This window comes from Paraburkholderia solitsugae, from assembly GCF_013177695.1.
GTDB classification, from domain to species: Bacteria; Pseudomonadota; Gammaproteobacteria; order Burkholderiales; family Burkholderiaceae; genus Paraburkholderia; species Paraburkholderia solitsugae.
In genome coordinates this window covers 1-57506 of sequence record NZ_WOEY01000126.1, presented here as the reverse complement: position 1 = coordinate 57506, position 57506 = coordinate 1, and the positions used below count along the sequence as shown (strand labels likewise).

General features: G+C 60.7%; 52 protein-coding genes, 1 tRNA gene and 1 pseudogene (1 of these 54 running past the window's edge). 28 read left to right on the top strand and 26 right to left on the bottom strand.

All coding sequences use genetic code 11. The features are described from left to right. Window positions 1-579, top strand: the 3' portion of a protein-coding gene (locus GNZ12_RS31430) for a hypothetical protein (RefSeq protein ID WP_172316010.1). The gene continues 201 nt to the left of window position 1, outside the view; the window shows 579 of its 780 coding nt (coding positions 202-780); its start codon lies off the left edge, out of view; its stop codon occupies window positions 577-579. Between the two features lie 21 nt (window positions 580-600). Here the strand turns inward: GNZ12_RS31430 and GNZ12_RS31425 are convergent, their stop codons facing one another. Together GNZ12_RS31425 and GNZ12_RS31420 are read right to left on the bottom strand one after the other, a co-directional pair. Continuing rightward, window positions 601-1692: an asparaginase gene (locus tag GNZ12_RS31425; RefSeq protein ID WP_172316009.1), complete on the bottom strand. Its 1092-nt coding sequence runs from the start codon at window positions 1690-1692 to the stop codon at window positions 601-603. Between the two features lie 146 nt (window positions 1693-1838). Continuing rightward, window positions 1839-2759: a LysR family transcriptional regulator gene (locus GNZ12_RS31420; RefSeq protein ID WP_172316008.1), complete on the bottom strand. Its 921-nt coding sequence runs from the start codon at window positions 2757-2759 to the stop codon at window positions 1839-1841. A 123-nt stretch (window positions 2760-2882) separates the two neighbouring features. Here GNZ12_RS31420 and GNZ12_RS31415 point away from each other — a divergent pair, with 123 nt between their 5' ends. Continuing rightward, on the top strand, window positions 2883-3809 hold the full coding sequence (locus tag GNZ12_RS31415) for a DMT family transporter (RefSeq protein ID WP_172316007.1): 927 nt from the start codon (window positions 2883-2885) through the stop codon (window positions 3807-3809). Between the two features lie 94 nt (window positions 3810-3903). On the opposite strand, the pseudogene GNZ12_RS31410 reads toward GNZ12_RS31415, so the two are convergent. Further along, window positions 3904-5167, bottom strand: a pseudogene (locus tag GNZ12_RS31410) (MFS transporter). Window positions 5168-5513: 346 nt separating this feature from the next. Between GNZ12_RS31410 and GNZ12_RS31405 the strand changes: the two are divergent. Continuing rightward, complete coding sequence (locus tag GNZ12_RS31405; protein WP_235993939.1) at window positions 5514-6218, top strand: pyridoxamine 5'-phosphate oxidase family protein; 705 nt, start codon at window positions 5514-5516, stop codon at window positions 6216-6218. A gap of 45 nt (window positions 6219-6263) precedes the next feature. Here the strand turns inward: GNZ12_RS31405 and GNZ12_RS31400 are convergent, their stop codons facing one another. Beyond that, complete coding sequence (locus GNZ12_RS31400) at window positions 6264-6845, bottom strand: GNAT family N-acetyltransferase (protein WP_172316006.1); 582 nt, start codon at window positions 6843-6845, stop codon at window positions 6264-6266. 105 nt (window positions 6846-6950) lie between these two features. Further along, on the bottom strand, window positions 6951-7229 hold the full coding sequence (locus GNZ12_RS31395) for a cupin domain-containing protein (RefSeq protein WP_172316005.1): 279 nt from the start codon (window positions 7227-7229) through the stop codon (window positions 6951-6953). A gap of 615 nt (window positions 7230-7844) precedes the next feature. On the opposite strand from GNZ12_RS31395, the gene GNZ12_RS31390 reads away from it, so the two are divergent. The 4 genes from GNZ12_RS31390 (at window position 7845) to GNZ12_RS31375 (ending at window position 11249) form a co-directional block, all read left to right on the top strand. Beyond that, window positions 7845-9479 carry a methyl-accepting chemotaxis protein gene (locus GNZ12_RS31390; RefSeq protein ID WP_172316004.1) on the top strand — a complete coding sequence of 545 codons (1635 nt, stop codon included), beginning with the start codon at window positions 7845-7847 and terminating at the stop codon, window positions 9477-9479. A gap of 209 nt (window positions 9480-9688) precedes the next feature. Then, the gene (locus tag GNZ12_RS44620) at window positions 9689-10333 is read left to right on the top strand and encodes a cache domain-containing protein (RefSeq protein ID WP_235993938.1); all 645 of its coding nucleotides are present in this window, start codon (window positions 9689-9691) and stop codon (window positions 10331-10333) included. 244 nt (window positions 10334-10577) lie between these two features. Further along, entirely contained in the window at window positions 10578-10787 is a 210-nt protein-coding gene (locus GNZ12_RS31380; RefSeq protein WP_172316020.1) for a hypothetical protein, read from the top strand. 54 nt (window positions 10788-10841) lie between these two features. Then, a complete protein-coding gene (locus GNZ12_RS31375; RefSeq protein WP_172315966.1) occupies window positions 10842-11249 on the top strand; it encodes a hypothetical protein in 408 nt (135 codons plus the stop codon). Window positions 11250-11428: 179 nt separating this feature from the next. Here GNZ12_RS31375 and GNZ12_RS31370 read toward each other — a convergent pair whose 3' ends face one another. After that, window positions 11429-11851, bottom strand: coding sequence for a hypothetical protein (locus tag GNZ12_RS31370; RefSeq protein ID WP_172316003.1), 423 nt, complete (start codon window positions 11849-11851; stop codon window positions 11429-11431). A 327-nt stretch (window positions 11852-12178) separates the two neighbouring features. Continuing rightward, window positions 12179-12895: a DUF2968 domain-containing protein gene (locus GNZ12_RS31365; protein ID WP_172316002.1), complete on the bottom strand. Its 717-nt coding sequence runs from the start codon at window positions 12893-12895 to the stop codon at window positions 12179-12181. A gap of 429 nt (window positions 12896-13324) precedes the next feature. Here GNZ12_RS31365 and GNZ12_RS31360 point away from each other — a divergent pair, with 429 nt between their 5' ends. The 3 genes from GNZ12_RS31360 to GNZ12_RS31350 are packed head-to-tail and all read left to right on the top strand — an operon-like array spanning window position 13325 to window position 17800. After that, on the top strand, window positions 13325-15370 hold the full coding sequence (locus GNZ12_RS31360) for a TonB-dependent receptor plug domain-containing protein (protein WP_172316001.1): 2046 nt from the start codon (window positions 13325-13327) through the stop codon (window positions 15368-15370). A gap of 1 nt (window position 15371) precedes the next feature. After that, a complete protein-coding gene (locus tag GNZ12_RS31355; protein WP_172316000.1) occupies window positions 15372-15902 on the top strand; it encodes a YfiR family protein in 531 nt (176 codons plus the stop codon). Beyond that, window positions 15899-17800, top strand: coding sequence for a putative bifunctional diguanylate cyclase/phosphodiesterase (locus GNZ12_RS31350; protein ID WP_172315999.1), 1902 nt, complete (start codon window positions 15899-15901; stop codon window positions 17798-17800). The genes GNZ12_RS31355 and GNZ12_RS31350 overlap by 4 nt, the downstream gene beginning before the upstream one ends. A gap of 744 nt (window positions 17801-18544) precedes the next feature. Here GNZ12_RS31350 and GNZ12_RS31345 read toward each other — a convergent pair. From GNZ12_RS31345 to acs, 4 genes are all read right to left on the bottom strand, one after another. Then, window positions 18545-18635, bottom strand: a tRNA-Ser gene (locus GNZ12_RS31345). A gap of 60 nt (window positions 18636-18695) precedes the next feature. Continuing rightward, window positions 18696-20714: a sodium:solute symporter family protein gene (locus GNZ12_RS31340; RefSeq protein WP_172315998.1), complete on the bottom strand. Its 2019-nt coding sequence runs from the start codon at window positions 20712-20714 to the stop codon at window positions 18696-18698. Between the two features lie 4 nt (window positions 20715-20718). Then, complete coding sequence (locus tag GNZ12_RS31335) at window positions 20719-21105, bottom strand: DUF4212 domain-containing protein (protein ID WP_172315997.1); 387 nt, start codon at window positions 21103-21105, stop codon at window positions 20719-20721. 148 nt (window positions 21106-21253) lie between these two features. Beyond that, window positions 21254-23236 carry an acetate--CoA ligase gene (gene acs, locus GNZ12_RS31330; protein WP_172315996.1) on the bottom strand — a complete coding sequence of 661 codons (1983 nt, stop codon included), beginning with the start codon at window positions 23234-23236 and terminating at the stop codon, window positions 21254-21256. A gap of 488 nt (window positions 23237-23724) precedes the next feature. Between acs and GNZ12_RS31325 the strand changes: the two genes are divergently transcribed. The 9 genes from GNZ12_RS31325 (at window position 23725) to GNZ12_RS31285 (ending at window position 31420) form a co-directional block, all read left to right on the top strand. Further along, window positions 23725-24654 carry a DMT family transporter gene (locus tag GNZ12_RS31325; protein WP_172315995.1) on the top strand — a complete coding sequence of 310 codons (930 nt, stop codon included), beginning with the start codon at window positions 23725-23727 and terminating at the stop codon, window positions 24652-24654. Between the two features lie 194 nt (window positions 24655-24848). Further along, complete coding sequence (locus tag GNZ12_RS31320) at window positions 24849-25415, top strand: TIGR00645 family protein (RefSeq protein ID WP_216673446.1); 567 nt, start codon at window positions 24849-24851, stop codon at window positions 25413-25415. A 54-nt stretch (window positions 25416-25469) separates the two neighbouring features. Beyond that, a complete protein-coding gene (locus tag GNZ12_RS31315) occupies window positions 25470-26993 on the top strand; it encodes a fumarate hydratase (RefSeq protein WP_172315993.1) in 1524 nt (507 codons plus the stop codon). 219 nt (window positions 26994-27212) lie between these two features. After that, entirely contained in the window at window positions 27213-27692 is a 480-nt protein-coding gene (gene bfr, locus GNZ12_RS31310; RefSeq protein ID WP_172315992.1) for a bacterioferritin, read from the top strand. Window positions 27693-27872: 180 nt separating this feature from the next. After that, window positions 27873-28760, top strand: coding sequence for a glutamate racemase (murI, locus tag GNZ12_RS31305; RefSeq protein ID WP_172315991.1), 888 nt, complete (start codon window positions 27873-27875; stop codon window positions 28758-28760). A gap of 215 nt (window positions 28761-28975) precedes the next feature. Then, window positions 28976-29212, top strand: coding sequence for a (2Fe-2S)-binding protein (locus GNZ12_RS31300; RefSeq protein ID WP_172315990.1), 237 nt, complete (start codon window positions 28976-28978; stop codon window positions 29210-29212). Window positions 29213-29496: 284 nt separating this feature from the next. After that, on the top strand, window positions 29497-30225 hold the full coding sequence (locus GNZ12_RS31295; protein WP_172315989.1) for an energy transducer TonB: 729 nt from the start codon (window positions 29497-29499) through the stop codon (window positions 30223-30225). 27 nt (window positions 30226-30252) lie between these two features. Continuing rightward, a complete protein-coding gene (locus GNZ12_RS31290) occupies window positions 30253-30984 on the top strand; it encodes a MotA/TolQ/ExbB proton channel family protein (RefSeq protein WP_172315988.1) in 732 nt (243 codons plus the stop codon). Between the two features lie 16 nt (window positions 30985-31000). Then, on the top strand, window positions 31001-31420 hold the full coding sequence (locus GNZ12_RS31285; protein WP_172315987.1) for an ExbD/TolR family protein: 420 nt from the start codon (window positions 31001-31003) through the stop codon (window positions 31418-31420). 401 nt (window positions 31421-31821) lie between these two features. Here GNZ12_RS31285 and GNZ12_RS31280 read toward each other — a convergent pair whose 3' ends face one another. Beyond that, window positions 31822-32808 carry a LysR family transcriptional regulator gene (locus tag GNZ12_RS31280; protein ID WP_172315986.1) on the bottom strand — a complete coding sequence of 329 codons (987 nt, stop codon included), beginning with the start codon at window positions 32806-32808 and terminating at the stop codon, window positions 31822-31824. Between the two features lie 122 nt (window positions 32809-32930). Here GNZ12_RS31280 and GNZ12_RS31275 point away from each other — a divergent pair, with 122 nt between their 5' ends. From GNZ12_RS31275 to hemP, 4 genes are all read left to right on the top strand, one after another. Next, the gene (locus GNZ12_RS31275; RefSeq protein ID WP_172315985.1) at window positions 32931-33809 is read left to right on the top strand and encodes a pirin family protein; all 879 of its coding nucleotides are present in this window, start codon (window positions 32931-32933) and stop codon (window positions 33807-33809) included. Between the two features lie 202 nt (window positions 33810-34011). Then, on the top strand, window positions 34012-34410 hold the full coding sequence (locus tag GNZ12_RS31270) for an OsmC family protein (protein ID WP_172315984.1): 399 nt from the start codon (window positions 34012-34014) through the stop codon (window positions 34408-34410). A gap of 117 nt (window positions 34411-34527) precedes the next feature. Continuing rightward, the gene (locus GNZ12_RS31265; RefSeq protein ID WP_074284863.1) at window positions 34528-35010 is read left to right on the top strand and encodes an SRPBCC family protein; all 483 of its coding nucleotides are present in this window, start codon (window positions 34528-34530) and stop codon (window positions 35008-35010) included. A gap of 193 nt (window positions 35011-35203) precedes the next feature. Continuing rightward, entirely contained in the window at window positions 35204-35464 is a 261-nt protein-coding gene (gene hemP, locus GNZ12_RS31260) for a hemin uptake protein HemP (RefSeq protein WP_172315983.1), read from the top strand. Window positions 35465-35761: 297 nt separating this feature from the next. On the opposite strand, the gene GNZ12_RS31255 is transcribed toward hemP, so the two are convergent. The 5 genes from GNZ12_RS31255 to uvrB form a co-directional block, all read right to left on the bottom strand. After that, the gene (locus GNZ12_RS31255) at window positions 35762-37168 is read right to left on the bottom strand and encodes a 4Fe-4S binding protein (protein WP_172315982.1); all 1407 of its coding nucleotides are present in this window, start codon (window positions 37166-37168) and stop codon (window positions 35762-35764) included. Further along, window positions 37165-38010, bottom strand: a complete 846-nt coding sequence (locus GNZ12_RS31250; RefSeq protein ID WP_172315981.1) for an FTR1 family iron permease — start codon at window positions 38008-38010, stop codon at window positions 37165-37167. Before GNZ12_RS31250 ends, GNZ12_RS31255 begins: the two co-directional genes overlap by 4 nt. 82 nt (window positions 38011-38092) lie before the next feature. Then, window positions 38093-38425 carry a cupredoxin domain-containing protein gene (locus GNZ12_RS31245; RefSeq protein ID WP_074284867.1) on the bottom strand — a complete coding sequence of 111 codons (333 nt, stop codon included), beginning with the start codon at window positions 38423-38425 and terminating at the stop codon, window positions 38093-38095. Window positions 38426-38552: 127 nt separating this feature from the next. Beyond that, a complete protein-coding gene (locus GNZ12_RS31240; protein ID WP_172315980.1) occupies window positions 38553-39101 on the bottom strand; it encodes an iron transporter in 549 nt (182 codons plus the stop codon). A 327-nt stretch (window positions 39102-39428) separates the two neighbouring features. After that, window positions 39429-41519: an excinuclease ABC subunit UvrB gene (uvrB, locus tag GNZ12_RS31235; protein ID WP_172315979.1), complete on the bottom strand. Its 2091-nt coding sequence runs from the start codon at window positions 41517-41519 to the stop codon at window positions 39429-39431. Window positions 41520-41917: 398 nt separating this feature from the next. Between uvrB and GNZ12_RS31230 the strand changes: the two genes are divergently transcribed. Then, the gene (locus GNZ12_RS31230; RefSeq protein ID WP_172315978.1) at window positions 41918-43117 is read left to right on the top strand and encodes an amino acid aminotransferase; all 1200 of its coding nucleotides are present in this window, start codon (window positions 41918-41920) and stop codon (window positions 43115-43117) included. Between the two features lie 208 nt (window positions 43118-43325). On the opposite strand, the gene GNZ12_RS31225 is transcribed toward GNZ12_RS31230, so the two are convergent. Next, window positions 43326-44564 carry a DUF3734 domain-containing protein gene (locus GNZ12_RS31225; protein ID WP_172315977.1) on the bottom strand — a complete coding sequence of 413 codons (1239 nt, stop codon included), beginning with the start codon at window positions 44562-44564 and terminating at the stop codon, window positions 43326-43328. A gap of 10 nt (window positions 44565-44574) precedes the next feature. Continuing rightward, a complete protein-coding gene (locus GNZ12_RS31220) occupies window positions 44575-45372 on the bottom strand; it encodes a 3-hydroxybutyrate dehydrogenase (RefSeq protein WP_172315976.1) in 798 nt (265 codons plus the stop codon). Window positions 45373-45594: 222 nt separating this feature from the next. On the opposite strand from GNZ12_RS31220, the gene GNZ12_RS31215 reads away from it, so the two are divergent. Next, window positions 45595-46566 carry a potassium channel beta subunit family protein gene (locus tag GNZ12_RS31215; protein WP_172315975.1) on the top strand — a complete coding sequence of 324 codons (972 nt, stop codon included), beginning with the start codon at window positions 45595-45597 and terminating at the stop codon, window positions 46564-46566. A 114-nt stretch (window positions 46567-46680) separates the two neighbouring features. Here GNZ12_RS31215 and GNZ12_RS45110 read toward each other — a convergent pair whose 3' ends face one another. Next, window positions 46681-46815, bottom strand: coding sequence for a hypothetical protein (locus GNZ12_RS45110; RefSeq protein WP_268959067.1), 135 nt, complete (start codon window positions 46813-46815; stop codon window positions 46681-46683). Here GNZ12_RS45110 and GNZ12_RS31210 point away from each other — a divergent pair. Then, window positions 46759-47604, top strand: a complete 846-nt coding sequence (locus tag GNZ12_RS31210; protein WP_172315974.1) for a 23S rRNA (adenine(2030)-N(6))-methyltransferase RlmJ — start codon at window positions 46759-46761, stop codon at window positions 47602-47604. The genes GNZ12_RS45110 and GNZ12_RS31210 overlap by 57 nt on opposite strands. A 128-nt stretch (window positions 47605-47732) precedes the next feature. Here GNZ12_RS31210 and GNZ12_RS31205 read toward each other — a convergent pair whose 3' ends face one another. The 3 genes from GNZ12_RS31205 to cueR all read right to left on the bottom strand — a co-directional run bounded on the left by GNZ12_RS31205 (window position 47733) and on the right by cueR (window position 49179). Further along, a complete protein-coding gene (locus GNZ12_RS31205; protein WP_172315973.1) occupies window positions 47733-48086 on the bottom strand; it encodes a hypothetical protein in 354 nt (117 codons plus the stop codon). A 229-nt stretch (window positions 48087-48315) separates the two neighbouring features. Further along, window positions 48316-48462 carry a DUF3563 family protein gene (locus GNZ12_RS31200; protein WP_172315972.1) on the bottom strand — a complete coding sequence of 49 codons (147 nt, stop codon included), beginning with the start codon at window positions 48460-48462 and terminating at the stop codon, window positions 48316-48318. A gap of 294 nt (window positions 48463-48756) precedes the next feature. Then, the gene (cueR, locus tag GNZ12_RS31195; protein ID WP_172315971.1) at window positions 48757-49179 is read right to left on the bottom strand and encodes a Cu(I)-responsive transcriptional regulator; all 423 of its coding nucleotides are present in this window, start codon (window positions 49177-49179) and stop codon (window positions 48757-48759) included. Between the two features lie 124 nt (window positions 49180-49303). On the opposite strand from cueR, the gene GNZ12_RS31190 reads away from it, so the two are divergent. Together GNZ12_RS31190 and GNZ12_RS31185 are read left to right on the top strand one after the other, a co-directional pair. Continuing rightward, complete coding sequence (locus GNZ12_RS31190) at window positions 49304-49522, top strand: heavy-metal-associated domain-containing protein (RefSeq protein WP_121109652.1); 219 nt, start codon at window positions 49304-49306, stop codon at window positions 49520-49522. Between the two features lie 13 nt (window positions 49523-49535). After that, window positions 49536-50456, top strand: coding sequence for a dTDP-4-dehydrorhamnose reductase family protein (locus GNZ12_RS31185; protein ID WP_172315970.1), 921 nt, complete (start codon window positions 49536-49538; stop codon window positions 50454-50456). 180 nt (window positions 50457-50636) lie between these two features. Here the strand turns inward: GNZ12_RS31185 and GNZ12_RS31180 are convergent, their stop codons facing one another. Genes GNZ12_RS31180 through imuA form a run of 3 tightly spaced genes read right to left on the bottom strand, consistent with a single transcriptional unit; the run spans window position 50637 to window position 56900 of the window. After that, on the bottom strand, window positions 50637-54281 hold the full coding sequence (locus tag GNZ12_RS31180) for an error-prone DNA polymerase (RefSeq protein WP_172315969.1): 3645 nt from the start codon (window positions 54279-54281) through the stop codon (window positions 50637-50639). 5 nt (window positions 54282-54286) lie between these two features. Further along, window positions 54287-56161, bottom strand: coding sequence for a Y-family DNA polymerase (locus tag GNZ12_RS31175; RefSeq protein ID WP_172315968.1), 1875 nt, complete (start codon window positions 56159-56161; stop codon window positions 54287-54289). Beyond that, complete coding sequence (gene imuA / locus GNZ12_RS31170) at window positions 56061-56900, bottom strand: translesion DNA synthesis-associated protein ImuA (RefSeq protein ID WP_172315967.1); 840 nt, start codon at window positions 56898-56900, stop codon at window positions 56061-56063. Before imuA ends, GNZ12_RS31175 begins: the two co-directional genes overlap by 101 nt. Window positions 56901-57506 lie beyond the last annotated feature (606 nt).

Here is a 57506-nt window from a genome sequence, read left to right as displayed (position 1 = left end):
GGCCCCTCAACCCAGGATGCCGCCCTCGCGCGCTTCCTCCGCGCCGCGCAACTCGGCAAACCCGAAGAAGCCGGCTCCGCCGCGGAAGTCCAACGCGCCGTTCACGATTGCGTCGACCTGGCAATCTTCAGCGCCTATCAACACGACGCGCTGCAGGCAGTCGACCACTACACCCAGGAAGCCATGTTCGACGACGAAATCCGCGCAGCGCTCGTCGACGATATCCGCCGCACTTACAGGCCCATGCGCGAACAACTCGCGCTCTATGACTTCACCGTGCTGCATGGTCTGCCCACGCCGCTTCTCTTCAGCGATTCACCATTCATCGACTGGCGCGTACGCGTCAAGCCAGCCATGCCGTTCGTCTCGCTGCCCCTCGGACCCTACGCATTGCTGGTCGGCACGCCGTCAGGACGAACCAGCCGCGCCGCACCCGTCGCTTGGAAAACCGCCGTGTCGATGGGCGCGCTCAAGGATCACAATCGTCTGATGGTCGAACGCGCCCGTCTGTGGATCGTGGCCACCAGCGACGATCAACTGTTGGCCATACAAGATCGCTTCAAGAAAGACGACGCATAACCAGCGCCGCTCTGCATGGCTTCACGCCTGGCGGCCCGCATGCGCTTCGAGCGCAAGCGAAAATGCCAGATGGCCAATCTTGACGCCCATGGTGTTGATCATCGGCGGCGCATGAAACGCGCCCAGTTGCGCACGTTGCTCAGGGCTGCCGATATCAAGCCGCGCGAGCAGTTCAGCAACAGTGGCATACAGCACGCCGATGTTGCCGTCCTCGATCTTCACCGCAATGCCGAGTGCACCATCGGCGCCAAGCTGCGCAGTCTGCCGCGAGGCCCTAACGCCGATTGCGTAGCTGCCGTCGGCGCCGACCTTGCCGATCAGCGCGCCCTCGAACGCCCGCATTAACACAGTGCAGAAGCGCCCCTCGCCTGCCACCCACTCCGGATGGGCCGCCATCGCACGATAGATGCGTGCGAGCGCAGCGGTGCGTGGCGCAATGGAAGAAGAAGCGGCAGCCGACGTCTCGTCCTCAGCCGACGCGAGCTTCGCGAACAGGCGGGCAAGGCGGTCGAGGGCAAACGCCGGCGTCGGCAGATTGCAACCGTCGATCGACCATTGCACCGCGTCGTCCGGCAAGTCGCATACCTCGGCGACGGTATGCTTCACGCGTATCTGTAATGGATGCTCAGGCAGTTCATACCCACTAAGCGCGGCGCCGATCGAACGTGCACCGGCCAGCATGCCGGCATGCTTGCCCGAGCAATTGCTACACACCGCGTCCGGTTTGAAATCGCGCTTCAACCAGTCGACATACACAGCGTCGGACAGTGGAGGATGACCGCCGCAACGCAGATCCGCTTCGCTGACCTGCGCCTTGGCCAGCATCTGCCGCGCGCGTTCAATGTGACGCGCCTCGCTGCTATGCGAGCCACACATCATCGCGAGGTCCGCTTCGTCGAAACCGAAGCGCTCAAGCGCGCCGGTTTCCAGCACAGCCAAGGCCTGCGCGGGTTTTGCCGCGGAACGCGCCAACGTGATGCGCGACGGATCGCCGAATGAATACAGCAGGCGGCCATCAGCCTGAACCACGGCGACATGAGCGATATGGGTATTCTCGATTGCTTCGCCGCGATAGACAGTCGCCGCAATCGGCCCGGTTTCGTGCAAGGTCATAATCGTTCTCCTCCTGATCGCTTCGGTCGGTGCGATCGCTATGAATCATGGTGACGCGAGCGATTCTACGTTCGTCTTCCGTTCAATCCAAACCGACGCTGTACTACCACCGCATGTGCTGCGTGCACGACGAGTTGGACCGGCGCTCAAGCCGCGTCGTGAATATGCTCGACAAGATAGTCGATCAGCACCCTCACCTTCGGCGGCAAAAACCGGTTCGGCGGATACAGCAGCCACACCGATCCTACGTAAGCGCGCGCTTCAAGATTCCAGTCGGGCAGTACCTGCACGAGCTCGCCGCTTAGCAATGCATCGGTGGCGGCAAACTCCGGCAAGTTCGCGATGCCGAAATCCTGCTGCGCAGCGTCGAGCCGTGCGCCCGCATGATTGGCGATGTAGCGCCCTTTCACGTCGACGCTTTGTGCCTCCGTTCCGCGGCGAAAGCGCCAGCGGTTGTCGTCGGCCGTTTCGCCAAGGTAGATGCAATCGTGCTTGAGAAGATCGCGCGGTTGCACCGGCGTGCCGCGCTCACGCAAATAAGCCGGCGATGCACCCAGCAGCCAGCGCACTGCGCCCAGCCTGCGTCCCGCGAGTCCTTGCGGTGGATGCTCGGTCAGACGGATCACCAGATCGACATCGTCGCCGAGCGGGTCGATGTCGTGATCGGTGAAAAGCAGTTGCAGGTCGACTTCATCGTAGGCCCTCAGAAAGCCGGGGATCAGCGGGTGAATCACGGTCTTCGCGAACGCGGTCGGTGCGCTCACGCTCACTTTGCCTTGCGGTCTGCCGGCCAGTTGCCCGGCTGCATCCACCGCGCCCGATGCGGCGCTCACCATGTCGCGGCAGAAACGCGCCACCTGGGCACCCGATTCCGTGACCCGCACGGTACGCGTGGACCGTTCGAGCAGGCGTGTCGCCAGCGCGTCCTCGAGGCGCTTGATCTGGCGGCTGACAGTAGACGGCGTGCTGCCGAGCTGACGCGCGGCTACCGAAAAGTTGCCGGCATCGACGACGCGCGCGAAAACCGCCATGTCCGGCAGCAAAGCGAAAAGGTCAGTTGGGTTCATCGTCAAGCGCTCGTGAGGTTGAGCCGATTAATGCATTTGCGACATAAATGCTATGCACATCGACCCGATTATCGCCTCTCAAGCAAAGTTCGACAATACGCGTTCATCTGCTCGAGGTCCGCCATGTCGAAACAAGAACGCCTGCTTCTGCTCTCCGATCTGATGCTGCTCGCGGTCGCCGTGGTGTGGGGCACCAGTTACGGCGTCGTCAAAAGCGCCCTGGTGTTCTATCCGGTTCTGGGTTTGCTGGCGCTGCGCTTCGGCATCACCTTCGTGATCCTCTCGCCCGCCTTGCGCCATTTGCGCGCCGCCGATGCCCGCACGCTGCGCGGTGTGCTGATCGCGGGCACCCCGCTGCTCGGCATCTTTCTCTGCGAAACCTTCGGCATTCTGCTGACGCGCGCGGCCAATGCGGCGTTTCTGATTAGCCTGTGCGTGGTGCTGACGCCGCTCGTCGAATGGTGGCTGCTCAAGCGCAGACCGAGCCGCATCGAATGGGCGGCGGTCGCGCTTTCGCTGTTTGGCGCCTGGCTGCTGGCGGGGGATGGCGCGCTAAGTTTCAATCCCGGCGACGCGCTGATTCTGCTGGCCGCGCTGCTGCGCGCGCTGAATGTGTGTGTGACGAAACGCGTGATGCGCGACTCCGCGTTGCCGCCTTTGTCGGTGACAGCGGTTCAGTCGGGCGTGGTGGCATTCGGCAGCGCGGCGGTGGCGGTGCTGTTTGTGCCGCAACAATGGCAGCCAGTGCCGTCGCTCGCCGGGCACGCCATGTTCTGGGGCTACATCGGCTATCTGGTGATCGCGTGCACGTTATTCGCGTTCTTCGCGCAAAACTTCGCGATCAAGCGCAGCAACCCGACGCGCGTGTCGCTGTTGATGGGCAGCGAGCCCGCCTTCGGCGCGCTGTTCGCATGCATCTGGTTAGGTGAACGGATTTCAACGGCGGCCTGGATCGGTGGCGCGCTGATCGTCGCGGCGTCGATTCTCGCGACGGTGCGATGGGCGGCGTTGCGTGTGAGCGCGCCGGGCGTCAACGAGCGATCCGCATGATGAGGGTGGCCGAGTGAGGTTGCCACCCTCATAGCGGGTCGAAGCGCGCGTCAAATCATGCGTGCGATACCGTTCGGGGCGCCGTGCGCGTCGATCAACTGCTCGGCGCCAGCGCCTCTTCCCGCTCCAGCGAACGCGTGCGCTTGAGTTCTGGAAAGAACCGCATCCACAACAGGGCAACAGCGATCGTGGCGATGCCGCCCACCAGCACGGCCGGTTGTGCGCCCCACCACCCCGCTGTCACGCAGCGATTCGAACTCGCCCAGTTGATTCGATGTCCCGATGAAAAGCGAATTGACCGCGCTGACGCGGCCCAGCATGTCGTCAGGCGTGCGCAGTTGCACGAGCGACAGGCGCACCACGACGCTGATGGTGTCCGATGCACCCAGCACCATCAGCGCGAAGAGCGACACGAAAAATTGATGCGACAGGCCGAACACGACCGTGGCCGCCCCAAACGCGATCACGCCACCGAACATCGCGGCACCGGGCCGGTTGCGCAGCGGGAAATGCGCGAGCCAGATGGTGCCCGCGAGCGCGCCGATGGCGGTGCCCGAGCGCAACAGACCGAGACCGAGCGGCCCTGTGTGCAGGATGTCTCGTGCAAAGACCGGCAACAGCGCCGTCGTGCCGCCGAACAGCACCGCGAACAGATCGAGCGAGAGAGCGCCGAGTATCACGGGTTCCTTGCGGATAAAAGCGATACCCGAGAACACCGACTCAAGCGTGACCGGCGCACGGCTCGCCAGCCTGGCCTGCAACGGGATGCCCCACACGGAGACCGCAGCGGCCGCGAACGATAGCGTGCATGCGAGATACGCCGCGCCCGGACCGATGCCGTACAGCAGGCCGCCCAAGGCGGGCCCTGCAATCTGGGCGGATTGATTCGCGGAGGTGGCCCATGCCGTGGCTTTGGGCAATTGCCCGCGTGGCACGACGCCCGGCAACAGCGAGGCAACCGCAGGCGATTCGAAAGCGCGGGCCGCGCCCACGCATGCAGCCAGCACATAGATGACGGGCGCGCTGATCCAGCCACCGAAGGTGCCGAAGGCGAACAGCAATGCAGCGACGCTTTCGAGGCTTTGGCAGATGGCCGCGATCCGGCGACGGTCGTAGCGGTCGGCGACGTGGCCGACCACGAGCGTCAGCACGAACATCGGCAGGAATTGAGCGAGGCCGACGAGGCCCAGCGCGAAAGCGCTGTGCGTGAGCGCATAGATATGCCAGCCCATTGCTACTGCGAGCATCTGGAACGACAGCGATGAGAGGATGCGGGTACACCAGAAACGTTGGAAGGCGGGGTGTTTTGGCAAACTAAAACTAGGGTCGCCGGTGGGATCGGCAGGAGGTGGGGGCATGGGTTTCTTGCTCGCTACTAGGCTGGCCTGGGCGGCGAGTAGTTTAGAGCAAGTTTATCTAACTGGGAGGACGCCTGCGCGCGCGGCTATCTGACGCGCACCCATTTACCCGGCGGCGTAGCCGAAGTAGTGCTCAGCCAGGCCGGCGCCGCCTATCTGCGCGCCAGACGTTGCTGAAGGACATACCTGCTGTACTGCAAACCCATTGCCTCGAAAATCATATGCACATAACGCTCCGATAACCCGAGCGCGTTCGCGCAAGCGGACCGACTGGTACGGATCGAAATCGTGGCTCCAAGAACGAGACCTCCCCTGGGTCTACAGATGATCTCGAGATTTCCCTACGATGGAACTTGCTCCCACTATTGCCGGAACGGGTATGAATACAATTGATAAAAAAGGTGCCCCATCTCTTCGCACTCAGGTTCGCCGGGTAGCCCAGCGCGGACAGTATGATCAAGCCACCCTTTACGCCATCCTGGATGAAGCGTACGTCTGTCATATCGCGTTCGCAGACGATGACGGTGTGCACTGCCTTCCCACCGCCTGCTGGCGGGAAGGCGATCATCTCTACGTCCACGGATCCAACGGCAGTCGCATGCTTAAGTTAGCGGCTAGTGGCGCGCAAGTTTGCGTGACGGTCACGCACCTCGACGGGCTTGTGCTGGCTCGCTCGGCATTCAACCATTCGATGAACTATCGTTCTGCCGTGGTCTATGGAGCCTTCGAGTTAGTGTCCGGTGAAGGCAAGGCGGCAGCGCTGGAGACCTTCCTTGAAAGCATCGCGCCAGGCCGCGCCCGAGAGGTGCGTTCTGGAAACGCGAAAGAACTTGCTGCAACAACGGTGTTGCGTATCTCTCTGACAGAAGCGGCGGCCAAGATCCGCACAGGTGGCCCGAAAGACGACGACGATGATCTCGGCTTACCGGTTTGGGCAGGCGTGTTACCCATGACATTGGCGCCACTCGCGCCAATCGCAGAAGCGGAAACAGCTGAGCCGCCTAAGTACGTTCGAAGCTGGCATACCGCCAGTCCGAATTCAATGGAATAGCAAAGCTAAATCACGATCAGGCCGCACCCAGCACCGTCAGGGGCACTACGACCGAGGCGCTCTCCACATTCCCGTAACGATGGGGCCGTTTCCAGGCACCTGAAACGAAGAAACCGACTCAAAACCTAACGCCGCGTACTTCGGATTATTCAGCTCGTTACTAGACTCCAGGTACGCCGGCATTTGAAGCTCGTCCATCAATTTCAGATTCTGACCAAGCAACGACATGCCGATGCCTTGGCCTCTGTGCTGCGACGCAGTGCCGAGCAAACCAAGATAGTAGTGTGGCTCCGACCTGGGATGTGCCTCATCAAATTTATCCAGAAATCCTGCGACTTCAGAAGCCCTTTCGCCACACAACTCTTCCAGAATTTGCTCGAAGCTCTGGGCATCCTCCGGGAGGAACGCTGTGCCTTCTGGCGGAATCCAAACCGATACGGCTTCGTAGCCTCTTGTGCGGAAGACAAATGGAAACCGCAGTGCCGACTTAATGAACATCGCCCAATATGCCCGCATGCTCCGCTTGTCATGGAATACCCAACTCCACACTGGATCGGAAAGAAACGCATCCGAAACGACATCCGTGACACAGGATACTTCGGCAGGGTTCGCAACAATTGCGCTCATTGACTATGACCTCGAAGCCATTGATTGGGAAGGATATGACTTCCGCTATAGACAGTGATCACTTCAGGTCCTCGTGAGTTGCCGTCCGTAATCTTCCGCTCACACTTACTTCAACTCCACCTCTACAAACCTGAGTTCGTGATCGCTCAAGTTGACGACGTCGTGAGACACCCCAGTGGACTTGAAATAGGATGATCCCGGTTTGATCTCAACGTCTTTATGTCCCTCTGCATCAATCAGCCTCAAGACACCAGCTGTAATCGGCACAATGACGTAGTCGTGACCGTGTGTATGGTGGCCAGTTTTAGCGCCCGGCTTAAAGGTCCACTCGGTAACGATCACTTGATCATTTTCAACATGTACAACGGATGTGGCATGCGTCATGGCTAATACCTTTCAATGTGTACTTTTGGCATTTACAGCTGCTTCAGTAGCTTCAACTGAATCGAGCGCAAACTTTTTTATCCCACAACATCGCCATCAAGGAGCTAGTAAAACGGTATGGCATTGCTGAGCAAAAGCTGCCGCAGACTACTTAATTCGTTAAGTTAAGGATGCCGAATTTTCTTGGTGTCACGCATGGAACATCGACATGTCCCCCGTCATTTCATAACGCGCAAGCTCAAGCAGACGGCGTATACGGGTGCTGGGCAGTAGTGGCTGGCCTTGGAAAGGCGGCCTTCCATGGCGCCTGGTCTATTGACGACACCGCAGTCTAGGTTAGCCTTTCTCCTCTTTCCCAGATCCAATCCGCGCAATCTTATGGAGCCAATCAAGATAAGAACCACGACGAGGCAAGATGGCTTTCCGACAATCGCGTTAGCTGTAAGTTGACCAGGCGAAACCCCTACCGCCCGAGTTTTCGTACTGCAAATTTAAAAAAAACAGTTATTTCCGCTACGAAAATTGCACTAGCATTGCCCGGCAAACAATAAACCGGCCAGCGCACGTATACAAATACGCCAATCGACGCGCGACCCATCGACCAAAAAATCTGCCATGGCTCAAATCAACGTCTCCGCGCGACTGGCGCTTGGCTTCGGCACCGTACTCATCTTGCTCACGGCCATTTCCGCTGTGGGGATGACCGGTGTGGCCAGTATCCGCGGCAAACTCGACGACATCGTCGAGGTGCACGACGCCGAGACGGCACTTGCTACGAACCTGCGGGGCGCCGTCAGTGGCATCGCCATTGCGATCCGCAACATGGCCTTGTTGACTGACGAGACAGAAGTCGCGAGCGAGCAGGCGTCCATTGCGGCGCAAGAAGCGGCTTATACAAAGAACTATCAAGCGCTTGGGCGCCTGTTCAACGCGTCCTCGCTGACGACTGACGACGAGCGCCGGCTATTCGCCAAGCTAAGGCAAGAAGAAGCCGCAACCTTACCGCTCGTCGAAAAGGAAGCACGGAGTTGGGCGCTGTCGACTGATCAGGACGCGGCAGTCAAGGTCCTCGTGAACGAAGTGCGCCCGAAACAGGCCGTCTGGCTGTCCACCCTCGACGAGCTGCTTACGCTGGAACAAGCCCGCAGTCGAGCCGCAGCGGACGGCGCCACTTCCACCTACGCGACCTTGCAGGTGATCACCGGCGTCTCGGTGGCAACCGCGCTGCTGATCGGCTTGACGGCGGCGTTTCTGATTACGCGCGGCATACTCAGGCAGCTTGGCGCGGAACCCGCCGAGGCACAGCGCATGGCACGGGAGATCGCCGCCGGCAATCTTGCGGTGACTGTGAAACTGAACAAAGGCGACGCACATAGCCTGATGGCCTCGCTCGAAACGATGCGCGTGCAACTGACATCCATCGTCACGCAAATCAAGACTTCAGCAGAGTCGATCGCAGTACGCGCTGTCGAGACGGCCGCGGGCAACGCCGATCTTTCGCAACGTACCGAGCAGCAAGCCGCCTCGCTGCAGCAGACGGCTGCCAGCATGGCGGAATTGACCTCCACTGTCAGGCAGAACAGCGAGGACGCCATGCAAGCTAGCGCGATTGCAAACATGGCTTCCGACACCGCCGTCCAGGGTGGCCATGTGGTCGAACGCGTCGTCACGACCATGCAGGACATCTCCACGAGTTCTTCGAAAGTCGGACAGATCATCAGTGTGATCGAAGGCATCGCGTTCCAGACGAATATCCTTGCGCTGAACGCCGCCGTCGAAGCGGCCCGCGCCGGCAACCAAGGGCGCGGATTCGCGGTGGTCGCGAGCGAGGTGCGCACGCTGGCGCAGCGTAGCGCGGAAGCGGCCAAGGAAATCAAGGCGTTGATCGAACGGTCGGCCGGGCACGTCGTAGCCGGCACTCAGCTCGTTGCCGAGGCCGGCGCGACGATTGATCAGGTCATGCGATCAGTGCATACGCTCACCGGCATCATGGGCAAGATCGCGCAGGCATCGACCACGCAAACGTCGGGCATCGAGCAGGTCAACCACGCCGTCGCCGAAATGGATAAGGTCACCCAGCAGAATGCGGCGCTCGTCGAGCAGGTCTCCACCGCGGCGCGATCCATGGCCAGCGGGGCAAGCGGCCTGCGCGATTCAGTGGCGGTCTTCAGAATCGGCGATGCACAGATGCAGTCTCAAGGAGCTTTCCGCTGCGCACTCGACAAATATGGAAAAGCACTTGATGGCTGATTGGTGAGCCGGAAAGCAAAAAAGCCCTTGAACGTGTCGGCTAAAGGATTCTGGCTATTCCGAGGGCCACGCCAGAATCTGAGAGGCGCACATTGTTGCACTGCTTGATTCCTAAGGGACGGACGGCGGCATGAGGGTTTACACCAATAAAAATATGCAAAACGCAGGCCGTAATAGATGGCTAATACATCCATGCCGGCCGGTCGGACATGAAAACGCTAACGTTTGCGCAGAAGCTGTGGCTGCCCCTGTTCCTGACCGTTGCCTGTCTAACGGCGATCACGGCATTTGACGCCTGGTTGTTGCGCCAGGTCCGTATCGAAGAGCGCGAGAACGATCTGGCCAACAACGCTGACAACGCGGTCAGCCTTGTGCGCCAGTACGCAGACTTGGCGCAACACGGGGTGCTCACACGTGACGTCGCGCAGAAGGAGGCCATGGAGCGCATCGAGGGCATGCGCTTCGGCAAGGATGGCTACTACACCGTCATGACCGATGAGCCGAAGATGCTCATGCACCCGTTCAAACCCGAACTGATCGGACGAACGCTCGGGGATTTCAAGGATGCCAACGGCACGCTGCTCTATCGGGATGCAGTCACCCGGGTGGAAAGCGGCTGCGCACTGGTGTCCGAGACGGGGACGGCCATCCGGGAAATTGTCGGTGCAGTCAAACGCGTGGATTCGATCGTTCACGAGATCGCAGCGGCCGCGGCTGCTCAATCACTCAGCGAGCAGGCACACGGACTGGCACTGGTCGTCGCGGCATTTCGACTGGAACCCGACGACCAGGAGCAACGAAGCCTTACTCACCACCCGGTATCGATGGAGATAGCCGATGTCGACATGGCCTAATCGCACTATGAGTTGGCTCTTCGTCCTCGCCTACGCCCTGATGGTGGTATGGCTAAATTACCTGTAACGGATGTTGTGCCACGTGTGGCGTGTTGCGTCCAAGCGGATGCCTGAGCGCCATGACGTCGAGAAGGGTGACGAAAACAGCCACTGACATCGTCGGAATGAGGTGTCTGCTGCGGTCCACGATAGCCCGTGGGACATCCCGAGTTTCAGAGGGTCACGCAAGGAGACGAACGTGAACATGGTGAAGACCGAGATCGGAGAACTTGAGAGGGCGCTGAAAGCGCTGGTTCATCGCCCGTGGCTCATCCGTCGTGAGTATTGGGCATTGCAGATCGAGTGTCTGCTTGGACGTCCCGCCCTGTCGGTACAGGATCGGCAACGACTACGCGCACTACTCGATCTGCTCGGCACCCCCGTCGCGGAATGTAGTGCCTCAGTGCAGCCCTGACAAGCGCCGCAAAATCTTCAAGGTACCAATCATGATTGGCGGGGCTAGTGTTTTTTGAAACCGATCGTCGACAAGGCAAGCGCATTGACTCTGTGGAACACACTCGCCGCAGTTGCATCAATTTCGGCGTGCGCCAGGACTGAGAAATTCGCCGACAAGGTTGCGCGACGTCAGCCATCGTTACGTCGCCTGTTTGCACTGTCTGCACGATCATTAACGGCGAACGCGCCTGCTGAGCTATCGGAAATCATTATGTTCGACAAGTCGAAATACGTATCACCAATACACACACAGGGCCTGGACCAATGGACGCGTGCATGGTACGGCGAAGCCGTTGAAGCAGGATTTATCCGGCGGCACTATCAACTCGACCCTGTGACCATAAAGCGTCTTCGGAGCTATTTCAACGCCGGCCTGTCGCCCATCGAAGCCGCCCAGGCATGCTTCGGACACAAGAACTGAAACAACCGGATGATTGCGTCATTGTCCGGTAGCCATACCTGTACGAAAGGCAGGAACCGACCTGAACAATTCGGCGAATTCCTCGCTCACGACAGTAGCCGCGCCCGTATGTGCGCCAACTCGACCGGCATCTCGCAAACACCGCCCCCGATGTCAAATTTACACCGCCCGGCTACCCCCTACCTCTCCGCCCATTCCTCGACGGGTCGCATGACTTCGTCGAAAACGGGCTCCGCGATCGCGCCTCCGGCAGACCTGTCGAGCACATCCTGATGACGCACGCGCAACCAGACTGCGGCGACGGTTGCGTCGTGCCGCCACCAGAGGTCGTCACTGCCCTCAAAGACCTCTACATTGTCTCGAGCACTCTCGCGCAGCGCGGCGCTTACGCTCAGGACATCCGCGATGCCCAATGGCGGACCATGGCTCAACGGGCTCAGGAGGCGAAGACAGCACTCGACCAGCACGGGGAGTGTCTTGAAACGCGTGCGATGGTGCTGCTTCGACAGATGACAAACGCATGCCAGGGTCTGGTTGATCGGCACGCGGCCCGTCAGGAGATTCCCTTCGCGGTCTGGCGCGAAGTGGGCAGGCTTGGGCACGACGCCTATGAGTGGGTCAATCTGACCGCCCCCCGCCGGAGAGGCCCCGACGCATGAGTCAACCGCTAATCATGTGGGCGCACTGGGCCGGGCTCGAACCGGGTCGGCGCGCGCAACGCCTCGGACCGGTGTCGCCGCCACGTCCTGGCCGCCCGATGGTCGGGCGCGTTCTAACGTCTCTGGAACACCGGCAACGCACGGATGCCACCACAGTTCGAGTCATTCCGGATGTACAGCGCAGCCCCTGATAGTGGCGGCCCACCCTGTACGAACGAAGCCCCGACCGGTGAACTGGATGGGGCACGTTTCTGCAGGGACAGACGTCACTCAATGCAAATTCGGCAAGCCGCTGTCCAGCTGACGCTGCAGTTCACGCACCTCGTGCTGCTGGGCGCGCAACTGGTGTTGAGCGGCAGCTTTCTGCTGCGCGAGCACGGTCGCTTCGGCACGCGTCCGCTGCTGCTGGCTGTTGACGATGCTCTGCTGCTGACGCGCCACATCGAGGTCGGCCTGCAGGCGGTTCGCCCGGTCTTGCGACAGCGTGATCATCCGCTCCATGAACGCCTTTTGCGCCTCGAGCCGCGTGCGGCGAATCTCGACGTCGGATAGCTGCAACGTCTGGCGCACAAAATCCTTGTAGATCATGTCGGCACGCGTTGCATCCTGCGTCTTGATGACGCGCCAGAAATTCTTTTGCTGGAACAGCGCGACGTAGTACGTCATCTCCTTGCCGTAAAACAGCAGGCTCGCGCCATAGCTGCCGTTGTACGTCGTGCGCAATTCGCTCAGATCCGAACCGCGGATCATCTGTTGCAGCTCGGCGACGTTGCCGGCGGCGGATTGCTTCGCCTCGTCGGCTGTCAGCACACCGGCCTGCCCCTGCTGTTCTTGCGTCGTGGCCAGCAGTGCCGTCGCCGTGCCCGGCTGGGCAACGACGGCCGCGCTCGCGCCGCTGTCCGGCAAAGTCTGCGCATCCACACCCTGCGCGCCCCCCATCGCGACGAGTGCGGTCATGGCGAGCTTCTGGGCGAAAGACAGTTTCATATGTTTGCCAACCTCTCATATCGATAGCAACGAGCAGGCCAAATCGCCAACCCCATCTGGTAAAGCGAACCCTTGGTCACCTGTTAACGGCGATTGCTCGGGAATGTTGAGGTGACAAACGGGAGATTGACGGGAAAATAGAAGTGTGTCGGGTTCGACTGGCGAGCGTTCGGGGAGCTTGAATCTCACGGTTATCAGAGACCAATGCAGAGCGGGACAGCTAGCATCAGGGAGGCGGGATCACAAACAAGCGGTGCGTCGCGTTTCACTGCGTTCACAACGAATCACCCGTCGTTATCGGAGCAGGACCAGTCTGCACGCACCGTCGACGTCCTGGATGAACGTCTGCCTCAAGAATGCGGCCGTCGGGCCGATAAGAGCATGGGAAGAACTTTCTTTGCGCACGAGTGTTGAGTAGAAAAACCCCAAATGTATTGTTTGTGTGACCGTTCGTGCGTTCTCCTGCGCGTTTTGCGCATTGCGATGCTAGCCAGTGCCTGTGTGGCAGGATGGCCAGCCGACGCACGGTCTGCGACCGAACCAGTTCAGGGCGGCGACCCTACGCAGCGCGCTGATGCGGATTTGGCTGCGCTCCCGCTCGAAGACCTGATGCAGGTTACGGTCAGCACGGCCAGCCGACTCGAGCAGCCCATCTCCGATGCGCCTGCTGCTGTTGTCGTCTTGACGGCTAGGGACATCCGGGATTTTGGCTGGAGAACGCTCGCCGACGCCCTGGCCTCGCTGCCCGGGCTCTATGTCAGTTATGACCGCGACTACGCCTATCTCGGCGCGCGCGGCTTCCAGCGCCCGGGCGACTACAACAGCCGGTTCCTGCTTCTGGTTGACGGCGTGCGGATAAACGACGCCGTTTACGACCAGGCCCCGATCGGTACGGATTTCCCGGTCGACATGGACATGGTCGAGCGTATTGAATACGTACCAGGCCCAGGGTCAGCGGTATATGGCTCAAACGCGCTGTTTGGCATCGTCAACGTGATTACCAAAACTGGGAAGACCCTTCAAGGGCCTCAGGTGGCGGTTGCCGCGGGCAGCTTCGGCGAGAAACGGGCGCGGGCAAGCTATGGCTGGCATGGCAGTAACGGCGCAGACGTTGTGCTTTCGGCGAGCTCTTATGTCCGCAGCGGACAGGATCTCTACGACCCGGAATTCGACACAGCGGATCAGAACCACGGCGTCGCGCAAGGTTTGGACTACGACCGCGCCCAGGACTTTCTTGCAAAGTTTGCGTACGGCGATTTCGGGCTCAGCATGGGCTACGGGAACCGGACGAAGGGCGTGCCGAACGCCCCGTACGGAGCGATTTTCAACACGCCTTATAGCACCACCGATACGCACAGCTTTATCAACGGCTCGTTCCACCATGCTGTGAACGATGGGTTACAGGTCACGGCCGAAGTCGATTGGGGCCGCTACGACTACCGTAGCCTGAGCCTTTACGCACCCGGGCCGGTAGAGAACGTCGACGGAGATCACGCCCTGTGGTACGGCGGCGACGTGCACGCGACCCTGACATCCATTCCGAAGAACAAAATGGTCTTCGGTGTGGACTACACACGCGACGCTCAGCGCGACCAGTACAACTACAACGTAGACCCCTATTCGCTGCTTCTGAACGACCAGCGCAGCAGCAATCGGGAGGGCGTCTATGCCGAAGATGAACTGCAGCTACCGGCGAATTTTTCGCTGAATGCGGGGCTTCGCTACGACCAGGAATCCCTGTCGGGCGGGAATGTCAGCCCGCGACTGGCTCTTGCGTACAAGGCGTCCCCGAGAGACACGTTCAAGCTTGTCTATGGGCAAGCCTACCGGGCGCCTAATGCGTACGAGCTCTACTACGCTGTGCCGGGTGTCGGCGGACAACTGGCGAACCCATCACTGAAATCTGAACACATCACCACCAACGAATTCATCTACGAGCGACAGATCGCAGTGTCCGGCCGCGCAACCCTTTCGTTGTTCCACTATGACATTCGCGACCTGATTTCGGAGACGACGGCCCCGTCCGGGCTCTACATCTTCGAAAACGTGAATCGTGCGAACGCGAACGGCGCAGAACTTAGCTATGAACAAAGATTCGCTGGTGATGCGAGGATACGCGCCAGTTACTCATGGCAGATCGCTCGCGACAGTAACTCCGGTGCAGTCCTGCAGAACTCGCCCAGAAACCTGGCGAAGCTGAACCTCGTGCTGCCCGTCTTCGGAAATGTTGCGCGGATTGGCACAGAGATTCTGTGCGTATCGAGCCGACTCGCGGAACAGGGGCATGCGGCCGGCTATTGCCTTGGAAATGTGACCATCGGAAGCTCGCGTCTGATCAGTCATGCAGACGTCTCTTTCTCCGTCTACAACGTCGCCAACGCGCGGTATTCGGACCCGGCCGGTCCAGGGTTCACGCAGGACGTCATACCGCAGCAAAGCCGGGAATTCCTGGCCAAGCTGGTGTACGGGTTCTGAGATGTCGCTCGCCCGCATCTTCCGCTCTGCAAGCGTGCTCGCCTTCGTTATCTGGGCGCTGACGACCCTGTCGGCTCACGCGCAGGTCGATGAGTCTGCATTGAAGGCCGCTTATATCTACAACTTTACCCAATTCACGACATGGCCGCCGGGAAGTCTGTCTGACACCGCTCTCCTTGTCTGTGCGAACAGGGACAGCGACCTTGGCCTCGCACTCTCGAAACTCGACGGACGAACTGTCGGCGGCCGTGCCTGGTCAGTAGTCTCCATGCCGACGAAGAACGGCCAGGGCGGATGCAATGTCATCGTGCTGGAAAGCGAGGAACAAATCTCTCATGCGGCGAAGGACGTTCTCTCGCCGGACCAGCCGATTCTGATCATTAGCGACTTTGACACCGGCGACCACGCTGCCGTCATCCGTTTGTTCACTGACGAAAATCATCTCCGTTTCGACATAGAGAATCAGCAGGCGCTGCGCCGACATCTGTCTCTCAGCTCCAAGCTGCTTCGCCTTGCAAGGAATGTCTTATGACGTCACATGAGGAACAGGCACCAAGTCTGACGCGCGCCCTGGGGCGCTTGAACATCGTTGGCATTGCAATCGCACTGCTAATTTCCAGCGCAGGGCTGCTGGCCTACCAGGTGCTGTCGTTACGAGCCGGGCTTGCCGCTGACGCGCGCTTGCAGGCGGCCATGGTCTCGGCAAATATCACCGCGTCGCTGATGTTCCACGATGAGCAGGCCACCGGCGAGATACTCCGACCACTTGGCAACGTGCCATATGTTGAGAGTGTCGCAGTGTTCAATGCGAAGGGGAGTGTCCATGCACGGTATGCCAGAGCAGGAATCTCGCCACATGAGGCTAACGAAGCGACGCTCGCAAGCAACTTCGCGCCGGATCACTTTTCCCTCAAAGATATTTTCGTCGCCAATCCTGTCATCCACGACGGTATCGTTCTTGGTACGGTTGTGCTTGTCGCGAGCACTGAAGGCATGGTTCGAGAGCTTTGGCAGTATGCCGGCTTTCTTCTGGCGGCTTGCACATGCGCGCTCTGCGTATCGTCCGTCGTCACGTCACGCATGAAAGCGCGCGTCTCAAAGGCAGAGAGGGAACTCGAATACCTCGCGCGTACAGACCCTCTCACGGACTTGCCAAACCGCCGGGCATTCTACGACGAACTGGCGGTCCGCGTGCGACCGGGGGCCGATGACTGGGCGCACGTGACGCTGGTTTTGATTGACCTCGATAACTTCAAGACTGTTAACGACACCTTGGGACACGGTGCAGGAGACGAACTACTGCGGTCCGTCGCATCCGCCCTACGGGACGCAGTTCGCTCGACAGACGTCGTCAGTCGCATCGGAGGTGACGAATTTGCGGTACTGGCGGTCGACGACGCCGACCGCACCGCGAGTCGTCGCACTGCTGAGCGCATCACCAGCATGCTGGCGCGGCCATTCGAACTGCAAAGTGGCAGCGTTCTGGTTACAACAAGCGTCGGATTCAGTCGGTTCCCTGACGACGCGATCGACGTTGCATCACTCGTCAGCAGCGCAGACATTGCCTTGTACGCCGCAAAAAGCGGGGGAAAAAATGTCGCGGTCGAGTTCAGGCCGCAGATGACGAAGGATGCCCAGCGACGCGCACGGCTTGAGCGCGAACTGCGAGAAGCGATTGAGCACGACGCACTTGAGTTGGCCTACCAGCCTCAATACGATTGTCAGACCGGACAACTGGTAGGCGTAGAAGCGCTTGCGCGGTGGACTCATCCATCGGAAGGCAGCATTCCACCGGCAGAATTTATCCCGATCGCAGAGAACAGTGAACTCATCGTTGCGCTGGGAAGATGGGTCATGCGGCGCGCCTGTCACGATGCCGCGCGATGGAACGCCAACGCAAGCAATGCCGCAAGTGTCTCGGTGAACGTATCTGCAAAGCAACTTCGACAGCATGGATTTCACCACGATGTTCTTGAGGCTCTAAAGGATAGTGGTCTGCCCCCCTGCATGCTGGAACTCGAGCTTACCGAAAGCCTGCTCATGGCCAACATGTCGGTCGCAGTAAACGTGATGAAGCAACTGCGCGCCCAAGGTATCCGCCTGTCTATCGACGACTTTGGCACCGGTTATTCTTCACTCTCCTATCTGCAGTCATTCCCGCTCAACCAGATCAAGATAGACCGCAGCTTCGTCAAGGCACTGCCGCATGCGGGACAGCCGATTGTTACCGCCATTATCTCGATGGCGCACAGCTTCGGCCTCACTGTCGTCGCCGAAGGCGTTGAGTACCCTGCGCAACTCGCCTGGTTATGCGAGGCTGGATGTGACATCGTTCAGGGCTTTCTGACGGGCCGTCCGATGTCTTTCGCGGGAATAGCAGAGGCCATGCGCGCGAATGATGGGGCCGCCGTCGTTTCCGAAGGCGGCTGACATTTCCGATGACGAAGCGGTGTGACCTGGCCGCGCTCCCGGCACGAGACTTTTGCGTTTTCGATTCAACTCACCTAGAGGGGCGTGGTCGTCTGCCGTGCGGCCAGAGCTTGACCGGTGAAATCACAAGAATTGCCGCGAGAACCGGTAGCAGAACGGCACTGGATACGGTGCCCGCCAAATGGCCACCCACAAATGCGTCGCCGATCGAGCCGACCGTCATCAGGACCACGAATGCCCAGTTCCGTCGCAGGCCAGCGAAGCTACGTTCGAACACTTACATCGAGTCAGGAGAGCGCTTCTTTGAAGTCGCATGCAAAGGACCAGTTTTCTATGGAATTTATCGGAAGCACTGGCGAATTTGATCGGGCGGTTACAACGCGACTTGATGCGTGGCATAGAGCTTTCGTAAGGTTCAACAACACCGAGCGCGCCGCAGCAGTAGAGGAGATGAAGGACTTCGTCGATATTCCTCTCTAACTCGTCTTCGCTCGCCAAATGTATTGACGACGATGTCCATGCCCGGGTGCGAAGCAAGCGACGCACGCCGTGGCGCGACAGAAGACTGACGACCCGGATTCGGACGCGCAATGCGCTAACGAGCAGATCTGCAGCTGCGAATAAAATGCACTAGCGGCCATCCCAACTTTCGGCCCGTACAAACCGCATTGATAGTCGCTTTCCGAGTCGAAAAACAAAAAGCCGTTGAATCTCTTTTAGATTCAACGGCTTATCATTCATTTCTGGCGGAGAGACGGGGATTCGAACCCCGGATAGGTTATTAACCTATACACGCTTTCCAGGCGTGCGACTTAAACCGCTCATCCATCTCTCCGGCGGGGAGTCGAATTATAGCAAACTTCGCGCCCTGCGCCACACCCATGCGCAAACCCGCCTAAGGATGCCGGATGTAGTCCACCAGCGCCCTCGTATAAGCATCCGGTTTCCGGTCCACCAGACTCACGCCGATCGCCACCAGAAACCCCGCCGGCACGCCGAACACGCCTGAGCTGATCGGCTCGATCCCGAACCACCGCGCGCCGGCGAAGCCCGTCATCTGCGTGAAGAACGGATAGGTCGACACGATGTAGTAAATGCACACCACCAGCCCCGCCACCATGCCCGCCACCGCCCCAAGCCGGGTCGTGCGTTTCCAGAACACGCCCAGCACCAGCACCGGAAACAGGCTTGAAGCCGCCAGCGAAAACGCCGCGCCCACCAGAAACAGAATATTCCCCGTGTTCAGTGAAGCCACATACGACGCGAACAACGCCACCCCAAGCAACAAAATCTTCGAGATCGTCACGCGCCGCTGGCTCGAAGCCGTCGGATCGACCATGTGATAGTAGACGTCGTGCGATAACGCATTGGCGATCGTCAACAGCAAACCGTCCGCAGTCGAGAGCGCCGCGGCCAGCGCACCGGCCGCGATCAGCCCGGACATCACATACGGCAGCCCCGCGATCTCGGGCGCGGCGAGCACGACCATATCCGGCTGCATCTGAATCTCGCTCCAGCGCACGATACCGTCGCCGTTCGTGTCCGCAAGACTGATCAGACTCGGTTCGACCTTGCGCCATTGCATGAGCCACTGCGGCAAATCCGCAAAATGATGGCCGACCAGGTTGGTCAATATCTCGTACTTGATCAGCACCGCCAGCACGGGCACCGTTAGATAGAACAGCGCGACGAAGAACAGCGTCCAGCCGACCGAGCGTCGCGCGGACGCCACCGAGGTCGTCGTGTTGTAGCGCGTCAGGATGTGCGGCAGGCTCGCGGTACCGAGCGACAGGCACAGCAACAGCGACAGGAAATTGCGCTCATGCGTGCGCCGGTCTTCTTCGCTCGTGACGGGAAACGGCTCGTGCATCGGCACCGGCGCGGCCGCGCGCATCAACATCTCGTCGCGGCGTTGGGTCCAGACGATTTGCGCCGCGGCGGCATCGCGTGGAAATTGTTCGAGCGCCCGCTCGCGTTCCTTGATCTCACGCAGCGGGCCATTGTGGCGCCGCAAGTCCGCCACTTCCTGCGTGAGGCGCAGCTTCTCGTCGACGAACGATTGCGGCAGCGTATCGAGCCGCATCTGCATCAGCGTGGCGCGCCGCCGATAGTCGTCGCGTACGGTCTGCTCGAGCGGCGAGTCACGCACCTGCTTCTCGAGGCCTTCGACGCGCTCCATCAAGCGCCCGTAGTTGAACTGCGGCACCCAGCCGAGGCCATCCTTATGCGCGATCATCGACACGGGAATCAGAATCGCCGCGATCAAGATGATGTATTGCGCGACCTGGGTCCACGTCACGGCACGCATGCCGCCCAGAAACGAGCACACCAGAATGCCCGCGAGTCCGCAGAAAATGCCGACCGCGAAATCCACGCCAATGAAACGCGTCGCGATCAAGCCCACGCCCTGAATCTGCGCGACCAGATAGACGAACGAGCACAGGATCGCCGCTAACGCAGCGAGTCCACGCACGGCGTTGCTCGAAAAGCGCGTGCCGAGAAAGTCGGGAATCGTGTAGCGCGCGAGCTTGCGCACGTACGGCGCAAGCAGGAATGCGACAAGGCAATAGCCGCCGGTCCAGCCCATCAGGTACGCGAGACCGTCATATCCGGTCACATAAATCGACCCTGCAAGGCCGATGAACGATGCAGCGGACAACCAGTCGGCCGCAGTCGCCATGCCGTTGAAGAAGGACGGCACGCGCCGCCCGGCTACGTAGTATTCGACCAGGTCGGACGTGCGCGACAGCAGCCCGATCACCGCATACACCGCGATCGGCACGAACAGGAACACATAGCCGATCCACACACCCGGGCCGGTGGTGCGCTCGATGCGCCACATCACATAGATGAATAGCAGGAAGCCGAGCGTATAGAGCGCGTATGAGCGGATCAGCCGGTTCGTGAGCTTCATCGGCTCAGCTTCCGCGCGCAGTGGGCGCGCCGGAATCAGCACTGACATCGGCACTGACATCAACATCGGCATCGAAAGCGCATTGCAGACGGCGATCGGCGCGTTGCATCAGCACGATATACACGACGATTAACGCGACGTAGATCAGAATCGCCCCTTGCGCACCGAAGTAGAACGGCAACCTGAAGCCGCCGAAGCGCATCGGGTCCAACGCTGGCGCCAACAGCGGCAAAACGAACGACACCACGAAGCCCACCGTCATCAACGTCGCGATCAACGCAAGATTGAAACGCCAATACTTTTGATGCGCGCGCGCCATCGCTGCCGAGACCGCTGGAGGTTCGGGCGGCGGATTGAGCGTAGCGTGAGAGGTGTGGTGCGGCGCGGCCATGCGCCTGTGTATCAAAAAGCCACCGGGCAGGCAATCGGGATTGTCCGCGCGGTGGCTTTAGCTGCCTAATCTAAGCGGCCGATACCTGGGTCCGGTCAAGGACACGTCATTCGACATACCCTTGCTACAAACCCAGGCCAACCTAAGCTCAGAGCGACTCGCCGAGCTGATCGAGAATCGCCGGGTTCTCCAGCGTGGACACGTCCTGGGTGATTTCCTCGCCCTTCGCGAGCGAGCGCAACAGGCGGCGCATGATCTTGCCCGAACGCGTCTTCGGCAGGTTCTCACCGAAGCGGATGTCCTTCGGCTTGGCGATCGGACCGATCTCCTTGGCGACCCAATTGCGCAGTTCGTTGGCGAGCTTCACCGCTTCTTCGCCCTCAGGACGCGCGCGTTTGAGCACCACGAATGCGCAGACGGCCTCCCCGGTCGTATCGTCAGGACGTCCGACCACGGCTGCCTCAGCGACGAGCGGGTTCGACACGAGCGCCGACTCGATCTCCATGGTGCCGAGGCGGTGGCCGGACACGTTGAGCACATCGTCGATGCGGCCCATGATCGTGAAGTAGCCGGTTTCCTTGTCGCGCACCGCGCCATCGCCGGCGAGGTACAGCGTGCCGCCGAGTTCTTCGGGGAAGTAGCTCTTCTTGTAGCGCTCCGGATCGCCCCAAACATTGCGCAGCATCGCCGGCCACGGACGCTTCACCACCAGAATGCCGCCCTGCCCATTCGGCACGTCCTGGCCGGTTTCGTCGACGACCGCCGCCATGATGCCTGGCAGCGGCAGGGTGCACGAACCCGGCACCAGCGGCGTGGCGCCCGGCAGCGGCGTGATCATGTGGCCGCCAGTTTCGGTTTGCCACCACGTATCGACGATCGGACAACGGCCACCACCGACGTTCTCGTAATACCACACCCACGCTTCCGGATTGATCGGCTCGCCGACCGTGCCGATGATGCGCAGCGTCGACAGATCGTAGCTCTTCGGATGCACTTTCTCGTCCGCTTCAGCGTATTTGATCAGCGAGCGGATCGCGGTCGGTGCCGTGTAGAACAGCGAGACCTTGTGCTTCGCGATCATCTCCCAGAAGCGGCCGGCGTTCGGATAGGTCGGCACGCCTTCGAACACGACCTGGGTGCCGCCGAGCGTCAACGGACCATACGTGATGTAGCTATGGCCGGTAATCCAGCCGATGTCGGCGGTACACCAGAACACATCCGTGGGCTTCCAGTCGAAAGTCCACTTCATGGTCTGCGCGGCCCACAGCAGATAGCCGCCGGTGCTGTGCTGCACGCCCTTCGGCTTGCCGGTCGAACCGGACGTATACAGGATGAAAAGCGGATGCTCGGCGCCGACCCACTCCGGCGCGCATTGATCCGATTCGGCTTGCGTGAGTTCGTGCATCCACAGATCGCGGCTTTCGTTCCACGCGATCTTGCCGCCCGTGCGCTTGTAGACAATCACGCTCTTCACCGCATCGCAGCCGCCCATGGCAATGGCTTCGTCAGCGATGTTTTTCAGCGGCAATGCTTTGCCGCCGCGCATCTGTTCGTCGGAGGTCACGAGGGCTACGGCGCCCACGTCGACCAAGCGCTCATTCAGCGACTTCGACGAGAAGCCGCCGAATACCACTGAATGCGTCGCGCCGATCCGTGCACACGCCTGCATCGCGACGATGCCTTCGATCGACATCGGCATATAGATCACGACGCGATCGCCCTTCTTCACGCCACGCTTTTTCAGGGCGTTCGCAAAGCGGGACACGCGTTGCAGCAGCTCCTGATAGGTGACGTTGGTGACGGTGCCGTCGTCGGCTTCGAAGATGATCGCGACGCGCTCGCCGTTGCCGGCTTCGACGTGGCGATCGATGCTGTTATACGACGCGTTCAGCTGGCCGTCTTCGAACCACGTGTAGAAAGGCGCTTTCGATTCGTCGAGCACCTTGGTGAAGGGTTTGTTCCAGCTTAGCGTCTCGCGAGCGAGGCGCCCCCAGAAACCTTCGTAATTGCGCTCCGCTTCGGCGGCAAGCGCCCGGTACGCGTCCATACCGGAGATCGTGGCGCCAGCCGCTGCTTCAGCGGAGGGCGGGAAAACACGGCGTTCCTGAAGAACCGATTCAATCGCAGACATCGACAACCCCTTGGTGAAGATGAAACGTAAAACCTGTGCCGGCGCGCCTATGGCGCGCCATGTGATGGTGGCGCCGCAATCGGTGATCGATAGGCGGCGCGCTGTCTCCAACCCTCGCGCATCGATCGCCGATCGCTGCGCAGCGGCCCGTTCGCCTTTCACTTTCATTTATGATGCACTGCAACATAAATGCGTGCGAGACCGACGTTCCGCTCTCGTGTTCAAACATAAACTTTGCAACTTACCGGCCACTTACGCGAGCCGCATCGCATGGCGGGCAAAAACCCTTACGCGGTTCAGACCCGTCAGGCACGGCATGCTACGCGCTACGTTCCGTTCATGCACCCGGATCAACATACCGATACAACCGAACCATGCCGATATCGGGCGCACGGGAAGCATCACATGTGCCGCGCTGGCGCCTCGCCTTTACGCTGGCTCACACGCCCTCTTACAATGCTAACTGAACTAGCCGTCTGGATTCCAGCTTGAATCGTTACTCCCTGCTTCTCATTACCTCGATGCTGCTGGTCGGCAGCAATGTCGGAATCGGTAAATCAATCGTCGAGTTCGTCCCGGTCCCCCTGTTCGCGCTGCTGCGCTTCGTCATTGCAATGGCGGTGTTGTGGCCGCTGCTGCGCGTCGCCAAGCTGCGCCGTGTCAAACGCGATGAATGGCTCAACCTGTTTTTGCAGGCGCTGTTCGGCACCTTCGGGTTCACGTTGCTGATGCTGGGCGGCGTGCAGCGCACCAGCGCGGTCGCGGCCGGCGTCATCACCAGCACGATTCCCGCCGTCGTGGCGCTGCTCTCGTGGCTGATCCTCAAAGAGCGTCCGAACGGTCGGGCACTCGCATCGATCGCGCTGGCGATCGTCGGCGTGGTTGTCATCAATCTCGCCCATGTGGATGAGAACGCGGGCGGCGAGACTTCGTTCACCGGCAATCTGATGGTGCTGGGCGCCGTGTGCTGCGAATCGCTTTACATCATCCTGTCGCGCCGTTTGACGCAAACGCTCGCGCCGATCGACATCTGCGCCTACACGCATATGTTCGGCCTGCTGCTGATGCTGCCGCTCGGCGCCACCGCGCTGCTGCATTTCGACTATCGCGCCGTGCCAGTTAGCGTCTGGACGCTGGTGCTGTGGTACGGGCTATCGGCGAGCATCTTCTCGTTCTGGCTGTGGATGAAGGGCATTCGCTATGTGCCGGGCAGTCTCGCAGGCGTGTTCAGCGCCGTGCTGCCGGTGGCCGCAGCCCTCTACGGCATCGTCTTTCTCGACGAGCGGCCCACGCTCGCGCACGGCATCGCGCTCGCGTGCGTGGTGGCAGGGATCGGGCTGGCGAGCCTGAAGGTCAAGCGGGCGCCGCCTCGCCCTGCCCGCCGCGCCGCAGCAAATTCAGCCGACGCTGTACAATAGCGCGCCTGACGCGAGCTTTTCCGGCCTCCCCTGGCCGCGTTCCGCGCCGTCTGCGCCCTGGTTTGCGTGCTCGATCCGCGCGTTTGGTTTGCGCTTCGGATCAGCGCATTTAGTCCGTGTTCCGTCACCTGCGTTTCATCTGACTCTTGCCTATGTCCGCCTCGCGACCCGACTCAGCCCGTCAGCGCCGCCCGATGCGCCCGCTGCCCGCCATCATCTTCATGAGCCGTTGGCTGCAAGTGCCGCTCTACCTGGGCCTGATCGTCGCCCAAGGTGTCTACGTCGTCCTGTTCCTGAAAGAAGTCTGGCATCTGGTCAGCGCGTCCATGACGCTCGACGAGACCAACATCATGCTGGTGGTACTTGGCCTGATCGACGTGGTGATGATCTCGAACCTGCTGATCATGGTGATCGTCGGCGGGTATGAAACCTTCGTGTCGCGCTTAGGCGTGGAGGGTCATCCGGACGAACCGGAATGGCTCGACCACGTGAACGCCGGCGTGCTGAAGGTCAAATTGTCGATGGCGCTGATCAGCATCTCGTCGATCCATCTGCTGAAGACCTTCATCAGCCCCGATCAGAATTCGACGCACACCATCATGTGGCAGGTCATTATCCACGTCGCGTTCCTCGTGTCGGCGCTGGTGATGGCTCTCGTCGACCGTCTGACCACCCATACGCATCCGAAACATTTTCAGGAACCCACGGCGCTGCATGTCGTGAGTTCGACCGGTTCCACTCCCCTGAAGGCGCACGACTGACCGCACTGCCCTGCGTGTCCGACAACAAGCGCCACTGTCCCCACTGAGCTAGCCATGACCGTCATCAAACAGGAAGATCTGATTCAGAGCATTGCTGATTCGCTTCAGTACATCAGCTATTACCACCCGCTCGATTACATCCAGGCCTTGGGCCGCGCATACGAACTCGAAGAGAGTCCGGCCGCGAAGGATGCGATCGCGCAGATTCTCACCAACAGCCGTATGTGCGCCGAAGGCAAGCGACCGATCTGCCAGGACACCGGCATCGTCACGGTGTTCGTGAAGGTCGGCATGGACGTGCGGTGGGACGGTGCGACGATGGGCGTCACCGAGATGATCAACGAAGGCGTGCGCCGCGGTTACCTGAACCCGGACAACGTGCTGCGCGCGTCGATCGTGAGCCCGCCGGAAGGCGCGCGCAAGAACACGAAGGACAACACACCGGCCGTGATCCACTACGAGATCGTGCCGGGTGACAAAGTCGACGTGCAGGTCGCAGCCAAGGGCGGCGGCTCGGAGAACAAATCGAAGTTCGCGATGCTGAACCCGTCGGACTCGATCGTCGACTGGATTCTGAAGACCGTGCCGACCATGGGCGCAGGCTGGTGCCCGCCGGGCATGCTCGGCATCGGCATTGGCGGCACCGCTGAGAAAGCGATGGTGATGGCGAAGGAATCGCTGATGGATCCGATCGACATTCAGGACGTGATCGCCCGCGGCCCGAAGGACTGGATCGAAGAACTGCGTGTCGAACTGCACGAGAAGGTCAACGCGCTCGGCATCGGCGCACAAGGTCTCGGCGGTCTTGCCACTGTGCTCGACGTGAAGATCATGGCTGCACCGACGCACGCTGCGAGCAAGCCGATCGCGATCATCCCGAACTGCGCGGCGACCCGTCACGCGCACTTCACGCTGGATGGCTCGGGCGTGGCGAAGCTCGAAGCGCCGTCGCTCGACGCATGGCCGAAGGTGCAGTGGGAACCGGATACGGAAAAGAGCCAGCGCGTCGATCTGAACACGCTGACGCCGGAAGAAGTCGCCGCCTGGAAGCCGGGCCAGACGTTGTTGTTGTCGGGCAAGATGTTAACGGGCCGCGACGCCGCGCATAAGCGCATCGCCGATATGCTGGCGAAGGGCGAAAAGCTGCCGGTCGACTTCACCAACCGCGTGATCTACTACGTCGGCCCGGTCGATCCGGTGCGCGACGAAGCCGTCGGCCCCGCCGGCCCGACCACCGCCACACGCATGGACAAATTCACCGAGACCATGTTGTCGCAAACCGGTCTCATTTCGATGATCGGTAAAGCCGAGCGTGGCCCGGTTGCGATCGAAGCAATCAAGAAGCACAAGGCTGCGTATCTGATGGCCGTGGGCGGCGCTGCTTACCTCGTGTCGAAGGCAATTCGCAGCGCGAAGGTTCTCGCGTTCGAAGACCTCGGCATGGAAGCGATCTACGAATTCGACGTGCAGGACATGCCGGTAACGGTCGCCGTTGATTCGAACGGCACCTCGGTGCACCAGACCGGCCCGAAGGAATGGCAAGCCAAGATCGGCAAGATTCCGGTCGCGACGGTTTAATTCGCCGCTAACGCCTGTCACGCGCATCAAGAAGCCGGGGCTGCGGTCCCGGCTTTTTTATTGCCACGCTTGTTGCCACGCTTGTTGCCACGCGAAGTGCCACGCGAAGTGCCACGCGTGATGCCAGGAACAATGTCAAAAGATGCTTCTGTTTCCTTGGCTTTTTAAGGCCTGGCGTTTATTGTTGTTGAAAATTCAAAACTCCCATAAGGAATCCCCATGCAAGGCGACAAGAAAGTTATCGAGTATTTGAACTCCCAACTCAAGAACGAGCTCACCGCCATCAACCAGTACTTCCTGCACGCGCGGATGTACAAGCACTGGGGCCTCGAAAAACTCGGCAAGCATGAATACGACGAATCGATCGGCGAAATGAAGCACGCCGACTGGCTAATCGAACGCATTTTCATGCTCGACGGCCTGCCGAACCTGCAAGACCTGCACAAGCTGTTGATCGGCGAAGAAACCAAAGAAATCCTTGAATGCGATCTGAAGCTCGAACAGATTTCGCAAAGCACCTGCAAAGAAGCGATCGTGCATTGCGAATCGGTTCGCGATTTCATCTCGCGTGAAATCTTCGTGAAGATTCTCGACGACACGGAAGAACATATCGACTGGCTTGAAACCCAGATCGACCTGATCGACAAGGTCGGTATCCAGAATTACCAGCAAACCGCAATGGGTTCGATCGAGTCCTGATCGGACCATGTTGGAAAAGCCCACACGCCGGCTCATGGGCCTGCTCATACGCGATCTCGTTGGCCAGCCTATTGGCCAGCTTGTTTGCCAGAGTCGGCGCCGCGCGGGCGATATACTTGCGCACCTCCCCGTTTTCGTGAGTTTCCCGTGACTGCTATGCCGCGCGTGTCCTCATCGCCTATGCCCGCAGAATCATCATCTTCGAGTGCCCGGATCGCCACCTCAGGTGGCAGTTCGCGCGCGCCGGTCGGCATATTCGACTCGGGTCTGGGCGGTTTGTCAGTGCTGCGGGCGGTCCGGGCGCAACTGCCCGGCGAAGCGCTCATCTACGTCGCCGACTCGCGCTACGCCCCCTACGGCGAACGCGACGACGACTTCATCGCCGACCGTACCCTCGCAATTGGCGAATGGCTAGTCAAGGAAGGCGCCAAGGCACTGGTGGTCGCATGCAACACGGCGACCGCGCAATCCATCGCACTGGTCCGCGAAACGCTGTCCATTCCGCTGATTGGCGTCGAGCCGGGTATCAAACCGGCCGCGCTGCAGTCGAAAACGCGTGTCGCCGGCGTGCTCGCCACACAAGTGACCTTGCGCAGTGCCCGCTTTCAGGCACTGCTGGAGCGCTACGCCGCCGATTGCCGCTTTCTTTGCCAACCAGGCCACGGGCTCGTGCAGGCGGTGGAACGCTGTGACGTAGGCTCCGCCGAACTGCGTGCGCTGCTGCGCAGCTACCTGCAGCCCATGCTCGATGCCGGCGCCGATACGCTCGTGCTCGGCTGCACCCACTACCCGTTTTTCGATGCGGCGATTTGCGACATCGTCGGCGACCGGCTGACGCTGATCGATACGAGCGTGGCCATCGCGCGCCAGCTGGAACGGGTACTCGACCAGCACGGGTTGCGCGCCACCCCGGAAAGCGCCGACGCTGTTCTGCCCCGCTTTTATTCGACCGGCGACGGCACGCATCAGCAACAGCTCGCCGCTACGCTGCTGCAAATCGACACGGCGGTCGAGCAGGTCGTGATCCCGTCGCGCCGCACGGCAGCGCCGGATTCCCAAGCCGCATAAAACCCTCGCCCGCTGCGTTTTGGGCCGCTGCGCGGCCTTTCTGCGCGCTTTTTAGGCGTTTTTACGCCCTTCCCGCCGCTCGCCCCGAACCTCATCCGTTAGACGAAACCCTTCTAAGAGTCTGGTTTTGTTACAAAAAATCATGCAGGACGCTTGCCAAAAGGCCCAATCAAAATGATAATAGTTCGCATTAACGTTAGCTATGACGCCCTGCCATGATTGTCTGTGTCTGCAAGTCTGTTTCTGACCGAAAGATCCGTGCCTCGATCGCGGAAGGCGTCGACTCGTTCGACGAACTCCAGTTCGAACTCGGTGTCGCCTCCTGCTGCGGCAAGTGCGCGGATTCCGTGCGCGACGTCATGATGGAAAGCGGCGTGTGCGCAAGCCGCTGCGGTTTCGACCATCACTCGCAAGTTATGCCGCTGACGTTTTACGAACGCAAGGCCGCCTGAGGCGGGACTTGAAGGCGCGGCCCACGCCGCGCCTCGGGTGTTCGTTGCTTCGTCGCTTCATGCTCTGTTTTACGCGCCGTTTCATGCGCGGCGTCACGCGTTATCCCACTGCCGTCAGCAAGCCAGTATCCGTACCAGCCAGCTACCCGATCATCCGTTAAAAGGAGTTCGAGATGGAATTGCTGATTGGTTTCGTGACTACTTTGTTCATTTCGCTGCTGATCTTCCGAACATGACGATGTCTTGTCTGACTTGCCGCATCGACGGCACGTCGCCACGCTAACATGCAGGCCTCGCATACCGTTTCAGCCGGCGCCACGCTGGCTTCGCTCCCCCGAATGAACTCCCGTACCTTGACCGTGACTGCCGCGGTCGCGGCAATTCACGTCGCTTTGCTTGCGGTAGTCCTGACGCTCCGTCATGAGCCCGTGCAACCGGTGCTCGAATCGCGCGTCATGACCGCGCAGTTGCTGCCGCCGGCGCCCGTGGCCGCGCCCGTCGCGCTGCAATCGATCGCGCCGCCACCGCCCAAGCCGACGCCGCCGGTCCATACCAAAGCCAAAGTTCAGTCAAAGCCGACACCGACGCCCAAACCGACGCCTACGCCGCTGCCCGAGGCCGCTGCGCCATCGCCCACGCCAGTCGCAGAGGCTGCTCCGACACCGCCCGCGCCGGCCGCACCGCCCGCTCAGGCTACGCCGGCAGTCGGCCGTCCGACGATGGAAATCACCGCGCCGAAAAACGTTTCGCACATCGACTGCAACATGGTCACGCCCGAGTACCCGTCGCTGTCCAGGCGACGCGGTGAAACCGGCACCGCCTATGTGAAGTTCGTGGTCGGACTGACGGGCAAGCTCGAGAGCATCGAACTGAAGAAGAGCAGCGGTTTCAACCGTCTGGACGATGCCGCAGTTGCCGCAGCGCACGCGAGTGCCTGCAAGCCCTATCTCGAGAACGGTCAGCCGATTCGGGCCACGTACACCCAGCCTTACAACTTCAATCTGAACGATTGAGGCAGATTTTAAAAACAAGGAATTGCAATGCAAAACTACGGATTGGCGCACGTGTGGGCGCAAGGGGATTTCGTGACACGCGGTATCGCGCTCGCGCTGTTGATCATGTCGGTGATGTCGTGGAGCGTAATCGTCATCAAAGGCTGGAATGTGATGCGCCTGAAGCGTCTCACGAAGAATGCCGAGCAGCAGTTCTGGCATTCGGACGATCTCGCCGACGGCGTGAAGAAACTCGGCGCTGGATCGTCGACGCCGCAGGACAATCCGTTCCTGGCACTCGCGTTGTCGGGCCAGGAGGCCGCGGATCACCATCATCAGACGCAGCCGCATCTGCACGATCGCATGGACGTGTCGGATTGGGTGACGCGCTGCCTGAAGGACACGATGGATGAAAGCGTCGCGCGCATGCAAAGCGGCCTGGCGATTCTCGCGTCGATCGGCAGCACGGCGCCGTTCGTCGGCCTGTTCGGCACGGTGTGGGGCATCTATCACGCACTGCTGGCGATCGGCACAAGCGGCCAGTCGTCGATCGATCAGGTTGCGGGTCCGGTCGGCGAAGCGCTGATCATGACCGCGTTCGGCCTGTTCGTTGCGATTCCGGCGGTGCTCGGCTACAACGCCTTGACGCGTGCCAACAAGGCGATTGTCGCCAAGCTGAGCCGCTTCGCGCACGGTCTGCACGCCTTCTTCGTGACGGGCGCCCGTCTGTCGTCGTCCAAGCGCGGCGACGGTTTGCGCCTCGCCACGCGCGCCCACTGATCGACGAGGCATTCCGATGGCAATGAGCCCCTTCGCCGACGACGATGACGACGGCCTGATGAACGAAATCAACATGACGCCGCTCGTCGACGTGATGTTGGTTCTCCTGATCGTCTTCATGGTGACGATTCCGGTGATTCGTCACGCGGTCAAAATCGATCTACCGCATGCGAGCAGTCAGAAAGAAGATACCAAGCCCGCACAAGTAACGGTCGTCATCGACGCGGACGGCAACGTGTTGTGGGACGACAAGAAGGTCGACGACGCGGCGTTGCGCGCGAAGATCGCAGAGGCTGCACAAGCGAATCCGCAGCCGGAACTGCATCTGGATGCGGACCGCAAGGTCGCGTACGAAAAAGTGGCGGAAGTGATGTCGGCGGCGCAGGCCGGCGGCCTCACGAAGATCGGCTTCGTCACGCAGCCTAAAGGCAAATAACGGCACGTGATCCGCGCGCGGCAACCCGCCACTGTTAAGCAGCGCCTGCCGAAAAACAGAAAAGCCCTTGAAACAAGGGCTAAAAGTAAAAGGCCTTCATCGTCAGATGAAGGCCTTTTTTGTGCGCACTCGGCGCCTTCGGGCGGCGGGATCATTTACCATCAGAAGATGACTGATAGCTCGAGTCACCGCATGCGACAGCCGTGATCGACACGGACAGCGCGGTCAGCCCTATCAGGCCCACTATCATAGAGGCCATGAGTTTTCGCATAAGAGACTCCTTAGCGAAGGGATTTCACTATAGGCCTGTGAGCGCGCGCATTCAAGCAAACTGTCATTGAAAGTACTCATGACAAGCCGCGCTTAAATGCTAAAAGCGATGTTGCAGCGCGTAATACGTGCTATGAAGCGACCGCTAGAACGGGCTGCGCAGCGTCTTGCGCTGCACGCGTCGGACACTCGCCCGTGATGTGCTTACCTTCGTCCGGATCGAGCATTTCGACCAGATAATCGACGAATGCGCGCACAGCCGGCACCATCCCCTGCCGCGACACAAATACCGCGTACAACTGCGGCGTCGGAAGGGTCCACCCCGGCATCACCGGCGACAACTGTCCCGCGCGCAACGCGCTGCCGTACATCATTTCCGGCAATGCGGCGATACCGACGCCGGATAGCACCGCTTCACGAATCGTCATCAGATCGGCGGTGACGAGGCGCGGCTCGTGTTCGTGCGCGTGGTGCGTGCCATCGGGAGCGATCAGATTGAAGACGTGGCGGCCGTCGCCTGTCGGCACGTCGAGCGTTTCAAAACGGCTCAGATCGCCAGGTAACAGCGGCGGCGCATTCTGCTGCAACAGGCTCGGCGCACCAACCAGCATCTGCTGCGTGCGCCACAACGGGCGCACGACGATGTTGGCGTTTTCTGGCGGATCGGAACGCACGCGCAGCGCGATGTCGATCGAATCCTCGAACAGATCGATCACACGGTTCGTCACGCGCATGACCACGCGCACTTCCGGATAGCGATGCATGAATTCCGGCAGGATCTGCGACAGAATCGTCTGCGAAATCGTCACTGGCACGCTGACGCGCACCGTACCGCGCGGCGACGAGCGCAGCTGCTGCACGACATTAACGGCCGCCTGGGCCTCGCTCAGCATCGCCTGACAGTGCTGGTAGAAGAGCTGGCCGGCTTCGGTGAGCGCCAGCTTGCGGGTGGAGCGCTGCAGCAAACGAACGCCCAGCGATGCTTCCAGCTCGGTCAGCCGGCGCGACAGGCGCGACTTGGAAATGCCCAGAACGCGCTCGGCCGCGGAAAAACCACCGTGTTCGACGACCTGCGAAAAGTACATCAGGTCATTCAGATTGTGTGAATCGATCTTCATCTCATCGTTCCAGTAATAGAACAATCCATTGCGTGACGGTGGCTGGCACCTAGGAAAACGGTCCCTATAATAGCTCCATGTTTCAAAAATAACGCTATTCCCCATTTTTCAAGGTGACTTTGATGAGCACGACACGCACGATCGAACGCACGTTTCCCGCTGTTCGCACGACCGAAGGCGGCGGCTTTATCGTTCACCGCCCGTTTCCGACCCGTTTGCTGATGGATTTCGATCCGTTCCTGCTGCTCGACGAAATGGGGCCGATCGACTACGCGCCGGGCGAGGCGAAAGGTGCGCCGGATCATCCGCATCGCGGCTTCGAGACCGTCACGTACGCGCTCGAGGGCCAGTTCGGCCACAAGGATTCGGCGGGCCATTCGGGCACGCTGCGTCCCGGCGACGTGCAATGGATGACGGCGGGCGCAGGGGTCGTGCACAGTGAGATGCCGGACCCGTCGTTCCTGCGCACCGGTGGGCGCGTGCACGGCGTGCAACTGTGGGTGAATCTGCCGCGCCGCGACAAGATGATCGCGCCGCGCTATCAGGAGATACCGTCGGCCAGCATTCCGGTCGCAACGTCCGCGGACGGTAAGGTCACCGTCAAGGTGATCGCAGGCGAAGCGCTCGGTGTGAAGGCGGCGATCGAAACGCGCACGCCGATCCTGTATCAGCATTTCTCGCTGCAACCGGGCGCGACGATCCAGCAGCCGGTGCCCGCCGACTATCGCGTGTTTGCTTACAGCCTGTCCGGCAAGGGCTTCTATGGCGAAGGCGAGGCGCGACAGGAAATCGACGCGCAGAAGATGGTTGTGTTTCAGAACGACGGCGAATCGGTCACGCTCACGGCCGGCGCCGAGCCGCTTGAAGTGTTGCTGCTCGGCGGCGTGCCGCTGAAGGAACCGGTGGTGCGCTACGGCCCGTTCGTGATGAACACGGAAGATGAAATCCGTCAGGCCGTGACCGATTACCAGGCCGGACGCATGGGCGCGATCACCCACTAATCGGCCACTTCGGCACGCGCCGCCGCTCACGATTGCGGTGGCGCGGCGCTCACCACGCCGCCGGCGCCGGCGCCGGCGCCGCCGCACATGGGCGCGAAGGCCGGTAAATTCGTTCACAATAGCAATTCATGCCGCGCGCCACGCTGTCTAACCATGACGGACCGTGGCGCGCGGCGATTTCCGTCCCTGTTCAGGAGCGCGCATGGCAGAGTCCACCGTCACCGCCCACATCGGTTCGACGAATTTCCAGGTCCATTTCGACGACGGCAAGCACACGTGGCTCGCCGACGAACCTGAGTCGCTTGGCGGCGGCGATCGCGGGCCGGCGCCCGTCGCGCTATTGCTGTCGAGCCTCGGGGCCTGCACGTCGATCACGCTGAAGATGTACGCTCAGCGTAAGGGCTGGCCGCTCGCTGGCGTGCGCGTGGCGCTGTCGATGGAAACCGGCGAGGCAGGCTCGACCATCGACCGCAAGATCGTGCTGGAAGGCGATCTGACCGACGAGCAGCGGGAACGACTCTTGCAGATTGCCAATGCGTGCCCGGTTCACAAGATCCTCACGCATTCGATCACGATACGTTCGGGTCTTGCCGTTGCATGACGCCATGCGGCCTCACGCGTCAGCACGTTGGCGCGATAGCTCGCTGGGCGCGACAATGGCGGGAGCCGGCTCAACCGGGCTGAATGTTGTAAAACGCTTTCATAGGAAGCCGTCGTTTTGAATTTCGAACACCTTATCCAGATCAACGATCCGTTGAATCCGTTAGTCGACTCGATGACCCGCGAGCAGTTGTGGGAGGGTCTCGTGCTGCGTGCCGAACAGCCGCAACTGTTCGTGATCGGACTCGACAGTTGCACCATCCTTTCGCGCGAAGGCGACACGCTCGAGCGCGAACTGCACTACGGCCAGGCCACTGTGCGCGACCGTGTCACGCTTCAGGATCGTCAGAGCGTGCGCTACGACATCCTGCCGACCGCGGACTATGTGGGCGGCTCGCTGACGATGACCATCGAGCAGCCTGACGAATTGCAATTGTTCCTGCGCTTCGAATACACGACCACCTTGCCGGTCTCCGACGACCAGGACGCTGTGACGACGCAAGAGATCGTGAAGTCAGCGTATCGCGAGAACGATATCGATACCGTGCGGCTGATCCGCCAGTACGTGCAGACCAAGCAGGAGCCTGGTTCGTTGCATTGAATCGCGTGCGGGCGTTCTGCCCGCGCCGTTGCGCTGCGTGAGGCCGCCCTGTAGAAGGCGGCCTGCCTTCCCTTGTCGCCCTGCTCCCCATCATTCAACTATCGAAAGTCAGATCCGATGAATTTCTCTTTCTTTCAAATGGGAATGGTTATCATTTAGAATTAATCCATCGAATCGACAACAGCAAAAACGAATGACCGATCTCAACCGCTCTTCCATGCTCAGCCTGCGCCGCCCGACGGCCGCGCTGACCAGCCGTCCGAAAGCATCGACGGCGACGGCAACCGCCGCGAAGCCCGCTGCGGATCGCGCCAACGGTTCGGGCGAAACGGCGGATCGGGTCGTACGCAGCGACGCACTGCTGCAAGGACATAGCCACGTCAGCATCCTGCATAACGGCGAAACCTACCAGTTGCGGGCAACGCGCCTGGGCAAGCTGATCCTGACGAAGTAACAGGTGAGAACGAATAGAAGGTCGTACCGGGTATTGTGGGGACCACCTCCTCGAGAGGTGTTAGGCAGTAGCCAGCCACGACGGCTTGCACGTGAGAACTAGACCCCTTCGTGCAGACACCAAGCCAGCCGTCGCAGCAAGCCAGGCCGCTTTTTTGGTTCTCACCCAATGCGGATACACGAAACGACGTGTGTTGCAAACAAGCAAATTTAAAAGCCGTGGGATGCTGTCATCTCCACGGCTTTTTGTTTGGCACGGCGCCGATAGAGTCTCGATAACGCGTCGCAGCGTTCAGACTCACTTCGACGCCCAGCCCCAGAACATCAACCACCATGCGCTATCGACAACCGCGAGCGCCGCGACGAACCACACCATCGCGAGGCCGCGTTGAACGAAGCGCGCGCTGTAGCGGCGTGTGACGAGCCAGGCGAGCCAGGCGCTCCACAGGTTGGCAATCGCCAGAATCGCGATACGCATATCCGACGCCCACCACAACGACACATGTTCCGCACGCAGCAGCGACAGCGTGGTCGCCGACAAACCGAGAAACACGCCTGCGCCGGCAATGGGAATCAGGCCTTGCGTCAAATGATGCAGACGCACGAAGTTGAAACGCCCCAGCGTGCGCGTCGCGCCCATCAGCAGCACCAGCAGCGCCGTGCCGTACACCAGCGCCGTGGCGAGGATGTAGCCGATCACCATCGTACCGTCGAGCCACGAGAACACGTCGTTCTGCTCGGGGTAATGCGTGAACAGGAACCACGGCGCGTTAGTGTCGAGCGGCCAGGTGATGTCATGATCGACCAGCCACGTGGCGAAGAACATCTTCAGATCGATGAACCAGCGCGAAGCGGTCCAGTGAAACGCACCGATCGCGATGCCGAGCAGGCCGTACAGGATCAACGCGGTATCCCACGGGTTCGCCTGTTTGTCGCCGAGCTGCACGACTTCCGACGACGGCGCGCGCCACGTCAGCGCGATGGCGTCGCGATGCCCGCTGCAACGGCCGCACATATGACAGTCCGACGCGCCCTTCATATTGCGCAACGGCACCAGCGGCGCGCAATTGATCGGAATTACGCGATGCCCATGTTCGCCGTTCTTGTACGAACGTCGCCACGCGTCTTCATCGACTTTGTAGTGGAACGGCGCGAGACGCGCCAGTAGTGAAAAAACCCCGTTGACGGGGCACAGATACTTGCACCAGACGCGCTTCTCGCGCCCGTATAGCAAGCCGATGATCATCGCCGCGAAGGTCGAGCCGCCGAGCACCAGCAGCACTGCCTTCGGATACTGGTAGACGCTGACCATCTGCCCGTAGATGGTGGTGATGCCGAACGCGACGAACGGCCAGCCGCCCCAGCGCATCCAGCGCGGAATCGCCCAGCCGCGACCATACTTGCTGGCGAATTCGGCGAGCGCGCCTTCTGGACACAGCACGCCGCACCAGACACGGCCCAGCATCACCATCGACAGCAGCACGAAGGGCCACCAGATGCCCCAGAACACAAACTGCGCGGCAAGCGTCAGGTTATTCCACAGATGCGCGGTGTCGTCCGGCAGCGGCATCGCCGCCGGCACGAGAATCAGGAACGCGTACACCGCCACCACGACCCACTGAATGCCGCGAATGAAGCCGCCGTGACGCTGCATCCACTGCCCGGCCGCGGCAAGGCGCCCCGGGCGGGTCATGACGGTGCTCATGCTGCGCGCCCTACGGCTTGCTGTACCGGTTTGCGATTCGCGCGGCGCACCAGCAGATAAACGACCGCCCAATACACGGCGTAGGCAATCAGATTCATCAGCGCCGGGTGGGCGCGATAACCGGTGAGCGTCGCGACCAGCGAACCCAAGGTGCTCGAATCGTCGAGGATTACTGACGAATTCCACATCTGATCGATGATCGTCGGCAGGATTTCCTTGTCGATCAACTTGTCGACGCCGGTCTGGAACAGGCCCGCACCGAGGAACAGCAGCATGATTTCCGTGACGCGGAAGAAGAGCCGCCACGAGAAGTATTTGCCGCCCAACTGCAGCACGTAGAAGGTCAGGAACGCGAGACCGAGGCCGATCAACACCGCGAGCATCTGACTGCCGTCCACGTGACCCGATTGGCCAAAGCCGAGACCGTACAGGAAGATCACCGTTTCACTGCCTTCGCGAGCGATCGCCAATGCGACCAGCAAGGCGACGCCCCACCAGTTCGAATCGTGCTTGCTCTTTTGCAACGACTGTTCCATGTCGCGCTTGAGGGACCGGCCGTGCTGCTTCATCCACAACACCATCTGCACGATCAGCACACACGCGACCAGCACCATGGCGGTCTGGAAATAATCCTGCGCGTCACCGGAGAGCACTTCGGTGAAACCGACCAGCGCCGCGCCAAGCGCGACCGCCGCGATCACACCGGCCGCGACCCCGCCCCACAGGTACGGCAAACCGCGGCGCGCATCGTCGTCGCCATTTTTCAACCACGCGTACAGGATGCCGACGACCAGCAAGGCCTCGACACTTTCCCGCCACACAATGAATAGAATCTGACCCATCCAAGCTCTCCCTTCTACCCTTCTGCTACTGCGGCGAACGCGTGACCTTTTTGTCCAGGGCATGCGCTCGCGTCCCAAGCCGCTACTTCGCGACGATCACGCCTTGCGCCTGCTGATGGAAATCGTCGAAGAACTTGTATTCGCCCGGCTCCAGCGGAGCAATCACGACAAACGACTCCGCACCCGGCGCCAACACCTTTTCTTTGCGCAACTGCACGCTTTCGAACTCGGCCGCGCCCTTGCCGGTATTGCGCACTTCGATCTTGATACGCTGCCCCGCCGGCACTTCGATGCGAGCTGGATTCAGCTTGCCGTCGGTCATTTCCAGCTTGAAGGTCGGCAGATCCGCCGCGTGCGCGGCGCCCGCCAGCAGGGTGGTCATGGCGAGGATCGCGATCTTTCGGTTAATTCTCATTAGCCTTTCCGGAAAACGCGGCGCGGCGGGATTTGTTGTCCGCACGCCGCCTGCTGCATTCACTCCTTCGCTCACGCGTGGCCACAAGCGACGCGTGACGAGCCGTGATGATCTGCGTCTGCGGCGATCAGTAACCGCCCTTCTTGCCGATACCCGCGTACGTGAAATCGTATTCGAGCGTAATCGGCCTGAACCACGGACCCACGCCGGTTTCCTTGTCGACGTGACGGCCGAACGCCATGTGGCCGGTTTGCATCGGCGCTTCGACGATCATCTTCAGGTGATATTTGCCCGGACCTTGCAGCTTGACGTTGTCGCCGTAGTGCGGACCGTCGTTAGCGACCATCGCCATCATGTCGCCCTTCTGGGTCTGATTCGAACCGGCTTTCGTCAACTCATAACGAACTTGCAGATACGGCATCCAGTCGCCTTCGGCGAAACCGGTCGGATTGTTCTTGACCGCGTGGATGTCGGCTTCCAGGTGGATGTCCGAGTCCGACGCCTTGCGCATCATGCCTTCGGGTTCCATCGTGACCGGCTGCAGGTAGACCGCGCCGATTTCCATGCCGCCCTGAATCTGCTGCTTGCCGATCGGGTATTCCGCTGCCGTTGCGGAAAGCGCCGCGACTGCCGCCACCGCCGCTGCGCCACCGCGCACAAATGAAGAAATCCGCATTGAAACTCCTTGTTTTTATCAGACTGGAATCGAACCCATTGGAACAGTGCGTTGCGCATGCGTTTTATGCCGCGATCCGGGCGTTCCTGAACAGGCGCGGCGGACCGTAAGACTCTTTACGAACGTTAATGCGAACCATTCTCAATATTGGTCGAGTTTATCACTGATTGGTAGGGAGAACAAATGCGGTCGCGCGCAAAGCCTTATGGCAGCGGGGGTCTTAAGGCGGCCTTCAGGAAAGCGCGGATGAAGGTGTTGGCGGGGTGTAAGGCGTAGGAAAGACAAGGCGCGGCACATTGCCGCGCCCTGAGCGTAAGGAGGGGTCGATTAAACGCCGGGCACGTGGTCGCCGACGTTCGCGCCGAACACGCGTTGCCGCAGCAGCGCCAGTTGATCGCGGGTCTGCGCGGCCTTCTCGAATTCGAGATTCTTCGCGTGCTCCATCATCTGTTTTTCGAGACGCTTGAGTTCCTTGGCGAGCTGCTTCTCGGACATGTCCTCGAATTTCGCCCGAGTCTGCTGTTCCTTCAGCTCGGCACGCGCATCGTCGACGTTATACACGCCGTCGATGATGTCGCGGATCCGCTTGACCACACCGCGCGGCGTAATGCCGCGCTCCAGGTTATAGGCAATCTGCTTGGTGCGCCGCCGCTCGGTTTCGTCGATGGCGCGGCGCATCGAGTCGGTCACTCTGTCCGCATAGAGAATCGCCTTGCCGTTCACGTTACGTGCCGCCCGGCCGATGGTCTGGATCAGCGAGCGCTCCGCGCGCAGGAAGCCTTCTTTGTCCGCGTCGAGAATCGCGACCAGCGAGACTTCCGGAATATCCAGCCCCTCGCGCAGCAGGTTGATCCCGACCAGCACGTCGAACGTGCCCAGCCGCAAATCGCGGATGATTTCCACCCGCTCCACCGTATCGATGTCGCTGTGCAGGTAGCGCACCTTGACGCCGTGGTCGGCCAGAAACTCAGTGAGCTGCTCCGCCATACGCTTGGTCAGCACCGTGACCAGCACGCGGTCGCCGACTTTGACGCGCTCGTTGATCTCGGCGAGCACATCGTCGACCTGGGTGCGCGCCGGGCGCACCTCGATTTCCGGATCGACGAGGCCGGTTGGACGCACGAGTTGCTCGGCCACCTGCCCCGCCGTCTTTTTCTCGTAATCTGCCGGCGTGGCCGACACGAACACGACCTGGCGCATCTTGCGCTCGAACTCGTTGAACTTGAGCGGACGATTATCGAGCGCTGACGGCAGGCGAAAACCGTAGTCGACCAGATTCTCTTTACGTGCCCGGTCGCCGTTATACATGCCGTTCAGCTGGCCGATCAGCACGTGCGACTCGTCGAGCAGCATCAGCGCGTCGGGCGGCAAATAGTCGACCAGTGTCGGCGGCGGCTCGCCGGGGGCGGCGCCCGAGAAGTGCCGCGAGTAGTTCTCGATCCCCTTGCAGAAACCCAACTCCTGCAGCATTTCCAGATCGAAGCGGGTGCGCTGCTCGAGCCGCTGCGCTTCGACGAGCTTTCCGTTGCTATAGAAGAACTCGAGCCGGTCGCGTAGTTCGGTCTTGATTGTTTCGACCGCGCGCACCACGGTGTCACGCGGCGTCACATAGTGCGACGACGGGTACACGGTGAAACGCGAAATCTTCTGCCGCACGCGGCCGGTGAGCGGATCGAACAGTTGCAGCGTCTCGACTTCGTCGTCGAACAATTCGATGCGCACCGCCATTTCGGCGTGCTCAGCCGGGAAAATATCAATGGTGTCGCCGCGCACGCGAAACGAACCGCGCTGGAAGTCGGCTTCATTGCGGTTGTACTGCATCGCAATCAGCCGGGCGATGATGTCGCGCTGGCCGAGCTTGTCACCCGTGCGTAGCGTCAGAATCATCTTGTGATACTCGGACGGATTGCCGATACCGTAAATCGCCGACACCGTGCCGACGATGATCACGTCGCGCCGCTCCATCAGGCTCTTGGTGGCCGACAGCCGCATCTGTTCGATGTGCTCGTTGATCGACGAATCTTTCTCGATGAACAGGTCGCGCTGCGGCACGTACGCTTCCGGCTGGTAGTAGTCGTAGTACGAAACGAAATACTCGACCGCGTTGCGCGGAAAGAACTCGCGAAACTCCGAATAGAGCTGCGCCGCGAGCGTCTTGTTCGGCGCGAAGACGATCGCCGGCCGGCCGAGCCGCGCGATGGTGTTGGCCATCGTGAAGGTTTTGCCGGAGCCGGTCACGCCGAGCAGCGTCTGGAACGACAAGCCGTCCTCAATGCCTTCGACAAGCGTGTCGATCGCCGTCGGCTGGTCGCCGGCGGGCGGATACGGCTGGTAAAGCTGGAACGGCGAGCCTTCGAACGTGACGAATTTGGATTCGTCAAGCGTCTCGTCGACTTCGGTCAGATGTTGTTCGGACATGGGGAGCGGCACCGGGCCTTGGGCAAAGAACTATTCTAACGGGTTGCGGGAACCCGGGCTGAGCGGGTCTGCGTAGGGCTTGCGGGGACGGCGGGATGCACGCCAGGTGGCCGATGCAGAGGCGGTTTGCCGCCGGCTTGAGCCAGTTGTTCAGCCTTTGCCGGCCTCGTCCCAAGCAAATCCGCTACGACGACATGACACCGGAGTGCCTGTTTTTCAAGCAAATAATTCAGTCTCGCGGCCGTCGCTGGTCGAAAAAATGCCTGCGGATTCGCTACAATGGCAAGTTGCGCTCGCTCGTCGATGCCCGCCCGCCGTCTGAATTGTCCGTCAGGCACCGTTGGCCGGGCCGCCCGCGCTCGAAGCCGTCCTCTTTTCACTACTGCTGCCCATCCATCATGTCTCTGTTCTCCGCCGTCGAACTTGCTCCCCGCGACCCGATTCTGGGCCTGAACGAAGCTTTCAATGCCGATGCGCGCACCACCAAGGTCAACCTTGGCGTCGGCGTGTACTTCAATGAAGAAGGCAAGATTCCGCTGCTGCGCGCCGTGCGCGAGGCGGAAAAGGCACGCGTCGAAGCTGCGCTGCCGCGTGGCTATCTGCCGATCGAAGGCATCGCCGCCTACGACGCTGCCGTGCAGAAGCTGCTGCTCGGCAACGACTCGCCGCTGATCGCGGCAGGCCGCGTCGTGACGGCGCAAGCACTGGGCGGCACGGGCGCGCTGAAAATCGGCGCCGACTTCCTGAAGCGCCTGAACCCGAACACCAAGGTTGCGATCAGCGACCCGAGCTGGGAAAACCACCGCGCGCTGTTCGAAAGCGCCGGCTTCGAAGTCGTGAACTATCCGTACTACGACGCGCACACGCACGGCGTGAACTTCGAAGGCATGCTGAGCGCGCTGAACAGCTATGCCGCAGGCACGGTTGTCGTGCTGCACGCATGCTGCCACAACCCGACCGGCGTCGACCTGACGGTCGACCAATGGAAGCAGATCGTCGAGGTCGTCAAGGCGCGCAATCTGGTGCCGTTCCTCGACATCGCTTACCAGGGCTTCGGTGACGAGATCGAATCCGACGCTGCAGCAGTCCGTCTGTTCGCGGCATCGGAACTGAACGTGTTCGTGTCGTCGTCGTTCTCGAAGTCGTTCTCGCTGTACGGCGAGCGTGTCGGCGCACTGTCGATCATCACGGCAAGCAAGGAAGAGTCTGCTCGCGTGCTGTCGCAACTGAAGCGCGTGATCCGCACGAACTACTCGAACCCGCCGACGCACGGCGGCTCGGTGGTTGCGGCGGTGCTCGCATCGGCTGAACTGCGCGCCACGTGGGAAACGGAACTCGCCGAAATGCGCGACCGTATCCGCGCAATGCGCAACGGTCTGGTCGAACGTCTGAAGGCAAGCGGCGTGGATCGCGATTTCGGCTTTGTGAACGCACAACGCGGCATGTTCTCGTACTCGGGTCTGACGGCGCCGCAAGTGGATCGCCTGCGTGAAGAGTTCGGCATCTACGCGGTGAGCACGGGCCGCATCTGCGTGGCTGCGCTGAATACGCGCAACCTCGACGTGGTGGCTAGCGCGATTGCTCACGTGCTGAAGTAAGGCATTTCAGGGCGCGGGGCGTTCATCGCACGCGCCTTGCCTGGCTAAAGCGGCTTGAATTGCTTGTTGAAGCTGCTTGTAGAAACGGCGCCCTCTCGGGCGCCGTTTTTTTTTGGCCGGCTGCTGCTGGACGTGTGACTGTTACTTACCGATGCGGCTTGCTGCCGTCAGTCGCTGATATGGCCTTCTGCTGCCATTCACGGCGGTTTCAGCGCATATCCCGATGGATATCGTGCGTGACAAACCCTGAGTCGTTATCCGGCATGTCGAGCCAATCGGGTTGCGCAAGCGAATGGCGGATATCTTCCAGGCCGCTGTTCCAGTGTTCACGCATTGTCGTGAGGCCGAACTGGAAGTCTTTGAAATGCCCTTCGTATTCCTTCTGCCGATAGATGAGGTGGATCACGTTGTAGCGCTTCGAACACGATAGCTCATCCGCCAGCTTGCACCACGGATCGTCGCGCTGGTCAGACGGCACGCGATCGAGCACCTCGCGCAGCACATGCCGGAAACGCTGCGAACGTTGCAGCATATCGGTCACGAGACGCGTGCGACTCGAGTACTGGATGTCTTTCATGCGCCCCTGAACATCGGTGATGTTGTCCGGCACCGGCCCGACCGCGCTCCAGAGATCAACCTGGAACGCAAGCGTATCGCGACGCGGCGTGGTCTGAATCACCTCATAGAGCGGCGTGTTCGACATCAAGCCGCCGTCCCAGTAGTACTGGCCGTCGATTTCGACCGCCGCGAAACCCGGCGGCAACGCACCTGACGCCATGAAATGCTCAGGCCTCAGTTTCGTATGCGTGTTATCGAAGTAGGCGAAATTGCCTGTACCGCAATTCACCGCCCCCACCGACACACGCGTCTCGCCGGAATTGATGCGATCGAAATCACAGAACGCTTCCAGCGTGGCCTTGAGCGGCGTGGTGTCGTAGTAGCTTGCCAATTGCGGCGGCCCGGAGACGGTGGGCAACGGCGGCGGGAAACGCGGCACGAAGAAGCCCTTTTGCCCCTCCACGATCGCGCCCATTGCCTGCGTCGCCGTGAAGGCCTTGCGAACGGCTTCACTGGAATTGAACAGCGCGTGCTCGATAAAGGCCGGCAACGGTGGCCCGAACGCCGGCTGGCAGATCGTCTCCCAGAATTGCAGCAGCCGCTCGACGCGTTTCTCCGGCGCATTGCCGGCAATGATGGCCGTATTCAGCGCACCGATCGAAATGCCGGCGAGCCAGTTCGGTTCGATGCCGGCTTCGTAAAGCCCCTGAAAGACGCCGGCCTGATAGGCGCCCAGCGCACCGCCGCCTTGCAGCATCAATGCGACGGTTTCGTATTTCGGGAATCGGAGATGCTGGCTGGGATGCGCGGAGGGTGCCGGACCGGCGCCCTCGCCTTCCCCGCCGCCGGGCGCGCCGACGCGCGCCCGTTTGAGATTGCGTTGCGCCATAGGCACCTCCTTATTGCATATACCAGCCGTGGCTCACAATAAAGGACTGGCCGGTCAGCGCCGCAGTCGGGAACGTGGACAGGAACAGCACCGTCTGCGCGACGTCTTCCACCGTGGTGAAGATGCCGTCGACCGTGCCGCCCAGCATCACGCGCTTGACCACGTCTTCTTCGCTGATGCCGAGTTCTTTGGCTTGCTCGGGAATCTGCTTGTCGACCAGCGGCGTACGCACAAAACCCGGACACACCACATGCGAGCGCACGTTGTGTTTCGCGCCTTCCTTGGCCAGTACGCGCGCGAGCCCCAGCAGCGCATGTTTGGCCGTGACATACGCGGACTTCAGCGGCGACGCTTCGTGCGAATGGACCGAACCCATGTAGATCACGATGCCGCCACGATCGTCTTTGTACATGTGCTTGAGCGCAGCCTTGGTGGTAAGGAAGGCGCCGTCCACGTGGATTGCCTGCATCTTCTTCCAGTCGGAAAACGAGTAGTTTTCGATCGGATTGACGATCTGGATGCCGGCGTTGGAAATCAGAATGTCGATCGAGCCGAACTCGGCGGCGACTTTGTCGATGCCCTGGTTGACGGCGTCTTCATTCGTGACGTCCATCGCCACGCCGATTGCCTTGCCCCCGCCCTGCTTGATTTCTTCAGCGACAGCGTTCGCGCCGTCCTGGTTCAGGTCGGCGATCGCGACCGCCGCGCCGGCTGCGGAAAGCGTGAGCGCAATCTGCTTGCCGATGCCGCTCGCGGCGCCGGTAACCACCGCGACCTTGCCATTCAGATTCGTGTTCAGTGACGACATCCAGAACCTCCATGCAGTTGGTGAACAATGAGACCACGGGCCGCGGGCGGCGTGACGTCAGCCAAACGGCATAGGCCGTTTGGCTGAATGCTGCACTGCGGCCAACGCTGCTATTGTGCATGAACCGCGTGAACTGCATCCGTAAAACGCACATCGGGCCTTATCTCTTTAAACTGGACGCCTCAGCGGGATTCCGGCGGCATCACTACCAAGGAGGAATGCATGAATTATCGACGTCTGGGCCGTTCCGGCCTGCAAGTCAGCGAACTGTCCATCGGCTCATGGGTCACTTACGGCAATCAGGTGGATCATCGTGCGGCGCGCGAATCGCTTGCGGCCGCGCGCGATGCGGGTGTCAACTTCTTCGACAACGCGGAGGTATACGCCGGCGGCCAATCCGAAGAGATCATGGGCCAGGCGCTCAAGGAACTGGCGTGGCCGCGCGTGAGCTATGTGGTATCGACGAAATTCTTCTGGGGGCTCAACGAAGCGCCGAACCAGTACCACACGCTGAACCGCAAATATTTGCTGAACGCGATCGACTCGTCGCTCAAACGCCTGCAACTCGATTATGTCGATCTGGTGTTCTGTCATCGTCCTGACCCGAACACGCCGGTCGAAGAAACCGTCTGGGCCATGAGCGACATGATTACGCGCGGCAAGGCACTGTACTGGGGCACATCCGAATGGAGCGCCGATGAAATCCGCGCAGCTTACGAGATCGCTGAACGGCATCACCTGCACAAACCGGTCATGGAGCAGCCGCAGTACAACCTGTTCCACCGCAAGCGCGTCGAACAGGAATACAAGCGGCTTTACGAGGATATCGGCCTTGGGCTCACCACCTGGAGCCCGCTCGCATCCGGCCTGCTCACCGGCAAGTACCGCGGCGGCGTACCTGCCGATAGCCGCGCACAACTGCAAGGCTACGACTGGCTGCGCAAGCAGCTCACCGATACCGGCAAGAACAACGTGGTCGGCGAGCTGGGCGAGGTCGCCGACGAGCTGAGCTGCACGGTCGGCCAGTTGGCGATTGCGTGGATTCTGAAGAATCCGCATGTGAGCACCGTAATCACCGGCGCGTCGCGCGTCGAACAGATTGGTGAGAACATGAAATCCGCCGATGTGGCCGAGCGAATCACGCCGGAGATCAAGCAGCGGATCGAAGAGATCGTCGGCGACGCCTACGATTGACCGGCCGCTCGCCGGACCGCGGAGCATGGCCCGCGCACCATCAGGGTCGTATCACGCGCAACGCACTACGGAGTGCAACGCGGCGTCGCGTACAATACGCGACCGCGCTGCACTTCAGTTGTGCTGCCGCATTGCACTCGCATCGCCGAATCCGCCCTGGACCGGCACGCCCTCTTTCAGCGTCTCCTCATCATGCTCAGCTACCGCCACGCCTTTCATGCAGGCAATCACGCCGACGTTCTGAAACACGCCGTCGTGTTGCAGCTACTGCGCTACCTCGGCCAGAAGGACAAAGCCTACTGGTATATCGACACGCACGCGGGCGCCGGCGTCTATTCGCTGAAGGAAGGCTACGCGACCAAAACCGGCGAGTTCCAGACCGGCATCGCCAAACTATGGGAACGGAACGATCTGCCGTCGCTCTTTGCCGACTACGTCGACGAAGTGAGCGCGCTGAATCCGGACGGCCAGTTGCGCTTCTACCCGGGTTCGCCTTATATCGCGTGGCGGCAGATGCGCGAGCAGGACCGTATGCGCCTGTTCGAACTGCACACCACTGAGATCGACGTGCTGCGCCATAACTTCCGCGACGCAGGCCGTCGCGCGATGCTCTATGCGGGCGACGGATTCGACGGCATCCTCGCGTTGCTGCCGCCGGCGCCGCGCCGCGCGCTGGTGTTGCTCGATCCGTCGTACGAAGACAAGCGCGATTACACGCGCACGCTGCGCTGCGTCGAAGAAAGCCTGAAGCGCTTTCCGACCGGCACCTACGCGGTCTGGTATCCGCAGGTAAGGCGGCTCGAATCGCAGCGCTTTCCCGATCAGTTGAAGAAGCTGCAGGAGCGCAACTGGCTGCATGTGAGCCTGACCGTCAGCAATCCGCCGACCGACGGCTTCGGGTTGTTCGGCAGCGGCATGTTCATCCTGAATCCGCCGTATACGCTGGCAAAAACGCTGAAAGACCAGATGCCCTGGCTGGTCCAGACGCTCGGCGAGGACAAGGCCGCGCAGTTCAAGGTCGAATATCGCGGCGATTGAGCCGCGTTGCAGGCTCCGCACGCACGTATATCGCGGCGGTCAAGCTCGGTCGCAGTTTGCGCAATCACCCATCATGGCACTCGGCCAGCTTTGCTGGTTTGCTCTGGGAGATATCGCGCCGGAAACGCTTATTGCGTGCGAGGCGCCGGGCGAGGTTGCGGCTGAGGTTGTGGAGACGGCGTGCCACCGCCGACAGGCAGCGGGATGTAGGGTGCGACAACGATCGGCATCGACGAATTCGGCGCCAACTCCGCGGGCGTCGCGATAGGCTGCGCCCCTACGATCGGCTGTCGCGAGAGCGGCGCGGTCTGCAGCACCGTGCCGCTCTGGCCGTCGCTTATTCCGCTCTGCGAGTCGAGTATCACGGGCTTGCGGGTGTCGTTGCTCGACGCGGCGAAGGTTGCCGGTACTGCGAAAACCATTGTCAGCGAGGCGGCGACGGCCGCAGCCAGGACGGATTTGAGCAAGCGGACAGGAAGCATGGGCGGACCGGTTGAGTTTGGGAATGCCGGATTGCGCAGAAAACGCCTTACCTTACCGCGGCGGCAACCGTCAGGCTAGTCGTTATTGGCCATGAGTCGCCTTGAAGGGCCACTTGTCGTGAAATTCTCGTAGTCCAGATGTGACAAAGCCCCGTCTATACGGGGCTCAACACTTTACTGCAATGGCTGCGCGCAAGCGCTGCCGGGTCAAACCTGATGCAGTTGAAATTTACAGCGAGTAGCCGTTGGTTTCGAGCGAGCGGATGCGCTGTTCGAGCTGAACGATATCCGACGACGACGCCAGATAGGCTTCACGGCGGCTGCGTTCTGCAGATTCAAACCAGGTGCTCAGCTTTTCAAGTACGTATGCAAACATGATGTTCTCCAAGGATCAGATTGAATCCCCGGTGAGTTTTGCATCAGGGATTTCCCGTAAAAGGGTTAACCCGGATTATAGCCCTATGGTGCAACCTTGCTAGTGAAATGCCCGCATGACGTGCATTCCGTTTTGGAATGGTGCACGCCCGTGGTGCACGTAAGTCTTTGATTTATCTAAATTCAAGATAGCCCTTCCGCGACAATCGATATTACCCCAAATTATTTCACACCATTATGGTGCTTTTTGGCGTCCGGTTGCGACGAATCTCGCGACAGGTTGCACCCGGCGCTTTCAAATCGGATGACAACCGTTCCCCGACACCAGATCGTTATCGGCGAGCCGCTCGATAATCGGGCAATCCGGGCGGTCGTCGCCGTGACAATGGTCGGCCAGATGCGCCAATGTGTCGCGCATGTCAGTCAGCTCGGCAATGCGGCGATCGAGCTCCGCGACATGCTCCAGCGCAATCGCCTTCACTTCGGCGCTGGCGCGCGACCGGTCGTACCACAGTGCCAGCAATCGACGGATGTCCTCGACCAGAAAACCAAGACGGCGAGCCTGCCGGATGAAACGCAGCGAATGAACCTCTTGCGGCCCATACACGCGATAGCCGGCGCTCGTGCGCGCCTTCGCCGCCAGCAAGCCCACGCTTTCGTAGTAGCGAATCATTTTCGCCGTGACGCCCGACGCGCGGGCCGCTTCACCGATGTTCATGACTGTATCTCCGGTATGTGCGCCGATCGTACACCTTCCCATGGTGGGAAGGTCAGTCACTCAGGTGCGCATCGGCAGGCATAATTCAACTATCGCAACGTTCATATTTTTCGAGGCAATCCCGATGACGATCGAATTCCAGGTAGAAGGCATGAGTTGTCAGCATTGTGTGGCTGCGGTCACGAACGCGATCCGTGAACACGATGGAGCCGCTCAGGTCCAGGTCGATCTGGCATCCGGCCGTGTGGCGGTCGAATCCGCGCAACCGGCTGACACGCTGAAGGCCGCTATCGACGAGGCCGGCTACACGGTTACGGCTGTGACCAGCGGCTCGGCTGGCTAAGCGAGCGACCCTCATGTTCAAAGTTGCCGTCATTGGTGCGTCCGGGCTGCTCGGCCGGGCGCTCGTCGACGAACTGGCACAGCAGGCTGGCTGGCAAGTTGTCGCCACGGCGTTCAGCCGGCCGGGTCCGAACACGGTCGCGCTGGATATTCGCGATGCGCGGGCGGTCGAGCAGTTTATCGAGCGCGAAGCACCGGACGCGCTCGTGATTGCCGCTGCGGAACGCCGGCCGGATGTGTGCGAGCACGATCCGGCGCTCGCCCGGGCGTTGAACGTCGATGCGGTGCGCACCCTGGCCGCGGCGGCAAAGGGTCGCCGCGCATGGACACTCTCGATCTCAACCGATTACGTGTTCGACGGCACTCACCCGCCCTATCAGCACGATTCCGCGCCCGCGCCACTTAATGCCTATGGCCGCAGCAAACTTGAAGGCGAGCGCGCGTTGATGGAATCCACCGATCTCGGCTGCGTGCTGCGTTTGCCGCTGCTATATGGGTCGATCATCGATTGGGCAGAATCTGCGGTGACGAGTCTCGTGCCGGCGATTGCCGCGTCGGCTTCGCACGAGGGCAAGGCCGCCGTCATGGATGCATGGGCGATTCGTTACCCGACCTTTACGCCGGACGTCGCGTTCGTGATCCGGCAGATGCTCGAACGGCATGCACGTGGCGAGGCGATCCGCGGCATCGTGCAATGGTCGGGCGATGAGCCGATGAACAAGTATGAAATCGCCGTGCGTCTTGCGGAAGCACTGCAACTTGACGCGCGACTGACGCCACAGCACACGCCCACCGACGCGACGCCGCGTCCGCATAACTGTCACCTGGCTTCGGATCGGCTTGAGGCGCTCGGCATCGGCCGCCGCACGCCGTTCGACGTTGCGATCCGGCAAGTGCTGGCCCGGTTTCCGTGGCGAGGCGAGATGCCGGCGTAGTCGCCTGACAGCAGGCTTAACCATGGCAGGTACCGTCGGCGTTTCCGTGGTGAGGCGAAACGCCGGGCGTAGCCGCCCGGCAGCGAGCTTAACCACGGCCGAGGACTGCCCACGCTTCCACGGCCCAGCGACAGACCTGTCTGGTGTCAAGCCCGCAAGCTTAGCCACTGCAGATCGGCATCAGTGAAAATCGCGGCTCGCCGTGGCCAGTTCGCCGAGCCACTCGCTGTGATCTTCGAGTCGATGCGCGACGAGATGGACCACTTCGCCCTTCTGTTTCTGTTTCGCCTTGCCCGCCTGATTTGCGTTCACCACGTTGCCGGCGCTGTCACCGCCGGTAGAAACGCCGTCGTCACGCTGCAAGACGCCATACACCGCCAGCAACGATGAACCCAGTAGCACCTTGCGCTGTTTTTCCACCAGCGCTGGCCAGACGATCACATTGATCGAACCGGTTTCGTCTTCGATGGAAACGAACACGGTGCCGTTTGCCGTGCCCGGCCGCTGCCGCACGGTGACGATGCCACAGGCGCGCAACAGCGTGCCGTGCTGACACGCGACGAGTTCGGCCGCCGTGCGAAAACGCTGTTTGGCAAGGCGCTCGCGCAACAGCGCGAGCGGATGACGATTGAGCGTGAGGCCGATGCTCGCGTAATCGTCGACGATCTCGCGACTTTCGGCCGCCTGCGGCAATGCCAACGGCGCTTCGGCGATCGGCGCATCGCGCAGCAGCTTGGGCACGGTGTGCTGCGCGGTCACCGCCCACCACGCTTCGCGCCGATGGCCCGCGATGCTGACCAGCGCGTTCGCCGCGGCGAGCGCTTCGAGATCGCGCCGCGTCAATGCCGCGCGACGCGTCAGATCGTCGACGTCGGTAAACTGCGCGTCGCTGCGAGCCGCCATGATGCGCTCGGCAGCCACCTGTGAAAGACCTTTGATCAGATGCATGCCGATGCGCACTGCCGGACCGCGCGCACCATAGGTTTTCGACGATTGGAAGACGCGTGCGGTCAGCTGCTTTGCCGCGCGCCGTATCGTCCGCGCCACCGTGAAGCGCCGCAGCGACAAATCGCGTAATTGCTGCGCGGATAATACGCCCTGCTGACGATGCAAACAGGTCTCGCTCGATGAAATCCGCTGCCCTTCATGACCGCGTCTTTCGAAGATCGATTCCCAATCGCTCAAGGTCACGTCGGGCGGCAATACCTGGACACCATGACGCCTGGCATCCTGCACGAGTTGCGACGGCGAATAAAACCCCAACGGCTGACTGTTCAGCAAACCCGCCAGAAAAGCGGCCGGCTCATAACGTTTCAACCACGCACTGAGATAGACGAGCAAGGCAAAGCTCGCCGCATGGCTTTCAGGAAAACCATATTCGCCGAAGCCTTCGATCTGTTTGCAGATGCGCGCGATGAACTCGGGTTCATAACCTCGCTTGAGCATGCGGTCGGTCAGATCCTGCTGATACTTCGCCAGATTACCGGTGCGCCTCCACGCGGCCATCGCGCGCCGTAACTGGTCGGCTTGCTCACCGGTATATTTCGCCGCAACCATCGCCAGGTGCATCACCTGTTCCTGGAAAATCGGCACGCCGAGCGTGCGTTCGAGCACTGGCCGCAACTCATCTTTAGCGTAGTCTTCCGCCTCGATACCCTGCTTACGACGCAAATACGGATGCACCATACCGCCCTGGATCGGGCCGGGACGCACGATCGCGACTTCGATCACGAGATCGTAGTACTTGTTCGGTTTCAGCCGCGGCAACATGCTTTGCTGCGCACGCGACTCGATCTGGAATACGCCGATCGTATCGGCATGGCCGCACATTTCGTAGACGGCTCGATCCTCGCGCGGAATATCCTGCACCCTGAATGTCGGAAAGCCGCGCCGCAATGCAACGAACTCCAGCGCGCGCCGGATAGCCGACAACATGCCGAGCGCCAGCACGTCGACTTTCAATAGCTTGAGCGCATCGATATCGTCCTTGTCCCACTCGATCACGCTACGGTCTTTCATCGTCGCGTTCTCGATCGGCACGAGCCGCGACAGCTTGTCTTTCGCGATCACAAAGCCGCCGACGTGTTGCGACAGATGGCGCGGAAAATTGCGCAATTCCTTGGTGAGACGAATCAGATTCTGCGTGATGTGTGAGTTGGCAGCGAAGCCCGCTTCAGCCAGATATTTGGCGACCGCATCCGTGCCGTCCCACCATTGCTGTGATTTACTGATCCGCTCGATCAGCGACGCTTCGAGCCCCAACGCCTTGCCGACATCCTTCAGCGCACTGCGCGCGTGATACGTGATCAGCGATGCCGTGAGCGCGGCGCGATGACGGCCGTACTTGCCGTAGATATATTGAATCACCTCTTCCCGGCGCTGATGCTCGAAATCAACGTCGATATCAGGCGGTTCGTTGCGCGCGCGCGAGATGAACCGTTCGATCAGCATGTTCATGTGGACCGGATCGATCTCCGTCACATGCAGGCAGTAGCACACGATCGAATTTGCCGCCGAGCCGCGGCCTTGGCACAGAATGTTTCTGGAGCGTGCGAAGCTCACGATATCGTGCACCGTCAAAAAGTACTTTTCGTATTTCAGCTCGGCGATCAGCAGCAACTCTTTCTCGATTTGGCCGATTCGCTTCAGATCCATGCCGTTCGGCCAGCGCTCCATTGCGCCGGCCATCACCAGCTTGCGCAGATAGCTCGACGGCGATTCACCGGCGGGGACCAGTTCTTCCGGATACTCGTACTTGAGTTCGTCGAGCGAGAAGCGGCATAGCGCTGCAATACGCAGCGTTTCTTCGAGCGTATCGCGCGGGTACAGTTTGCCAAGCCGCACGCGAGTGCGCATATGCCGCTCGGCGTTGGCCTCGAGCGCGTGGCCACATGCCGATAGCGGTGTGACGAGGCCGATCGCGGTGAGGGTGTCCTGCAATGGTTTGCGCGATCGCGCATGCATCAGGACGCCACCTGCCGCCACCAGAGGCAAACCGCTCGCTTTTGAAATCATCCGCAACGCGTCAATCTGAAGATCGTCGCTGCCGGTTTGCCAGAGTTCGAGTGTGATCCATGAGCGTTGCGGAGCCAATGAGGCGAGCCAATGCGCGCAGCGCAGCGTGTGTGAGAGCGTCGCCGCGCGTTGCGGCACGAGGATCAGGACGCAATCGGGCAAGGTCCTGAGATGTTCGAGATGCGGCAACGCATCGGTGAAATCGGACGGGCTGAGGCGATAGCTGCCCTTGTCGGCACGCGAGCGGGCTAGCGTGATCAGTTCGGAAAGATTGCCGTAGCCATTGCGGTTGGTTGCGAGCGCAACCAGTGTGCAGAACGGTTCGCCTGCATCGTCCGTCAGACTGAGTTCGCTGCCGATGATGAGGTGAGGGATTGGTTTTAGCGCCTCTTGCTCTGCGGCTTCTGGCTCTGCGGTCTCTTGTTGTGAGGCTTCTTGTCGTGAGGTTTCTGACTCTGCGACTTCCTGTTGCGAGCCCGCTAGCTTTGTGGCCGTCGACGTTGCCGCTTCTTCTACAGACGTTCCTGCTTGCGCGGCCTTCGTCCTGTCTTCGCGTTCCTTCTGTTGGCGGTCCCGCTCCTGCTTGATTTCTCTCACTGCCGTGTGCGCGCGCACGACGCCCGCCAGCGAGCATTCATCGGTGATCGCGAGCGCGCTATAGCCGCGCGACATCGCCTGCTCGACCAACTCATGCGGATGCGAAGCACCGCGCAGAAACGAGAAATTAGTCAGGCAATGCAGTTCTGCGTAGGGCGGCAATTGGGCCGCAAGCGCCTGCTCCAATAAAACTGAGGTCCGGGAATTTGCCATGATGCTCAACCGAACAAACCCTGCAGATACCACTCGCCGTTTAAACGTTCGCGGTACACCCAGAACATATGACCACGATCATCGGCCGCAATGTAGTAATCCCGCTCGACGCGGTTACCGTCCCACCACCCTGCTTCAATCCGTTCGGTACGCGTGAGCATTTTCAGCGGCCGACGATAGATCGGCCGCTGGTCGCGCACCATCAGGCGAAGCGGTTTGGCAAGCATCCAGACGGGACGAGGCTGCGATGGCAATACACTGTCGGGCAGATCGAGTGAGGCTTGAGCTTGAGCTTGAGCTTGAGCTTGAGCTTGGGCTTGGGCTTGGGCTTGGGCTTGGGCTTGGGCATCGGCTGGTTGTGTGACGAATAGGCGGCTGCTTTTAGCGTCACTTGTTTTGTCAGACTGCCGGGATAGGTGTACCGGGTGTACTGTGCGCTCTGCCTGTTCTGCCTGTTCTGCCCTTTCTGCCTGTGTCGTCGCATTGCCGTCTGCGCGCACACGTTCCAATGCAGCGTGCTGCAACTCATCGGTCAGCCAGGTTTTATCCGCTTTAATTTTTGCCCTGGCTTTCACAGACGAACGCTTCTTGCGCGAAAACGCTTGCGCCTGATAGGCCTCGACGCGCATTGCCCGCTCAGGCCGATGATCGTCCTGCACCGACATCTGCAGCACGTTCTCCGGCCCCAAACGCGCGCTCAAGCGTTCGAGCAGGCGTGCGACCGAATCGCCGTCTGATTCGGGCATTGGAAACAAGGTGTCCGACCGCCCTGCATACTCGCCGATCTGATCCGCGACCAACTTCAACTCGATCACGGGTGCCACCAGAATCGTCTGATTCAACTTCTCACGCAACAGCCAGATCAGATGCTCGGCATCGCGCGACGGTATGGCCCACGTGACCTTCAGACTCGACGTCTTCGGTGCATGACGGGATGCCAATTCATGTTCGAGCAACAACGTATAACCACTGAGCGCGGCATGATGCGCACTCAACCATCCCGCCAGTTGCACAATCAGCCGACGCGCGGCGAACAGTAGTGCATCAGCGTTATCGACCCGCGACGGCAACTCCAACTGCGCATGAAACGATGCCGGCGCACGAAACGATTCGCGCGGGTCCGGACGCGTGCCATATGCTTGCGCCAGCAGATCCAGAATGCCGCTGCCGAAACGCCGCACGACACCCGATCTTGGCAGTTGACGCAAATCGGCCAGCGTCGTGCAACCGACATGCGCAAACGCATCGCGATGCGCCTGCGCAACCGGCAGCAACGACACAGATATGCGGTCGAGGACCCGCGCAAGCGACGTTTCCTTTATCACATGCCAACGATGCCCCTGCCGATCGGCGTGCGCCTGCGCCAACAGCCACGCGCCCCAGGCTGTCGGTGCGCACGCGATGCGCGCCGTATAGCCGAATTCAGCCACCGTCGCGGATACCCGCGACAACAATGCGCGCAAGCCGCCGAACAGCCGCAAACCGGAGCCGACTTCCAGCAACAAGGTGTGCGCGTGCGCGAGCGACACCTTCGGTGTGTACATCAGCAAAGCGAGCGCCATCGCTTCGAACGCCTGGGTTTCGCGGGCTGCGTCTGCGGCAAGCATTTTGAGACCAGGAGCCAAAGCCAATGCGTACGAGCGCGAATGCCCCGCATGCACCCCAGCACGCAATGCGTCGAAATCCGGCATCAGGATGTGCGCGTGGTCGGCCAGCGCATAGCAGCGCACCTCGGTGACGTTTTCGGCACCTGGAGGCTGGTTTGCCGCGTCGCCGGACTCACACCGGTTCGGCTTCGCGGGCGAACCATCCGGGAGCGGTTCGAGAGGCTTCACCGCTTCCAGCGACAAGAGTGGCAATGTGACTGCGATCCACAACATGTTTGATCTCTCGTCCTTGATTGCGGCCGATCCCGCTTTCCGGCAACAAGACGCTTTGTAACGGCAAAATGAGACGCAGGGGCTCCGCTGGCGGCGGGCCGCGGCGCTTGAAGATGTCGATCGAGATACCAATCTCCTGCAACCATTGACGACGGTTGATCGTCTGCGCATTGGCCGGCAAGAACGGCTCGCAGATCATTCGCAACGGCGCCGGCGAAGATTGAGTGGCTGCCTCGAGAGGCCGGATCAAAAATGCCAGCGATGCCGACTCCTGAGCCGCCACCTGCAGACGCCGAACCTTATCGGCGCGTGCATTCGGCAGCCATACCAGTACTGCGCCGATGCCATCCTGCTTCAATGCCTGAGCAGCGGCCCACAGGGATTGGTCTTCACTCGAGCGCACCCATAAGACGCGCTCGACATCGATACCCCAAGCCCTCAGTGCCGAAGCACAGGGCTGGTACGGGGGCGCTACGAACATGACGTGCCGTTCGGCTTGCGTCGTAAGATGCCGAAGCGCGCGGGCCAGCAGGCGCAGTTCGCCGACCCCTCCGTGCTCAATCAATAACTCCGTCAAGCCGCCGGCCGACCAGCCCTGTCCGGGCAGCAGTTGATCCAGCGCGGCATAGCCGCTGGAAATCGCCCGCGAGTCCGCCTCGGCAAGCTCATTGCCCTGCCAAACCTGACGCCGCAATTGCGACGACAGTGCTGTCGTCGCCAGGTGAATCGCTGCTGCCATAGACACGCTCATTCAATAGGGAATGCTCCGCCCTGCCCGGCATCGGGCAAGCATGGGGCGACGAGTTTTCACTGTATATTTATACAGTACTTTGAGACGGATGTTAAGACAATCCGATGCAACGAAACGTGTGCAGGAAGGAAATGAAGAGGGGTGGTGAGGCTGTTTTTGTTGCAGTTTTTTCGCCTACGGAAAAGCTGTTCTTTGGCGCTGCTGCTAAGCGAGCAAAACCAGAGTTAGCGTGTTCTGGAAGGGATGAGAGCAAAGAGCCCGCGCATGCACACCGCTGATATGGGTAAGACCTGACGGGTTACGCGAATGCGCTTCGAGTGGGGAAGGCGTGATACCGGAAGAACCGGGGCGCATCGCGGTAAGGTCGCGGCGGCGATGTTTCCAGATCGGGTCGTTACGACGAACAAACATCTGGACGAGAAGTCCCGGCGTGAGGATGCCATCACATGCCGTGGTGACGCAGCTAGCCGGAGTTCGACAGTTCCACGGTCAAAAACGCGATTTTCGACAGCCAGACCTTGTATCGGCGCAGGTTTCAGCGGGGTGCCAAATAAAGTCGTGTGGTGGCACGTCTTGGCGGATGAATGCCACTAT

Bases quoted from the DNA above. Each gene is read 5' to 3' on its own strand.
- GNZ12_RS31215 (WP_172315975.1), top strand. From the start codon at position 45,595: ATGAATTATCGACGTCTGGGCCGTTCCGGCCTGCAAGTCAGCGAACTG.
- GNZ12_RS31245 (WP_074284867.1), bottom strand. From the start codon at position 38,425: ATGAGAATTAACCGAAAGATCGCGATCCTCGCCATGACCACCCTGCTG.
- GNZ12_RS44620 (WP_235993938.1), top strand. From the start codon at position 9,689: ATGAAAACGCTAACGTTTGCGCAGAAGCTGTGGCTGCCCCTGTTCCTG.
- GNZ12_RS31340 (WP_172315998.1), bottom strand. From the start codon at position 20,714: ATGAAGCTCACGAACCGGCTGATCCGCTCATACGCGCTCTATACGCTC.
- GNZ12_RS31185 (WP_172315970.1), top strand. From the start codon at position 49,536: ATGTTCAAAGTTGCCGTCATTGGTGCGTCCGGGCTGCTCGGCCGGGCG.
- GNZ12_RS31210 (WP_172315974.1), top strand. From the start codon at position 46,759: ATGCTCAGCTACCGCCACGCCTTTCATGCAGGCAATCACGCCGACGTT.
- GNZ12_RS31225 (WP_172315977.1), bottom strand. From the start codon at position 44,564: ATGGCGCAACGCAATCTCAAACGGGCGCGCGTCGGCGCGCCCGGCGGC.
- GNZ12_RS31400 (WP_172316006.1), bottom strand. From the start codon at position 6,845: ATGAGCGCAATTGTTGCGAACCCTGCCGAAGTATCCTGTGTCACGGAT.
- GNZ12_RS31250 (WP_172315981.1), bottom strand. From the start codon at position 38,010: ATGGGTCAGATTCTATTCATTGTGTGGCGGGAAAGTGTCGAGGCCTTG.
- GNZ12_RS31175 (WP_172315968.1), bottom strand. From the start codon at position 56,161: ATGTTGTGGATCGCAGTCACATTGCCACTCTTGTCGCTGGAAGCGGTG.
- GNZ12_RS31255 (WP_172315982.1), bottom strand. From the start codon at position 37,168: ATGAGCACCGTCATGACCCGCCCGGGGCGCCTTGCCGCGGCCGGGCAG.
- GNZ12_RS31380 (WP_172316020.1), top strand. From the start codon at position 10,578: ATGGTGAAGACCGAGATCGGAGAACTTGAGAGGGCGCTGAAAGCGCTG.
- GNZ12_RS31270 (WP_172315984.1), top strand. From the start codon at position 34,012: ATGGCAGAGTCCACCGTCACCGCCCACATCGGTTCGACGAATTTCCAG.
- GNZ12_RS31295 (WP_172315989.1), top strand. From the start codon at position 29,497: ATGCAGGCCTCGCATACCGTTTCAGCCGGCGCCACGCTGGCTTCGCTC.
- murI (WP_172315991.1), top strand. From the start codon at position 27,873: ATGCCCGCAGAATCATCATCTTCGAGTGCCCGGATCGCCACCTCAGGT.
- GNZ12_RS31240 (WP_172315980.1), bottom strand. From the start codon at position 39,101: ATGCGGATTTCTTCATTTGTGCGCGGTGGCGCAGCGGCGGTGGCGGCA.
- GNZ12_RS31390 (WP_172316004.1), top strand. From the start codon at position 7,845: ATGGCTCAAATCAACGTCTCCGCGCGACTGGCGCTTGGCTTCGGCACC.
- GNZ12_RS31275 (WP_172315985.1), top strand. From the start codon at position 32,931: ATGAGCACGACACGCACGATCGAACGCACGTTTCCCGCTGTTCGCACG.
- GNZ12_RS31395 (WP_172316005.1), bottom strand. From the start codon at position 7,229: ATGACGCATGCCACATCCGTTGTACATGTTGAAAATGATCAAGTGATC.
- GNZ12_RS31355 (WP_172316000.1), top strand. From the start codon at position 15,372: ATGTCGCTCGCCCGCATCTTCCGCTCTGCAAGCGTGCTCGCCTTCGTT.
- GNZ12_RS31425 (WP_172316009.1), bottom strand. From the start codon at position 1,692: ATGACCTTGCACGAAACCGGGCCGATTGCGGCGACTGTCTATCGCGGC.
- acs (WP_172315996.1), bottom strand. From the start codon at position 23,236: ATGTCTGCGATTGAATCGGTTCTTCAGGAACGCCGTGTTTTCCCGCCC.
- GNZ12_RS31360 (WP_172316001.1), top strand. From the start codon at position 13,325: ATGTATTGTTTGTGTGACCGTTCGTGCGTTCTCCTGCGCGTTTTGCGC.
- hemP (WP_172315983.1), top strand. From the start codon at position 35,204: ATGACCGATCTCAACCGCTCTTCCATGCTCAGCCTGCGCCGCCCGACG.
- GNZ12_RS31405 (WP_235993939.1), top strand. From the start codon at position 5,514: ATGGAACTTGCTCCCACTATTGCCGGAACGGGTATGAATACAATTGAT.
- GNZ12_RS31280 (WP_172315986.1), bottom strand. From the start codon at position 32,808: ATGAAGATCGATTCACACAATCTGAATGACCTGATGTACTTTTCGCAG.
- GNZ12_RS31205 (WP_172315973.1), bottom strand. From the start codon at position 48,086: ATGCTTCCTGTCCGCTTGCTCAAATCCGTCCTGGCTGCGGCCGTCGCC.
- GNZ12_RS31335 (WP_172315997.1), bottom strand. From the start codon at position 21,105: ATGGCCGCGCCGCACCACACCTCTCACGCTACGCTCAATCCGCCGCCC.
- GNZ12_RS31290 (WP_172315988.1), top strand. From the start codon at position 30,253: ATGCAAAACTACGGATTGGCGCACGTGTGGGCGCAAGGGGATTTCGTG.
- imuA (WP_172315967.1), bottom strand. From the start codon at position 56,900: ATGGCAGCAGCGATTCACCTGGCGACGACAGCACTGTCGTCGCAATTG.
- GNZ12_RS31230 (WP_172315978.1), top strand. From the start codon at position 41,918: ATGTCTCTGTTCTCCGCCGTCGAACTTGCTCCCCGCGACCCGATTCTG.
- bfr (WP_172315992.1), top strand. From the start codon at position 27,213: ATGCAAGGCGACAAGAAAGTTATCGAGTATTTGAACTCCCAACTCAAG.
- GNZ12_RS31365 (WP_172316002.1), bottom strand. From the start codon at position 12,895: ATGAAACTGTCTTTCGCCCAGAAGCTCGCCATGACCGCACTCGTCGCG.
- GNZ12_RS31350 (WP_172315999.1), top strand. From the start codon at position 15,899: ATGACGTCACATGAGGAACAGGCACCAAGTCTGACGCGCGCCCTGGGG.
- GNZ12_RS31180 (WP_172315969.1), bottom strand. From the start codon at position 54,281: ATGGCAAATTCCCGGACCTCAGTTTTATTGGAGCAGGCGCTTGCGGCC.
- cueR (WP_172315971.1), bottom strand. From the start codon at position 49,179: ATGAACATCGGTGAAGCGGCCCGCGCGTCGGGCGTCACGGCGAAAATG.
- GNZ12_RS31220 (WP_172315976.1), bottom strand. From the start codon at position 45,372: ATGTCGTCACTGAACACGAATCTGAATGGCAAGGTCGCGGTGGTTACC.
- GNZ12_RS31315 (WP_172315993.1), top strand. From the start codon at position 25,470: ATGACCGTCATCAAACAGGAAGATCTGATTCAGAGCATTGCTGATTCG.
- GNZ12_RS31190 (WP_121109652.1), top strand. From the start codon at position 49,304: ATGACGATCGAATTCCAGGTAGAAGGCATGAGTTGTCAGCATTGTGTG.
- GNZ12_RS31300 (WP_172315990.1), top strand. From the start codon at position 28,976: ATGATTGTCTGTGTCTGCAAGTCTGTTTCTGACCGAAAGATCCGTGCC.
- GNZ12_RS31285 (WP_172315987.1), top strand. From the start codon at position 31,001: ATGGCAATGAGCCCCTTCGCCGACGACGATGACGACGGCCTGATGAAC.
- uvrB (WP_172315979.1), bottom strand. From the start codon at position 41,519: ATGTCCGAACAACATCTGACCGAAGTCGACGAGACGCTTGACGAATCC.
- GNZ12_RS31320 (WP_216673446.1), top strand. From the start codon at position 24,849: ATGCGCCCGCTGCCCGCCATCATCTTCATGAGCCGTTGGCTGCAAGTG.
- GNZ12_RS31200 (WP_172315972.1), bottom strand. From the start codon at position 48,462: ATGTTTGCATACGTACTTGAAAAGCTGAGCACCTGGTTTGAATCTGCA.
- GNZ12_RS31415 (WP_172316007.1), top strand. From the start codon at position 2,883: ATGTCGAAACAAGAACGCCTGCTTCTGCTCTCCGATCTGATGCTGCTC.
- GNZ12_RS31420 (WP_172316008.1), bottom strand. From the start codon at position 2,759: ATGAACCCAACTGACCTTTTCGCTTTGCTGCCGGACATGGCGGTTTTC.